54 protein-coding genes (1 of these 54 only partly in view) are annotated in these 56928 nt (G+C 60.5%); 41 read left to right on the top strand and 13 right to left on the bottom strand.

Translation table 11 applies throughout. The annotated features are described in order from the left end of the window. On the bottom strand, positions 1–1003 hold the beginning of the coding sequence (locus C9411_RS16200) for a zinc/cadmium/mercury/lead-transporting ATPase (protein ID WP_107227492.1). It extends 1316 nt beyond the left edge of the window; 1003 of the gene's 2319 nt are visible here — the first part of the coding sequence; it begins with the start codon at positions 1001–1003; its stop codon lies off the left edge, out of view. A 681-nt stretch (positions 1004–1684) separates the two neighbouring features. Here C9411_RS16200 and C9411_RS16195 point away from each other — a divergent pair. Together C9411_RS16195 and C9411_RS16190 are read left to right on the top strand one after the other, a co-directional pair. Beyond that, positions 1685–3148, top strand: coding sequence for a serralysin family metalloprotease (locus C9411_RS16195; RefSeq protein WP_063989064.1), 1464 nt, complete (start codon positions 1685–1687; stop codon positions 3146–3148). A 55-nt stretch (positions 3149–3203) separates the two neighbouring features. Further along, positions 3204–3581, top strand: coding sequence for an AprI/Inh family metalloprotease inhibitor (locus C9411_RS16190; RefSeq protein WP_063989063.1), 378 nt, complete (start codon positions 3204–3206; stop codon positions 3579–3581). 40 nt (positions 3582–3621) lie between these two features. Here the strand turns inward: C9411_RS16190 and C9411_RS16185 are convergent, their stop codons facing one another. Continuing rightward, the gene (locus tag C9411_RS16185; protein WP_063989062.1) at positions 3622–4248 is read right to left on the bottom strand and encodes a lysoplasmalogenase; all 627 of its coding nucleotides are present in this window, start codon (positions 4246–4248) and stop codon (positions 3622–3624) included. A 160-nt stretch (positions 4249–4408) separates the two neighbouring features. Here C9411_RS16185 and C9411_RS16180 point away from each other — a divergent pair, with 160 nt between their 5' ends. Further along, complete coding sequence (locus C9411_RS16180; protein ID WP_107227491.1) at positions 4409–4765, top strand: DUF2500 domain-containing protein; 357 nt, start codon at positions 4409–4411, stop codon at positions 4763–4765. Between the two features lie 3 nt (positions 4766–4768). On the opposite strand, the gene C9411_RS16175 is transcribed toward C9411_RS16180, so the two are convergent. Together C9411_RS16175 and rsmD are read right to left on the bottom strand one after the other, a co-directional pair. Continuing rightward, positions 4769–5041, bottom strand: coding sequence for a DUF1145 family protein (locus C9411_RS16175; RefSeq protein ID WP_004934327.1), 273 nt, complete (start codon positions 5039–5041; stop codon positions 4769–4771). Next, entirely contained in the window at positions 5031–5651 is a 621-nt protein-coding gene (gene rsmD, locus C9411_RS16170) for a 16S rRNA (guanine(966)-N(2))-methyltransferase (RefSeq protein WP_107227490.1), read from the bottom strand. The genes C9411_RS16175 and rsmD overlap by 11 nt, the downstream gene beginning before the upstream one ends. Before the next feature lie 242 nt (positions 5652–5893). On the opposite strand from rsmD, the gene ftsY reads away from it, so the two are divergent. From ftsY to rpoH, 4 genes are all read left to right on the top strand, one after another. Continuing rightward, a complete protein-coding gene (gene ftsY / locus C9411_RS16165; RefSeq protein WP_107227489.1) occupies positions 5894–7549 on the top strand; it encodes a signal recognition particle-docking protein FtsY in 1656 nt (551 codons plus the stop codon). Between the two features lie 5 nt (positions 7550–7554). Further along, positions 7555–8226 (top strand): cell division ATP-binding protein FtsE, encoded by a 672-nt coding sequence (gene ftsE, locus C9411_RS16160; protein ID WP_004934337.1) that lies wholly within the window; start codon positions 7555–7557, stop codon positions 8224–8226. Next, a complete protein-coding gene (ftsX, locus tag C9411_RS16155) occupies positions 8216–9169 on the top strand; it encodes a permease-like cell division protein FtsX (RefSeq protein WP_033636680.1) in 954 nt (317 codons plus the stop codon). Before ftsE ends, ftsX begins: the two co-directional genes overlap by 11 nt. Positions 9170–9486: 317 nt before the next feature. Beyond that, positions 9487–10344, top strand: coding sequence for an RNA polymerase sigma factor RpoH (gene rpoH, locus C9411_RS16150; protein WP_004934345.1), 858 nt, complete (start codon positions 9487–9489; stop codon positions 10342–10344). Positions 10345–10406: 62 nt separating this feature from the next. Here the strand turns inward: rpoH and C9411_RS16145 are convergent, their stop codons facing one another. The 3 genes from C9411_RS16145 to panM are packed head-to-tail and all read right to left on the bottom strand — an operon-like array spanning position 10407 to position 14078. After that, positions 10407–12428, bottom strand: a complete 2022-nt coding sequence (locus tag C9411_RS16145; protein ID WP_369919476.1) for a hypothetical protein — start codon at positions 12426–12428, stop codon at positions 10407–10409. A gap of 43 nt (positions 12429–12471) precedes the next feature. Continuing rightward, positions 12472–13689 (bottom strand): DUF3142 domain-containing protein, encoded by a 1218-nt coding sequence (locus C9411_RS16140; protein ID WP_107227487.1) that lies wholly within the window; start codon positions 13687–13689, stop codon positions 12472–12474. Further along, on the bottom strand, positions 13686–14078 hold the full coding sequence (gene panM, locus C9411_RS16135; protein WP_107227486.1) for an aspartate 1-decarboxylase autocleavage activator PanM: 393 nt from the start codon (positions 14076–14078) through the stop codon (positions 13686–13688). Before panM ends, C9411_RS16140 begins: the two co-directional genes overlap by 4 nt. 405 nt (positions 14079–14483) lie before the next feature. On the opposite strand from panM, the gene C9411_RS16130 reads away from it, so the two are divergent. The 12 genes from C9411_RS16130 to C9411_RS16075 all read left to right on the top strand — a co-directional run bounded on the left by C9411_RS16130 (position 14484) and on the right by C9411_RS16075 (position 26894). Further along, positions 14484–15599 (top strand): branched-chain amino acid ABC transporter substrate-binding protein, encoded by a 1116-nt coding sequence (locus tag C9411_RS16130; RefSeq protein WP_063989055.1) that lies wholly within the window; start codon positions 14484–14486, stop codon positions 15597–15599. A gap of 117 nt (positions 15600–15716) precedes the next feature. Next, positions 15717–16643, top strand: coding sequence for a high-affinity branched-chain amino acid ABC transporter permease LivH (gene livH / locus C9411_RS16125; RefSeq protein WP_015376290.1), 927 nt, complete (start codon positions 15717–15719; stop codon positions 16641–16643). Then, positions 16640–17923, top strand: coding sequence for a high-affinity branched-chain amino acid ABC transporter permease LivM (locus C9411_RS16120; RefSeq protein WP_025304903.1), 1284 nt, complete (start codon positions 16640–16642; stop codon positions 17921–17923). The genes livH and C9411_RS16120 overlap by 4 nt, the downstream gene beginning before the upstream one ends. Beyond that, positions 17920–18690 (top strand): high-affinity branched-chain amino acid ABC transporter ATP-binding protein LivG, encoded by a 771-nt coding sequence (gene livG, locus C9411_RS16115; protein WP_063989054.1) that lies wholly within the window; start codon positions 17920–17922, stop codon positions 18688–18690. The genes C9411_RS16120 and livG overlap by 4 nt, the downstream gene beginning before the upstream one ends. 1 nt (position 18691) lies before the next feature. Continuing rightward, a complete protein-coding gene (livF, locus tag C9411_RS16110; RefSeq protein ID WP_107227485.1) occupies positions 18692–19393 on the top strand; it encodes a high-affinity branched-chain amino acid ABC transporter ATP-binding protein LivF in 702 nt (233 codons plus the stop codon). A 44-nt stretch (positions 19394–19437) separates the two neighbouring features. Next, a complete protein-coding gene (locus C9411_RS16105) occupies positions 19438–20625 on the top strand; it encodes a PLP-dependent aminotransferase family protein (RefSeq protein WP_063989052.1) in 1188 nt (395 codons plus the stop codon). Positions 20626–20936: 311 nt separating this feature from the next. Next, positions 20937–22256, top strand: coding sequence for a sn-glycerol-3-phosphate ABC transporter substrate-binding protein UgpB (gene ugpB, locus C9411_RS16100; protein WP_107227484.1), 1320 nt, complete (start codon positions 20937–20939; stop codon positions 22254–22256). Between the two features lie 78 nt (positions 22257–22334). Then, positions 22335–23222 (top strand): sn-glycerol-3-phosphate ABC transporter permease UgpA, encoded by an 888-nt coding sequence (ugpA, locus tag C9411_RS16095; RefSeq protein ID WP_015376293.1) that lies wholly within the window; start codon positions 22335–22337, stop codon positions 23220–23222. Continuing rightward, positions 23219–24064: a sn-glycerol-3-phosphate ABC transporter permease UgpE gene (ugpE, locus tag C9411_RS16090; protein WP_019455301.1), complete on the top strand. Its 846-nt coding sequence runs from the start codon at positions 23219–23221 to the stop codon at positions 24062–24064. Before ugpA ends, ugpE begins: the two co-directional genes overlap by 4 nt. Before the next feature lie 5 nt (positions 24065–24069). Continuing rightward, a complete protein-coding gene (locus C9411_RS16085; RefSeq protein ID WP_107227483.1) occupies positions 24070–25140 on the top strand; it encodes a sn-glycerol-3-phosphate import ATP-binding protein UgpC in 1071 nt (356 codons plus the stop codon). Continuing rightward, entirely contained in the window at positions 25140–25877 is a 738-nt protein-coding gene (ugpQ, locus tag C9411_RS16080) for a glycerophosphodiester phosphodiesterase (protein ID WP_063989049.1), read from the top strand. The genes C9411_RS16085 and ugpQ overlap by 1 nt, the downstream gene beginning before the upstream one ends. Positions 25878–25937: 60 nt before the next feature. Beyond that, positions 25938–26894 (top strand): AEC family transporter, encoded by a 957-nt coding sequence (locus C9411_RS16075; protein ID WP_063989048.1) that lies wholly within the window; start codon positions 25938–25940, stop codon positions 26892–26894. Here the strand turns inward: C9411_RS16075 and C9411_RS16070 are convergent. Beyond that, the gene (locus tag C9411_RS16070) at positions 26869–27204 is read right to left on the bottom strand and encodes a hypothetical protein (RefSeq protein WP_063989047.1); all 336 of its coding nucleotides are present in this window, start codon (positions 27202–27204) and stop codon (positions 26869–26871) included. The two genes, C9411_RS16075 and C9411_RS16070, sit on opposite strands and share 26 nt — an antisense overlap. A gap of 151 nt (positions 27205–27355) precedes the next feature. Between C9411_RS16070 and C9411_RS16065 the strand changes: the two genes are divergently transcribed. After that, positions 27356–28216: a carboxylate/amino acid/amine transporter gene (locus tag C9411_RS16065; RefSeq protein WP_025304913.1), complete on the top strand. Its 861-nt coding sequence runs from the start codon at positions 27356–27358 to the stop codon at positions 28214–28216. A 36-nt stretch (positions 28217–28252) separates the two neighbouring features. Here the strand turns inward: C9411_RS16065 and metR are convergent, their stop codons facing one another. Beyond that, positions 28253–29197, bottom strand: a complete 945-nt coding sequence (gene metR / locus C9411_RS16060; RefSeq protein ID WP_063989046.1) for an HTH-type transcriptional regulator MetR — start codon at positions 29195–29197, stop codon at positions 28253–28255. Positions 29198–29287: 90 nt separating this feature from the next. Between metR and metE the strand changes: the two genes are divergently transcribed. Next, positions 29288–31576 (top strand): 5-methyltetrahydropteroyltriglutamate--homocysteine S-methyltransferase, encoded by a 2289-nt coding sequence (gene metE / locus C9411_RS16055; RefSeq protein WP_199200135.1) that lies wholly within the window; start codon positions 29288–29290, stop codon positions 31574–31576. 84 nt (positions 31577–31660) lie between these two features. Here the strand turns inward: metE and C9411_RS16050 are convergent, their stop codons facing one another. Next, positions 31661–32488, bottom strand: a complete 828-nt coding sequence (locus tag C9411_RS16050) for a dienelactone hydrolase family protein (protein WP_038874174.1) — start codon at positions 32486–32488, stop codon at positions 31661–31663. Positions 32489–32977: 489 nt separating this feature from the next. On the opposite strand from C9411_RS16050, the gene udp reads away from it, so the two are divergent. The 12 genes from udp (at position 32978) to hemB (ending at position 43598) form a co-directional block, all read left to right on the top strand. Continuing rightward, on the top strand, positions 32978–33739 hold the full coding sequence (udp, locus tag C9411_RS16045) for a uridine phosphorylase (RefSeq protein ID WP_004934432.1): 762 nt from the start codon (positions 32978–32980) through the stop codon (positions 33737–33739). 130 nt (positions 33740–33869) lie between these two features. After that, the gene (locus C9411_RS16040; protein WP_049209368.1) at positions 33870–34652 is read left to right on the top strand and encodes a tyrosine-protein phosphatase; all 783 of its coding nucleotides are present in this window, start codon (positions 33870–33872) and stop codon (positions 34650–34652) included. Between the two features lie 79 nt (positions 34653–34731). Beyond that, positions 34732–35262: a DedA family protein gene (locus tag C9411_RS16035; protein WP_019455291.1), complete on the top strand. Its 531-nt coding sequence runs from the start codon at positions 34732–34734 to the stop codon at positions 35260–35262. A gap of 140 nt (positions 35263–35402) precedes the next feature. Next, the gene (gene rmuC, locus C9411_RS16030) at positions 35403–36950 is read left to right on the top strand and encodes a DNA recombination protein RmuC (RefSeq protein ID WP_107227482.1); all 1548 of its coding nucleotides are present in this window, start codon (positions 35403–35405) and stop codon (positions 36948–36950) included. A gap of 78 nt (positions 36951–37028) precedes the next feature. After that, positions 37029–37784: a bifunctional demethylmenaquinone methyltransferase/2-methoxy-6-polyprenyl-1,4-benzoquinol methylase UbiE gene (gene ubiE, locus C9411_RS16025; protein WP_025304918.1), complete on the top strand. Its 756-nt coding sequence runs from the start codon at positions 37029–37031 to the stop codon at positions 37782–37784. 13 nt (positions 37785–37797) lie between these two features. Further along, a complete protein-coding gene (locus C9411_RS16020; protein WP_063989043.1) occupies positions 37798–38406 on the top strand; it encodes an SCP2 domain-containing protein in 609 nt (202 codons plus the stop codon). Beyond that, the gene (gene ubiB / locus C9411_RS16015; RefSeq protein ID WP_063989042.1) at positions 38403–40034 is read left to right on the top strand and encodes a ubiquinone biosynthesis regulatory protein kinase UbiB; all 1632 of its coding nucleotides are present in this window, start codon (positions 38403–38405) and stop codon (positions 40032–40034) included. The genes C9411_RS16020 and ubiB overlap by 4 nt, the downstream gene beginning before the upstream one ends. Before the next feature lie 80 nt (positions 40035–40114). After that, positions 40115–40378, top strand: a complete 264-nt coding sequence (gene tatA / locus C9411_RS16010) for a Sec-independent protein translocase subunit TatA (protein ID WP_004934452.1) — start codon at positions 40115–40117, stop codon at positions 40376–40378. 3 nt (positions 40379–40381) lie between these two features. Beyond that, positions 40382–40951 carry a Sec-independent protein translocase protein TatB gene (tatB, locus tag C9411_RS16005; RefSeq protein WP_063989041.1) on the top strand — a complete coding sequence of 190 codons (570 nt, stop codon included), beginning with the start codon at positions 40382–40384 and terminating at the stop codon, positions 40949–40951. Positions 40952–40954: 3 nt separating this feature from the next. Continuing rightward, positions 40955–41725, top strand: a complete 771-nt coding sequence (tatC, locus tag C9411_RS16000) for a Sec-independent protein translocase subunit TatC (RefSeq protein WP_047729370.1) — start codon at positions 40955–40957, stop codon at positions 41723–41725. A 53-nt stretch (positions 41726–41778) separates the two neighbouring features. Continuing rightward, the gene (gene tatD / locus C9411_RS15995) at positions 41779–42561 is read left to right on the top strand and encodes a 3'-5' ssDNA/RNA exonuclease TatD (RefSeq protein ID WP_107227547.1); all 783 of its coding nucleotides are present in this window, start codon (positions 41779–41781) and stop codon (positions 42559–42561) included. 14 nt (positions 42562–42575) lie between these two features. Then, positions 42576–43598, top strand: coding sequence for a porphobilinogen synthase (gene hemB, locus C9411_RS15990; RefSeq protein WP_033636707.1), 1023 nt, complete (start codon positions 42576–42578; stop codon positions 43596–43598). Positions 43599–43643: 45 nt separating this feature from the next. Here hemB and rfaH read toward each other — a convergent pair whose 3' ends face one another. Next, positions 43644–44132 carry a transcription/translation regulatory transformer protein RfaH gene (gene rfaH / locus C9411_RS15985; protein WP_004934466.1) on the bottom strand — a complete coding sequence of 163 codons (489 nt, stop codon included), beginning with the start codon at positions 44130–44132 and terminating at the stop codon, positions 43644–43646. 247 nt (positions 44133–44379) lie between these two features. Between rfaH and pepE the strand changes: the two genes are divergently transcribed. The 3 genes from pepE to fre all read left to right on the top strand — a co-directional run bounded on the left by pepE (position 44380) and on the right by fre (position 47440). Beyond that, complete coding sequence (gene pepE, locus C9411_RS15980; RefSeq protein WP_107227481.1) at positions 44380–45105, top strand: dipeptidase PepE; 726 nt, start codon at positions 44380–44382, stop codon at positions 45103–45105. A 62-nt stretch (positions 45106–45167) separates the two neighbouring features. Next, positions 45168–46688 (top strand): 4-hydroxy-3-polyprenylbenzoate decarboxylase, encoded by a 1521-nt coding sequence (gene ubiD, locus C9411_RS15975; RefSeq protein ID WP_048326642.1) that lies wholly within the window; start codon positions 45168–45170, stop codon positions 46686–46688. Positions 46689–46738: 50 nt separating this feature from the next. Further along, positions 46739–47440, top strand: a complete 702-nt coding sequence (fre, locus tag C9411_RS15970; RefSeq protein WP_107227480.1) for an NAD(P)H-flavin reductase — start codon at positions 46739–46741, stop codon at positions 47438–47440. 172 nt (positions 47441–47612) lie between these two features. On the opposite strand, the gene fadA is transcribed toward fre, so the two are convergent. Together fadA and fadB are read right to left on the bottom strand one after the other, a co-directional pair. Continuing rightward, positions 47613–48776, bottom strand: coding sequence for an acetyl-CoA C-acyltransferase FadA (gene fadA, locus C9411_RS15965; RefSeq protein ID WP_025304928.1), 1164 nt, complete (start codon positions 48774–48776; stop codon positions 47613–47615). Positions 48777–48786: 10 nt separating this feature from the next. After that, positions 48787–50976 (bottom strand): fatty acid oxidation complex subunit alpha FadB, encoded by a 2190-nt coding sequence (fadB, locus tag C9411_RS15960; RefSeq protein ID WP_107227479.1) that lies wholly within the window; start codon positions 50974–50976, stop codon positions 48787–48789. A gap of 233 nt (positions 50977–51209) precedes the next feature. Here fadB and C9411_RS15955 point away from each other — a divergent pair, with 233 nt between their 5' ends. The 5 genes from C9411_RS15955 to hemG all read left to right on the top strand — a co-directional run bounded on the left by C9411_RS15955 (position 51210) and on the right by hemG (position 56506). After that, complete coding sequence (locus C9411_RS15955; protein ID WP_165384365.1) at positions 51210–52406, top strand: MFS transporter; 1197 nt, start codon at positions 51210–51212, stop codon at positions 52404–52406. A 112-nt stretch (positions 52407–52518) separates the two neighbouring features. Then, complete coding sequence (pepQ, locus tag C9411_RS15950) at positions 52519–53850, top strand: Xaa-Pro dipeptidase (RefSeq protein WP_107227478.1); 1332 nt, start codon at positions 52519–52521, stop codon at positions 53848–53850. Further along, positions 53850–54464, top strand: a complete 615-nt coding sequence (locus C9411_RS15945; protein WP_063989035.1) for an IMPACT family protein — start codon at positions 53850–53852, stop codon at positions 54462–54464. The genes pepQ and C9411_RS15945 overlap by 1 nt, the downstream gene beginning before the upstream one ends. A gap of 35 nt (positions 54465–54499) precedes the next feature. After that, on the top strand, positions 54500–55951 hold the full coding sequence (gene trkH, locus C9411_RS15940) for a Trk system potassium transporter TrkH (protein WP_063989034.1): 1452 nt from the start codon (positions 54500–54502) through the stop codon (positions 55949–55951). A gap of 21 nt (positions 55952–55972) precedes the next feature. Continuing rightward, positions 55973–56506 carry a menaquinone-dependent protoporphyrinogen IX dehydrogenase gene (gene hemG / locus C9411_RS15935; RefSeq protein ID WP_025304933.1) on the top strand — a complete coding sequence of 178 codons (534 nt, stop codon included), beginning with the start codon at positions 55973–55975 and terminating at the stop codon, positions 56504–56506. Positions 56507–56928: the final 422 nt, after the last annotated feature.

Below are 56928 nucleotides of genomic sequence, written 5' to 3'. Positions count from 1 at the left end.
CACCCTGTTGGCGCTCGACCGGCACCGACTCGCCGGTCAGGGCGCTTTCGTCGAAGCTGGCGAACGGATTGAGCAGCTCGGCGTCGGCCGGCAGGCGCCCGCCGGGCGCGATTTCAATCACATCGCCCGGACGCAGGCTGGCGACCGGCACGCGTTTGCGCTCCGCACCTTGCAGCAGCAGCGCATCTTCCGGCACCAGCTCCATCAGCGCCGTCACCCCGCGCCGTGCGCGGTTGGCGGCGTAGGATTCCAGCAGCTCACCGACCATAAACAGCAGCAGCACCATCGCCGCCTCGGCGGTGGCGCCGATGAACAGCGCGCCGATGGCCGCCACGCTCATCAGCGTTTCGATGGCGAACGGCGTGCCGGAACGAATCAGACGCAGCGCCTTGGTGGCTACCGGCGCCAATCCGACCAGCGTGGTGGCGATAAAGGCGATGCGGCCCAGCTCCGGGTTAACCCGATCCAGCACCCAGCTGACGATCATCAGGGTGGTTAACAGCAGCAGCGGTGCGAATTCGCCGAAGCGTGAGGTTTTCGGCGCGGGGGCTTTGGCGGTCTGGGTGCCGAGCAGGGTAAAGCCGGCTTGGGCGACCGCGTCCTGGATCCGCAGGCTGATGTCGGACTGTGCGTCGACCACCAGTTTTTCGGTGGCGAACAGCACGCGCACGCTGTCGACGCCGGGGAGTGAAATGACGGCATTTTCGATTTTCTTGGCGCAGCTGGGGCAGTCCATGCCGGTGACTTTCCAGCTGAAACGTTGGCTACCGGAAGGGGGAGCGGCGGCCAGCCTGTCGCTTTCCTCGTCCGGATCGTCGGGTGCGGCGGTGCAGCTGCCGCTATCGCCATGATCGTGATGGTGGTGGGCGTGTTCGGCCTGTGCGGCGGCGTTTTTCGGCTCGCTGCTGCAGCCATGTTGAGTTTTGCTGTGGCTGTGGTTGCAGCCGCATCCGCCTTCGGCGTGGTGATGTTCCTGATGATTATGGTTTTGCTGATTGTGCATAACGTCCCCCTTCGGGCTGTTAAACGGGTTTGCTCAGCTGACTCTACACCCTGGAGTCAACTCCAGAGTCAAGCGCCGGATGAGAATTATTGCTAACGGCGTTCGGGCCTATAAAGGGGTATTCATTCAATAATGAATAATGCGAATTTTAATCTATCGGCTTTTCTTATCCTCTATTGGGATGAAAAGGCTCGCCGCCGTTAGTTTAAATAAGAAAATAATATTCCTATAGAAACTAAAAAATCGCGCGACCTAATAATAAAGAGTTATTAATCTATAACGCTTTAGCAAAATTTACCCTTTTCCCTGTGCGAAGCCAGCATGATTCGCTTGAGTCTGCAGGCCGCATTACTATTGAAGTTTGGTGCCAACTTATCCTCATCAAGTTTCATTTGTTTTGTAAATAATCCTAAAAAGCAGCATAACAAACTTTCGTTGCGATAATAAATGGTTGATTATTTTATGTGCAGTTTTGCGGCCCTGCCTATAATTGGAATCGATTACCATTTTTAATGGCGATCTTATTTGCTGATATATATGCATTAATTCTACCTAACACACTGCCGGTAACGGCGCATAAGCCCCTTCCAGCAAGCTTAAGGTTCATTAACCGTGGCTTACGGGGAGGTTATGTCTATCTGTCTGATTGATATCAATCAGGTAATGAGTGGAATCGAACCAATGCAATCTACTAAAAAGGCAATTGAAATTACTGAATCCAGCCTTGCAGCCGCAACAACCGGCTACGATGCTGTAGACGACCTGCTGCATTATCATGAGCGGGGTAACGGGATTCAGATTAATGGCAAGGATTCATTTTCTAACGAGCAAGCTGGGCTGTTTATTACCCGCGAGAATCAAACCTGGAACGGTTACAAGGTATTTGGCCAGCCGGTTAAATTAACCTTCTCCTTCCCGGACTATAAGTTCTCTTCCACCAACGTCGCCGGCGACACCGGGCTGAGCAAGTTCAGCGCGGAACAGCAACAGCAGGCTAAGCTGTCGCTGCAGTCCTGGGCCGACGTCGCCAATATCACTTTCACTGAAGTGGCGGCCGGTCAAAAGGCCAACATCACCTTCGGCAACTACAGCCAGGATCGCCCAGGCCACTATGATTACGGCACCCAGGCCTACGCCTTCCTGCCGAACACCATTTGGCAGGGCCAGGATCTGGGCGGCCAGACCTGGTACAACGTCAACCAATCCAACGTGAAGCATCCGGCGACCGAAGACTACGGTCGTCAGACGTTCACCCATGAGATTGGCCATGCGTTGGGCCTGAGCCACCCGGGCGACTACAACGCCGGTGAGGGTAACCCGACCTATCGCGACGTCACCTATGCGGAGGATACCCGCCAGTTCAGCCTGATGAGCTACTGGAGTGAAACCAACACCGGTGGCGACAACGGCGGCCACTATGCCGCGGCTCCGCTGCTGGATGACATTGCCGCCATTCAGCATCTCTATGGCGCCAATCTGTCGACCCGCACCGGCGACACCGTGTACGGTTTTAACTCCAACACCGGTCGCGATTTCCTCAGCACGACCAGCAACTCGCAGAAAGTGATCTTTGCAGCCTGGGATGCGGGCGGTAACGATACCTTCGATTTCTCCGGTTACACCGCGAACCAGCGCATCAACCTGAACGAGAAATCGTTCTCCGACGTGGGTGGCCTGAAGGGCAACGTCTCGATCGCCGCCGGGGTGACCATCGAGAACGCTATCGGCGGTTCCGGCAACGACGTGATCGTCGGTAACGCGGCCAACAACGTGCTGAAAGGCGGCGCAGGTAACGACGTGCTGTTCGGCGGCGGCGGGGCGGATGAGCTGTGGGGCGGTGCCGGCAAAGACATCTTCGTGTTCTCTGCCGCCAGCGATTCCGCACCGGGCGCTTCAGACTGGATCCGCGACTTCCAGAAGGGGATCGACAAAATTGACCTGTCGTTCTTCAATAAAGAAGCGCAGAGCAGCGATTTCATTCACTTCGTCGATCACTTCAGCGGCGCGGCCGGCGAAGCGCTGCTCAGCTACAACGCTTCCAACAACGTGACCGATTTGTCGGTGAACATTGGTGGCCATCAGGCGCCGGACTTCCTGGTGAAAATCGTCGGCCAGGTAGACGTCGCCACTGACTTTATCGTGTAACGCAGCAACGGAACGCCCGGCGCAGTCTCGGCCGGGCGTAATGCGGGAGCCCGGTATGAAAGGTACTTTAACGCGCACCGCTTTGGCGGCGGGCGGCATGATGATGACAAGTGCGGTCATGGCCGGCAGCCTGGCGTTGCCGACCGCGCAGTCGCTGGCGGGGCAATGGCAGGTGGCCGATAGCGAACGCCAATGCCAAATCGAGTTTCTGGCGAATGAGCAAAGCGAGACCAACGGCTATCAGCTGGTGGATCGGCAACGGTGTCTGCAAAGCGTGTTTGCGGCGGAAGTCGTGGGCTGGCGCCCGGCGCCGGACGGCATCGCGCTGCTGCGGGCGGATGGCAGCACCCTGGCCTTCTTCTCGCGCGACGGCGATCTGTATCGCAATCAGCTGGGCGCCGACGATGCCCTGACGTTGAAAGCGCTGGCTTAATGAAGAAACGGGTTCGGCGCACCGAACCCGTGGCAGAGAGTTACAGGTAGAGCGAACGCACGATCAGGAAGTGGCCGGAGAAGTAACAGAAGGCCACGATGGCGTCCGCCGCGCGGAAGGTGAAACGGTAGCGGTTGAGCAGCCAAACCACGTTGGCCAGCAGCAGCAGCGAGGTGCCGGTCAGCAACGAGAAGCCGAAATCGGTACTGCGCAGGAAATATTGCTCGCCCGCCAGCCAGACCATTAGCAGCGTCATCGCCACGTAGGTGGCGATCGGCCAACGCATCTCTTCCAGCCGGGTCCAAAGGGTGGCCAGCAGCAACGCGCCGATCGCCAGCAGCGCCAGCGGCAGCGGCCAGAACAGACTGAACGTCATCTGGCTGGCGAAGCTCAGGGTATACAGCAGGTGGGACAGGAAAAAGGCGCCGATGGCGTACAGCACCCGCTCGCGCGGCAGCAGGAGCAGCGCGTCACCGATCAGCGTCGCCAGCAGGCCGAGCACGATCAGATAACCTGCTGCGCCGAGCACCGGCGCCTGCCAGGCCAACAGCAACAGCAGCAGCAGCGTGACGGGTTTGAACACCCAGCGCTGCCAGCGCGGGCCACGGTAAGAGGCGTCGACGAACAGCCAACCGGAAAAGAATACGGCAAGGAACGGCCAACTCATTTATGTCTTCCTTATGCATGAGGGAGCCGCAATAACCGGCTCCAAACTGTCACCAATGTCACTTCTTCATTTCAGTGTAGGTAGCCTGCCGACGATCGACAATGCTTTCTTGAGAATGCTATGTTTACGCCGATTTGGCCGTGAAGGAAATGGGAAACCGATGAGCAAGCCACCGTTGTTTTTTGTCGCCGTGATTGCGTTGATTGCCGTGCTGGCCACGCAACGCTATTTCAAACAGCGCCAGCAGGAGGCGGAAAACGATCGTGCGCCGATGCGCAGTCTGCAGGTGACGGTGAGCGACAAGCGCAGCTTCCCGGTCGCCAAGACCCGTGCGCCGCAGCGCGAACCGCTGGTCAATGAGCCGATGTATTACGAGGTGGTGTTCAGCCCGAAACAGGGCGGTGAAGACATCCAGCTGCGGCTGAAACAGTGGCAATACAACCCGATAGAAAAAGGCGCGCAGGGCACGTTGAACATGCAGGGCACGCGCTTCGTTTCTTTCACCGTTCAGCCGTAGCGGTCACTTTTTCTTGATGGGTGGCTGTTTCTTCTGCCAGGCCAACAGCTCGAACACGCCAAAGATAAAGATCTTGGCTTCTTGCCAGTAGCTGATTGGCTGATCCTTCGGCTGGGTGGATTTCAACAGCACCAGCTGCAGGCCGTGCATCACCACCATAAAGAACAGCGCCACGTCGATGAAATACTTCAGCGGCTTGGGAAACGGGTGGAACAGGTTAGAGAGCAGGAAGCCCCATACGCACAGCATCAGCAGGCGGCCCAGATTAATCAGCATGGTCGGTTTTCTCTTGCGAACGAATATAAAGGCGATAAGCCACCTGGCCGGCGACCTTCTCCCGGTGCAGCTGCCAACTGGCAGGCACGTCCGCCGCGGTGTTTTCCACCTCGGCTTCTACATAGATCCAGGCCTCGTCGGCCAGCCAGCCTCGCTGCTCCAGCAGCAAGGCGGTCTCCGACAGCAGGCCTTTGCGAAACGGCGGATCGAGGAACACCACGTCGAACGGTTGGCCCTCGCCCGCCAGCCAGCTCAGCGCGTTGGTGTTGATAACCACCCCCTTGCCCTGCAGCAGCGCCAGATTTTTTTCCAGCTGCTGCGCCACCGGCCGTTCGAATTCCAGCAGCGTGGCGCTGCCGGCGTAGCGCGACAGCGCTTCCAGCCCTAATGCGCCGCTGCCGGCGAAACAGTCCAGACAGCGCGCGCCCTGAATCACCGGCGCCAGCCAGTTGAACAGGGTTTCACGCACCCGATCGGTGGTGGGGCGCAGCCCCGGGCTGTTCGGCACCGGAAGCTTGCGACCGCGCCATTGGCCGCCGATGATGCGGATCTGTCCGGCTGCGGCCTGGGGCGGTTTTTTGGCCGCCGCCCGTGGCGAGAGTCTTGTCATAAGCGTTGTTTGATTTCTTTTACGGCGCGGGGCCGCAGAGGTTAACGAAAAGTTGTCCCTATTCTACCGGTGACGGGCGTCGGGGGGAACGGTAAAACTTTGTTGTCTGATTTCACACCGGAAAGCATGCCGGATGCGTGTTGCTGCGCGAGGGAAAGTGATAGACTCGGCGGATTATTGTCAGCATATATCCTTCAGGTATGTAGGGTAAGCGAGCCTTCGGTACGGAGTAGAGTCATAACATGGCAAAAGATAAGAAACGTGGGTTTTTCTCCTGGCTGGGCTTTGGCCAGAAGGAAAAGGAAGAAGAGCAACAGCAACCTGAGCAGCCGTTAGAGCAGGCGGAGCCTCAGGCTGCGGAGACGCCGGCTGAACCGGCCGCCGCCAAGCTGGATGACAAGCTCCCCGCCCAGGAATCTGAACCTGCCGCCTCCGTCGACACCCCGGGAGAGTGGGATAACGGTCAGGCCGGCGAACCCATCGCGGAAAACCTGCCGGCGGCGGCTGAACATCCGGCGGCGCCGCACGCGTTGGCCGAAGAGATCGTCAGCGTCACCGAGCAGGTGGTGGCGCAACAGCAGCCGGTCGTCGAACCCGAGCCGGTCGTTGAGCCTGAGCCGGTCGTCGAACCCGAGCCGGTTGTCGAACCCGAGCCGGTCGTTGAGCCTGAGCCGGTCGTCGAACCCGAGCCGGTCGTTGAGCCCGAGCCGGTTGTCGAACCCGAGTCGGTTGTCGAATCTGAGCCGGTCGTTGAGCCAGAGCCAGTTGTTGAGGCAGAGCCGGCTGTTGAGCCAGAGCCGGTCGTTGAACCTGAGCCGGTTGTCGAATCTGAGCCAGTCGTTGAGCCAGAGCCAGTTGTTGAGCCAGAGCCGGTCGTTGAACCTGAGCCGGTTGTCGAACCGGAACCGGAGCCGGAAGAAGAAAAGCCGCTTGAACCTGTAGCGCCGGCCGCTGCGCAAGAGCAGGAGCGCCCGACCAAAGAGGGCTTCTTCGCTCGCCTGAAACGCAGCCTGCTGAAGACCAAGCAAAACCTTGGCTCCGGCTTTATGGGACTGTTCCGCGGTAAAAAGATCGACGACGACCTGTTCGACGAGTTGGAAGAACAGCTGCTGATCGCCGATGTCGGCGTGGATACCACGCGCAAGATCATCACCTCCCTGACCCAGCACGCCAGCCGCAAGCAGCTGAAAGACGCCGAAGCGCTGTACGGCAAGCTGAAGGAGGAAATGTCCGAAATTCTGGCCAAGGTCGATCAGCCGCTGGATGTCAGCGGGAAAACCCCGTATGTCATCCTGATGGTCGGCGTGAACGGCGTGGGTAAAACCACCACCATCGGTAAGCTGGCGCGTCAGTTCCAGGCGGAAGGCAAGTCGGTGATGCTGGCGGCGGGGGATACTTTCCGCGCCGCGGCGGTGGAGCAGCTGCAGGTGTGGGGCGAACGTAACCGCATCCCGGTGGTGGCGCAGCATACCGGCGCGGATTCCGCATCGGTGATCTTCGATGCGGTGCAGGCCGCCAAGGCGCGCGGCGTCGACGTGTTGATCGCCGATACCGCCGGACGTCTGCAGAACAAATCGCACCTGATGGAAGAGCTGAAGAAGATCGTCCGCGTCATGAAAAAACTGGACGACCAGGCCCCCCATGAGGTTATGCTGACGCTCGATGCCAGCACCGGCCAGAATGCGGTCAGTCAGGCGAAATTATTTAATGAGGCCGTGGGCTTAACCGGCATCACGCTGACTAAACTGGACGGTACCGCCAAGGGCGGGGTGATCTTCGCCATCGCCGATCAGTTCGGTATCCCGATTCGCTATATCGGCGTCGGGGAAGGCATCGAAGATTTGCGGCCGTTTAAGGCTGACGATTTTATTGAGGCACTTTTTGCCCGAGAGGATTAATACGGATGATTCGCTTTGAACAGGTCAGTAAAGCTTATCTGGGCGGACGGCAAGCGCTGCAGGGGGTCGATTTCCATCTGCGCCCGGCGGAGATGGCGTTTCTGACCGGCCATTCCGGCGCGGGGAAAAGTACCCTGCTGAAACTGATTTGCGGTATCGAACGGCCCAGTGCCGGCCACATCTGGTTTGGCGGCCACGACATCAGTCGTTTGAAAAACCGCGAGGTGCCGTTCCTGCGTCGGCAGATCGGCATGATCTTCCAGGATCACCACCTGCTGCTGGATCGCACGGTGTATGACAACGTGGCGATGCCGCTGATCATCGCCGGTGCCAGTACCGAAGACATCCGCCGCCGCGTTTCCGCCGCGCTGGACAAGGTCGGTTTGCTGGATAAAGCGAAGAACTTCCCGATTCAGCTGTCCGGCGGCGAGCAGCAGCGCGTGGGCATTGCCCGTGCGGTGGTGAACAAGCCGGCGGTGCTGCTGGCGGATGAACCGACCGGTAACCTGGACGACGCGCTGTCGGAAGGCATTTTGCGCCTGTTTGAAGAATTCAACCGCGTCGGCGTCACTGTATTAATGGCGACGCACGACACCGGGCTTATCGCCCGTCGCAATTACCGCATCCTGACGCTGAGCCAGGGCCGCATGCAAGGGGGCGCTCACCATGGCCAATAACGCAAAAACCGCCAAGAGCAAGGCGCTGCGCGGCGGCTGGCGCGAACAGTGGCGTTACGCCTGGATGAACGCCATCAAAGACATGCTGCGCCAGCCGTTGGCGACGCTGTTGACGGTGATGGTGATCGCCATCTCCCTGACGCTGCCGAGCGTGTGCTACATCGTGTGGAAAAACGTCAGCACCGCGGCCAGCCAGTGGTATCCGACGCCGCAGCTGACGGTCTACCTGGATAAATCGCTCGATGACGACGCGGCGCTGAAAGTGCTCGACGCCATCAAGGCGGAAGCCGGCGTGGAGAAGGTGAATTACCTGTCGCGTGAAGAAGCGCGCGGGGAGTTCCGCAACTGGTCGGGCTTTGGTGGCGCGTTAGACATGCTGGAAGAGAACCCGCTGCCGGCGGTGGCCATCGTCACGCCGAAGATGAGCTTCCAGAGTTCGGATACCCTCAACACCCTGCGCGATCGCGTGGCGGCGGTGCAGGGCGTGGAAGAAGTGCGTATGGATGACAGCTGGTTTGCCCGCCTGGCGGCACTGACCGGGCTGGCGGGCCAGATCGCGGCGATCATCGGCGTGCTGATGATCGTGGCGGTGTTCCTGGTGATCGGCAACAGCGTGCGTCTGAGCATCTTCAGCCGTCGCGACACCATTAACGTGATGAAGCTGATCGGTGCCACCGACGGCTTTATTCTGCGGCCGTTCCTCAACGGCGGGGCGATGCTGGGCTTTGCCGGCGCGCTGCTGTCGCTGGTGCTGTCCGGTGCGCTGGTGTGGCAGCTGGAGTCGGTAGTCGCCGGGGTAGCCAAGGTATTCGGCACCACCTTCACCCTGCACGGGCTGGGCTGGGATGAGGCGCTGCTGCTGCTGATCATCTCCGCGATGATCGGCTGGATCGCCGCCTGGCTGGCGACGGTGCAACATTTACGCCGATTTACACCACAGTAAGATTTTTTTGGTATACTCTTCTCCTGCTGCTTTTGATCGCGTTGCGGGAGAAGAGTGACCTCAAGCGAAGTCAGCACCATCCCTCTCTTCTTAGCGCACAAATTCCCTATCGGCCTGCACCCTCGTCACGTATTGTCAGCAACAATGCTTGCGAAAAAGGGTGAACTTTTAGGGCGGAGTACGGTCAAAAATTGCAGCAAATGTTAAGGTGCCCGGCGTGTGGAACCGCTTTTGCTTCAGCAACTGCCGTAGAATCAATCATTTCCCCGCTGTAATAATCACCTGCATGATTTTGTATTCTCATAGAGAGGGTTTGAATGACCAAAGAAATGCAAACTTTAGCCTTAGTACCCCAAGGTAGCTTGGAAGCCTATATCCGGGCAGCCAACGCCTATCCGATGCTGACGGCAGAGGAAGAGCGGGAGCTGGCTGAACGGCTGCATTATCAGGGCGATCTGGATGCCGCTAAGCAGCTCATCCTGTCTCACCTGCGCTTTGTCGCTCATATTGCCCGCAACTATTCAGGCTATGGTCTGCCACAGGCGGACCTGATTCAGGAAGGCAATATCGGCCTGATGAAAGCCGTTCGCCGCTTCAACCCTGAAGTCGGCGTGCGTCTGGTTTCCTTTGCGGTGCATTGGATTAAGGCGGAAATCCACGAGTACGTATTGCGCAACTGGCGCATCGTGAAAGTGGCGACCACCAAAGCGCAGCGCAAGCTGTTCTTTAACCTGCGCAAAACCAAACAGCGTTTGGGCTGGTTCAACCAGGACGAAGTGGAGCTGGTGGCCCGCGAGCTGGGCGTAACCAGCAAAGACGTGCGCGAGATGGAATCTCGCATGGCGGCGCAGGACATGACGTTCGATCCGACTCCGGACGACGAGGCTCGCGATGGCCAGTCGATGGCGCCGGTGCTGTACCTGCAGGACAAGAGCTCAGACTTCGCCGAAGGCATCGAGGAAGATAACTGGGAAAGCAACGCCGCAGACAAACTGGCCTATGCGCTGGAAGGTCTGGACGAGCGCAGCCAGCATATCATCCGCGCCCGTTGGCTGGACGACGACAACAAGTCGACGCTGCAGGAGTTGGCCGATCAGTACGGCGTTTCCGCCGAGCGCGTGCGCCAGCTGGAAAAGAATGCCATGAAGAAATTGAAAATGGCGATCGAAGCCTGAGTCGATGCGATATTCGAAAAAAAGCCCGGCAAGCCGGGCTTTTTCATGCCTGAAATTCGGCGTTATGGCACCACGACGGCGAAGTCCGGCGCCGGGCAGTCGTAGCCGAATTTCGCCGCCCACGGGTAGCGGGTGCCGGTGTTGATGTAGCGCTGATAAAGCGCCCGGCCGGTCTTGGCGTCGCGCTTGATAACCCAACTGGCGGCGTTACACAGCACGGCGGCGTAGGCCTGGCTTTTCGGCGGCAGCAGATCGGCCGCCTGTTGCGCCAACCCCACCGCCTGCCAACGATAGTGCAGGAAACGGTTGTCCTGCGCCGGCAGCGCCGCCTTGGCGCGCGCCGCTTCTGCGCTGTCGATCCAGCTTTTATGCTTCAACTCGCGAGTATCGAACGCATCCCCCAGATAGGAATAGCCGGCGCCATAGATGGCGTAGTCCGGTGTCATCTCATAGCCGGTAAACTCCAGCCCCTGGGCACGTAGCAGGTTGGCGGCGCGATAGTAAGCCTGCGCGCGCGTCAGCGGCACGGCGGATTTATCCTGGGCGGCCTTCAACTCATCGGCGTACTGCTGCGCCGCTTGCCGGTAGTTGGGGATATCGAAATAGGCCTGCGCTTCCACGGCCCGCCCAGCGCGCATCAGCCGCCGCGCCAGCAGTTCGCGCAGCTGCACTTCCGGCGTGATTTGCTGGCCGTCACCGTAGTCGTCCGGGTTAACCGGTTTGAGCGGCGTCGTCGGCGCCGGGGCGTGCTTATCGACAAAGCCTTTCAACTCATCGACGGTCAGCACCCGCTCCGCCACATCGGCCACGTCGGCCCAGTAGATCGCCTTGCCGCGATACAGCAGGTCCATCGCCTGCAGATAATCGCCGCGGTTCAGCGCCAGGATGGCCTGTTCACCGGCCACCCGGCACTCGGGGACGATGGTTTCCGCGACAAAGTCGGCGTTGCGCTGTTCGCCCCAGCTTTCGTCGGCGGGGAACGCGCTTGCCGCCTTGGCGTAGGCGGCGGTGGCGGCTTTCACGTCACCGTCGCGCAGCGCCATTTTGGCGCGCAGCCACCACGCCAGGCCGCTATCGCCGGCGTTTTTCAGCAGGCTTGCCGCCATCGGGTACTGCCCGGAACGGTAGGCCAATGCCGCCAGCCGATCGCTGCCGGCGAAGCCGCTTTTCACCGTGCCGTCCAGCAGCGTCAGGATCTGGCTGATGATCTGTGCGGAGCGGCCGTTGCCGTCGGTATCCGCCATTTGCAGGTTGCCGCTGCGGGCGAACAGTTCAATGGTCACCAGCTGTTGGATTAAGGGATCGCCGATAACCTGCTTCAGCGTTTCAAGATGGTCGGGATTGACCAGGAAGCTGGAGACGTACTGCAGCGACTGCCCGCCGCTCGGATCGCCCTGCGCCGCCTGTTGCGCGTACAGGTGGGCGGCGGGGGCGACGTCACCCAGCCACAGATGGATGCGCGCCTGTTGCCCGAGGCTGCTCAGCGCCAGCTGATCGGGATCGGCGGCGCCGCTTTTCACCCGATCGATCACCTGCTGGAACGCCGCCAGCGCCTGTTCAAGTTCGGCTTTAGGCGGATGCTCGGCGGCGGGAGCCGCTTCACCCGATTCATTCACCGGCGTACCGTGGTCAGCCATCAATACCCGTCCAAGCGAATACTGCGCCCGCAGCCCCCAGTCACCCTGCTCGGCGGCCGGGAGCTTCAGCACCTGCTGGAAATAGTCTGTGGCGCGCGGATCGTGGCTGGCGAAAGCGACGGCGCCCAGTTGATAGAGACGCGCGGCGTTGGACAATCCCTGCGTATTGACGGCGTCAGCTTCTTCCACCGTTTTGGCGGCGCGCATTTTACCGATCGCCACCGTTTCCGGCGATTGCGGCATCGGTTTCGGCGGCATCGGCGGCGGCGGGGCTTGCCAGTGCGGCAACTGTTTATCCGTCGGCACCAGCCGGCCGGCTTCGAAGGCGAAATTGCCCTCCGGCATATACAGCAGAGTACCGTTGCGGTCGATCAGCAGCCGGTTAGGGAAATCCGGGCCGCAGGCATAGCCGTTCAGCGGCAGCGCCAGCGCGGCGCCGATCAGCATGGCCAGCGGAAGAAGGCGGCGGGTGTTCCGTGCCGCGCGCGAATCAAGGTGTGACAAGGGTGCCTCCTGGCGTCAGTTGTTGGCAGCGCAGCCAGCCCAGCGGCCGGGATTGCCCGGCGCGCAGTTGGTCGCCGCTGATGCGGATAAAGCGTTGCCGTTGCGGTGCGGATTCCAGCCGGTAGTTGCCGACCGCGTCCGCGGCCAGGCAATCGTCGGCGCGGATGACCACCTCTTGCGGCAGCGGGGCGTCCACCGGCCCGTTGTTATGAATTATCAGATCATACAGCCCGTTTTGCTGTGGCTGAGGCCTAAATTTTACCTGCCAGTCGACGTTCAGCGGCTGCCGTTCGATCACCGCTCGCAGCGTGGCGAGCGACCAGGCGCGTCGATCGTCCGTCAGCGGCAAGCGGAACCAGATAATGCCGCGCAGTCGGGGCGGCGTTTGCTGCGCCAGCGTCTGCAGAAAATCGGCGATCTGCTGCGGTGCGACCGCCAGCTCGCGGCCGTTGCCCGCCACGCGCAGCGAGGATTCGCTCTCCACCTGCGCACCCTGCGCATCAAACCCCAGCAGCGCCATGCCATAGGCCGGCAGCGCGATGCGAAACGGCTTCGGTGTGACGGCGGCGTACTGCCGCACCCAGCGCAGCGCCAAGGGGCCGTCAAACAGCCCCTGCTGCGGCGAGAGCACGGCATGCACCTGCAGGACGGAGCTGTCGGCCTGTTGCAGTACGCCGGGCAGGTCGGGTGAGCCGATCCAGGCCGGCAGGGCGGTGATGCCGAGTTGCAAAGTGGCGGGCAGCCGTTGGCGTAGCTGCTGCAGAAAGCGTTGGTAGCTCGGCAGGCGGGCGGTGGCGGCGTCATGATCGATCTCGACGCCGGTGACGGGCAGCCCGGCCGCCTGCCAGCGCTGGGTGAGCGCCAGCAGCCGCTGGATAATGGCCTCTTGGTCCAGCTGCGGCAGTTGGCCGTCGAGGCGGGCCACCAGCCAGAGCGGGCGGCCGTCCTGCCTCAGCAAGCTGAGATCGGCCGGGATCTCCCGCCAGCCCTCGCGCGGATGCACCTGCAGCGCCAGCACGCGTAGCCCACCGAACAGATCGCGGCTGTGCGCCAGCGCATCGGCGTGCTGCGGCGTCCAGACCCGCTGCCAGACATAAACTTGCTGATCCCAGCCTGCGGCCAGGCGCAGCGCCTGCTGGCGCCCGAGGAGCGCGGCCGCCAGCCCCAGCGCAATCAAGATCAGCGCCGCCAGCCGGCATTTCATTTTTGCCAGAGATCGCCCTGCGGTGCGAAGCCGCAGGCGCGCATGAAGTTATCGACTTCCCCACGTTCGCGCGGTGCCAGGCCTGCGGTCGACAGCTGCCAGTGGGCGACCTGCGGCAGCTGGCGCTGCGCATCCTGCACCAGATAAAGACCGACGCCGCGGCGGCGCGTCACTTCGCGTACCAGCAGGTCCTGCAGCTCGGCGCGGTCGTCCTGCAGCGCGATTTTCACCGCCCCCAGCAGCCGCTCGTTGAAGCGGGCGGCGAACAGCGCCTTGCCGTCGCTCAGCCAGCGCTGCCACTGTTCCGGCTGCTGGTGCGGCCAAATTTTACCGAGGTCGATAAGGTCTTGCGGGGACAGCGCGGTCAGGCGCTCGATGGTCAGTTTCATGCAGAATTTCCGCGCAGCTAAATGATGCCGACAGTGTAATAGATCTTGTGCAGAGCGTTGTGTAAGTTTTTCTGTACGATTACTGTGCAATATGTTTTTTGCACGGGGCATTTTCCGAGTAAATAGTTAGTAAACGGATTGTTAACCAGCACAACGCACTACGCCTCAAGGTAAAGAGCGCAGATTTAATTCGAATTTTATCCTGTTTACACCGCTTGTTTCTGCCGGATGAAGTTGATTTGCAGAAGAAAATTCCTGTTTAATGGCATGAAAAATAAAGTCTTATTAGAAAATAATGCCGACAAAAAGCCTAAATCATTATTACTTATAACAAAAGCGGTCAATAACGATCGGGCGCAGGCAAACACAACAGGTACGTTCACAACGACAGATGGGGATTTGCGGATGAAATTAACAACAGGTAAGGCACTGCTGGCGGGTTGTATTGCGATGGCCATGAGCCAGACGGCCATGGCGAAAGACATCAAAGTGGCGATCGTCGGGGCGATGTCCGGCCCGGTCGCGCAGTATGGCGACATGGAGTTTACCGGCGCGCGCCAGGCGATTGCCGACATCAACGCCAAGGGCGGCATCAAGGGCGACAAGCTGGTCGGCGTGGAATACGACGACGCCTGCGACCCGAAACAGGCGGTTGCGGTCGCCAACAAGGTGATCAACGACGGCATTCGCTACGTGATCGGCCACCTGTGCTCCTCGTCCACCCAGCCGGCGTCCGATATCTATGAAGACGAAGGCGTGATCATGATTACCCCGGCGGCCACCAACGCCGATCTGACCACCCGCGGCTACAAGATGATCATGCGCACCACCGGCCTGGACTCGGATCAGGGCCCGACCGCCGCCAAATATATCCTCAGCGACATCAAGCCGAAGCGCATCGCCGTGGTGCACGACAAGCAGCAATACGGCGAAGGCCTGGCGCGCTCGGTGCGCGACAGCCTGAAAAAACAGGGCACCGAAGTGGCGATGTTCGAAGGCATCACCGCCGGCGACAAAGACTTCTCCACCCTGGTGGCGCGCCTGAAGAAAGAAAATATCGACTTCGTGTACTTCGGCGGTTACTACCCGGAAATGGGCCAGATCCTGCGTCAGGCCAAGCAGGCCGGGTTGACCACCCGCTTCATGGGGCCGGAAGGCGTGGGCAACTCCTCGCTGTCCAACATCGCCGGAGCCGCTTCGGAAGGCATGCTGGTGACGTTGCCGAAACGCTACGATCAGGTGCCTGCCAACCAGCCGATCGTCGATGCGTTGAAAGCCAAGAAGCTGGATCCGACCGGCCCGTTCGTCTGGACTACCTATGCCGCGCTGCAGTCGCTGACCACCGGCATGGCGCGCAGCGGCAGCCAGGAACCGGCGGACATCGTCAAGGATCTGAAAACCGGCAAGCCGGTGGAGACCGTGATGGGGCCGCTGAGCTGGGATGACAAGGGCGATCTGAAAGGCTTCGAGTTCGGCGTGTTCGAGTGGCATGCCAACGGCACGTCCACACCGATCAAATAAGCCATAATGATTAGGGTGGGGCGCGGCTCGCTGCGCCCGGCGGGTCGGCTTGCCGGCCCCGTCTCCCTTTACCCGTCGGTTCTCCGCCGGCGGGTTTCGCAGCCAAGGGTTCAGAGTATGTCAGAGCAACTCCTCTATTTTCTGCAGCAGATGTTCAACGGCTTAACGTTGGGCAGTACCTATGCATTGATCGCCATCGGTTACACCATGGTTTACGGCATCATCGGCATGATCAACTTCGCCCATGGCGAGGTGTATATGATCGGCAGCTATGTCTCCTTTATCGTGATCGCCGCCCTGATGATGCTCGGCATCGACGTCGGCTGGTTGCTGATCGGCGCCGCGTTCCTGGTCTCGATCGTCATCGCCAGCGCCTACGGCTGGAGCATCGAGCGGGTGGCCTACAAGCCGGTGCGCAACTCCAAGCGCCTGATTGCGCTGATCTCGGCCATCGGCATGTCGATATTCCTGCAAAACTACGTCAGCCTGACGCAGGGCTCACGCGATCTGGCGCTGCCCAGCCTGGTGACCGGCCAGTGGGTGCTGGGGGAAAGCAACGGCTTCGCCGCCACCATCAGCACCATGCAGCTGACCATCTGGCTTGTAACCTTCCTGGCGATGCTGGCGCTGACGCTGTTTATCCGCTATTCGCGCATGGGGCGCGCCTGCCGCGCCTGTGCTGAAGACCTGAAGATGGCCAGCCTGCTGGGCATCAACACTGACCGGGTGATCTCGCTGACCTTCGTCATCGGGGCAGTGATGGCGGCGGTGGCCGGAGTGTTGCTCGGCCAGTTCTACGGCGTCATCAACCCTTACATCGGGTTTATGGCCGGCATGAAAGCCTTCACCGCGGCGGTTCTGGGCGGCATCGGCAGCATTCCCGGCGCGATGATCGGTGGCCTGGTGCTGGGCGTGGCGGAAGCGCTGACCTCCGCCTACCTGAGCACCGAATACAAAGACGTGGTGTCGTTCGCGTTGCTGATCGTGGTGCTGCTGATCATGCCGACCGGCATCCTCGGGCGTCCGGAGGTTGAGAAAGTATGAAACTCAATCTGCTCAATGCGCTGATCGCCACGGCGGTGCTGTTCGTGATGGCGTCGTTCCTGATGGGCATGCAGCTCAGCCTGGATGGCACCAAGCTGGTGGTGCACGGCGCGGCGGAAGTGCGCTGGATGTGGATCGGCATCGGCTGCGTCATCGTCTTTTTCTTCCAGCTGTTGCGCCCACTGCTGCAGCAGGGATTGAAAAAAGTCTCCGGCCCGGCGTTCGTGTTGCCGAGCTTCGATGGCACTACGCCGCGGCAAAAGCTGCTGGCGGCTCTGCTCATCGTCGCGGCGGTCGCCTGGCCGTTCCTGGTGTCGCGCGGCACGGTGGATATCGCCACTCTGACGCTGATCTACGTGATGCTGGGCCTCGGCCTCAACGTGGTGGTGGGTTTGTCCGGTCTGCTGGTGCTCGGCTACGGCGGTTTCTACGCCATCGGCGCCTACACCTACGCGCTACTGAATCACTACTACGGCCTCGGCTTCTGGGAGAGCCTGCCGCTGGCGGGCATCGTCACCGCCGCCTTCGGCTTCCTGCTTGGTTTCCCGGTGCTGCGGCTGCGCGGCGATTATCTGGCGATCGTGACGCTCGGCTTCGGTGAGATCGTGCGTATCCTGCTGCTGAACAATACCGAGATCACCGGCGGGCCGAACGGCATCAGCCAGATCCCGAAACCGACCTTCTTCGGCCTGGAGTTTAACCGCAGCTTGCGCGACGGCGGCTGGGATACCTTCCATAACTTCTTCGGCCTGAAATACGATCCGAGCGATCGCATCGTGTTCCTGTACCTGGTGGCGCTGCTGTTGGTGGTGCTGACGTTGTTCGTCATCAACCGCCTGCTGCGCATGCCGCTGGGGCGCGCGTGGGAAGCGCTGCGCGAAGACGAGATCGCCTGTCGCTCGCTGGGCCTCAGCCCGACGCGCATCAAGCTGACCGCCTTTACCATCAGCGCCGCTTTCGCCGGGTTTGCCGGTACGCTGTTCGCTGCGCGCCAGGGGTTCGTCAGCCCGGAATCCTTCACCTTCGTCGAGTCGGCCTTCGTGTTGGCGATCGTCGTACTGGGGGGCATGGGCTCGCAGTTCGCGGTCATTCTGGCGGCGATCCTGCTGGTGGTGTCGCGCGAGCTGATGCGCGACCTGAATGAATACAGCATGTTGCTGCTGGGTGCGCTGATGGTGTTGATGATGATTTGGCGGCCGCAGGGACTGTTGCCGATGAAACGGCCGCAGCTGAAGCTGCAGGCGGCGGACATTCACGCGGGCAAGGGGGAGCAGGCATGAGCGTTCAACCTTTACTGCAGGTGGAAGGCCTGTCGATGCGCTTTGGCGGGCTGCTGGCGGTCAACAACGTGGCGTTGACGCTGAACGAGGGCGAAATCGTGTCGCTGATCGGCCCCAACGGCGCCGGTAAGACCACGGTGTTCAACTGCCTGACCGGTTTTTACCGCCCGACCGGCGGCACCATCAAATTGCGCGATCGCCACCTGGAAGGGTTGGCGGGGCAGGCCATCGCCCGCATGGGCGTGGTGCGCACCTTCCAGCACGTGCGGCTGTTCCGTGAAATGACGGTGATTGAGAACCTGCTGGTGGCGCAGCATCAGCACCTGAAAAGCGGCGTGTTCGCCGGGCTGTTGAAAACCCCGGCTTTCCGCCGCGCCGAAGCCGAGGCGCTGGCGCGAGCAGCGGAGTGGCTGGAGCGCGTCGGCCTGCTGGAGATGGCCAACCGTTCGGCGGGCAACCTGGCCTATGGGCAGCAGCGGCGGCTGGAGATCGCCCGCTGCATGGTGACCCGGCCGGAGCTGCTGATGCTGGATGAACCGGCTGCCGGCCTCAACCCGAAAGAGACCGACGAGCTGGACCACCTGATCGCCGAGCTGCGCGATCGGCATAAGGTATCGGTGCTGCTGATCGAGCACGACATGAAGCTGGTGATGGGCATCTCCGACCGCATTTACGTGGTGAATCAGGGCACGCCGCTGGCGCAGGGCACACCGGCGGAGATCCGCAACAACCCGGACGTGATCCGGGCTTATTTGGGCGAAGAATAATATGTTGTCATTCAATCAGGTATCCGCCCATTACGGCAAAATTCAGGCGCTGCATCAGGTCAGTTTAACGATCAAGCAGGGTGAAATCGTGACGTTAATCGGCGCCAACGGCGCCGGTAAAACCACGCTGCTCGGCACCCTGTGCGGCGAGCCCCGCGCCAGCGAAGGCAGCATCGTCTTTCAGGACCAGGACATCACCCAGTGGCAAACCTCGCGCATCATGCGCGAAGCGGTGGCGATCGTGCCGGAAGGGCGGCGCGTCTTCTCGCGCATGACGGTAGAAGAAAACCTGGCGATGGGCGGCTTCTTTGCCGATCGCCCGCAGTATCAACAGCGTATCGAACGGGTGTTCACTCTGTTCCCGCGCCTGCTGGAGCGCCGAAGCCAGCGCGCCGGCACCATGTCCGGCGGCGAACAGCAGATGTTGGCCATCGGCCGCGCGCTGATGAGCCAGCCGAAGCTGCTGCTGCTCGACGAGCCCTCGCTCGGGCTGGCGCCCATCATCATCCAGCAGATCTTCGACATCATTCAGCAGCTGCGGGAAGAGGGCATGACCATCTTCCTGGTGGAGCAAAACGCCAATCAGGCGCTGAAATTGGCGGACCGCGGTTATGTGCTGGAAAACGGCCGCGTGGTGTTGGAAGATACGGGGGCTGCATTGTTAGCCAACGAAGCAGTGAGGTCGGCGTATCTGGGCGGTTAATCTGCCCCCCTACGAATTAAAATAATCAGGTACGAGAAGAAGAAATGAAGACAGAAGGGTTACTCGCGCAGCGCATCGTTAACGTAAAAAGTTCGGCCATCCGTGAATTGCTTAAGCACAGCAAGATGGAACACGTCATTTCGCTGGCGGGCGGCATCCCCTCTGATGCGCTGTTCGATTTCGAAGGATTGAGCATTGCCACTCAGCAGGCGATCACCGAACAGCCGAAAAGCGCGTTCCAGTATGGCCTGACCGAAGGCAGCCCGCTGCTGCGTGAGCGTATTTGCGCGCTGTGCGCCGAGCGCGGCGTCACCGCTGGCGCGGACGAGGTGATGGTCACCGCCGGCTCTCAGCAGGCCCTGGATTTGGTGATGCGCGCCATCGTCAATCCCGGCGACGTGTTCGTGGTGGAGCGCCCGACCTACCTGGCGGCGCTGCAAACGCTGGAACTGGCGGAGGCCCACATCATGTCGGTCTCGTCCGACAGCGACGGCATGGTGGTGGAAGAGCTGGCCGAGCTGCTGAAAACCCAACGCATCAAGGGCGTGTACGTGGTGCCGAACTTCGGCAACCCCAGCGGCATCACCCTGAGCGCCGCGCGCCGCGAACTGCTGGTGAAGCTGGCCGCCGAACATAACTTCCTGATCATCGAAGACGATCCGTACGGCGAGCTGCGTTTCACCGAAGAGCGCCACCCGACGCTGCATCAGGTGTCGCAGCGGGTGCTGGGCAACACCGACCACATCATCTATACCTCGACCTTCTCCAAGATCCTGGCGCCGGGCCTGCGGTTGGGCTGGGCGATCCTGCCGCCGTTCCTGCTGCATAAAGTGGCGATCATCAAGCAGGCGGCGGATCTGCACGCCAGCGCGCTGTCGCAGAGCATCGTCGAATGCTACCTTGGCCTGGATCGCCTGCCGGCGCAGATCGACAAGATCCGCGCCGCCTACAAGCAAAAGGGCGAGATCCTGGCCGGTTTGGTGGAGCAGGAGTTGGGCGACTACATCACCTTCGATAAGCCGAAGGGCGGCATGTTCCTGTGGGCGCGTTTCCGCCAGCCGTTCAACGCCACCGAATGGCTGAACACGACCTTGCAGCAGGGCGTGGTGTTCGTGCCTGGGGAATACTTCTTCTCCGACAACCCGGATCGTTCGACCTTCCGCCTGTCGTTCGCCACCGCCACCGAACAGCAGATGCAGGAAGCGGTGGCGCGCCTGCGCCGTTCGCTGTAATCCTCGCGGCGGCGGAGCCCATGCCCGCCGCCGACATCAAACCGCCATCTTCACTTCACCTTGCTGTCATGTGGCTGTCATATAACGGTTATTTTTCTGTCATCCGCGCATGGCATGTTATCCCCCGTCATCTTTCGAGCCGCAGCGTTGTTGGCTGCCCGGCTGCCCCCCTGTCACTTAGTTAGCTAAGCTCCAGGGTGCCAGCAGGTTGCCGCCTGGCTGCAACTCGAAAGCTATAGGGGGCACTCCCTCATCAAGAATTGATTCTTTTCGCTCACGCGCTTTTACACCAGCTTTTTCAGGAGTTAGGCATGCTCACCTACGCTATTCGCAAAACCACGCTGTGCGTCGCGTTGACCCTGGCGGTCAGCACTCAGGCGCTGGCGGCGACCGAGATCCCGTTCTGGCATTCGATGGAAGGCGAACTGGGTAAGGAAGTGGATTCCCTGGCAGATCGCTTCAACCAGTCGCACAGCGACGTCAAGATTGTGCCGGTTTATAAAGGCAACTACGAACAGAGCCTGGCGGCGGGCATCGCCGCTTACCGCTCCGGCAAGGCGCCGGCGATCCTGCAGGTGTACGAGGTGGGCACCGCCACCATGATGGCCAGCAAGGCCATCAAACCGGTCTACGAAGTGTTTAAAGAGGCCGGCATCAACTTCGACGAGTCGGTGTTCGTGCCGACGGTAGCCGGCTATTACACCGACAACAAGAGCGGCCATCTGCTGTCGCAGCCGTTCAACAGCTCCACGCCGGTGCTGTACTACAACAAAGATGCCTTCAAGAAGGCCGGCCTGAACCCGGACCAGCCGCCGAAAACCTGGCAGGAGCTGGCGGCGGATACCGCCAAGCTGCGTGAGGCCGGCATGAAGTGCGGCTACGCCAGCGGCTGGCAGGGCTGGATCCAACTGGAGAACTTCAGCGCCTGGCACGGCGTGCCGTTCGCCAGCGAAAACAACGGTTTCGGCGGCACCAACGCCAAGCTGGAGTTCAACCAGCCGCTGCAGGTCAAGCACATCGAACTGCTGGAGGCGATGAACAAGAAGGGCGATTTCACCTACTTCGGCCGCAAAGACGAATCCACCGAGAAGTTTTATAACGGCGACTGCGCCATCACCACCGCGTCATCCGGTTCGCTGGCGGACATCAAGCATTACGCCAAATTTAACTACGGCGTCGGCATGATGCCGTACGACGCCGATGCGAAAAACGCGCCGCAGAACGCCATCATCGGCGGGGCCAGCCTGTGGGTGATGAACGGCAAAGATGCCGCCACCTACAAGGGCGTGGCCGAGTTCCTGCAGTACCTGGCGCAGCCGGAAATCGCCGCCGAATGGCACCAGAAGACCGGCTATCTGCCGATCACCACCGCGGCTTACGATCTGACCAAGCAGCAGGGCTTCTACGACAAGAACCCGGGGGCCGACGTCGCCACTCGCCAGATGCTGAACAAGCCGCCGTTGCCGTTCACCAAGGGCCTGCGCCTGGGCAACATGCCGCAGATCCGCAGCGTGGTGGATGAAGAGCTGGAAGGCGTGTGGACCGGCAAGAAAACGCCTCAGCAGGCGTTGGACGCCGCCGTGCAGCGCGGTGACGTGCTGCTGCGCCGCTTCGAAGCATCGACCAAGTAACCCTGCGTCGCGGGCCCGGCAGACCGGGCTCGTGTCTTCACGCCGATCCTTCCTTACCCGATCAATGGTTTAACTGCTATGTCATCTTCCCGTCCCGGTTTCGGCTGCAGCTGGTTGCCCTATGCGTTGGTGCTGCCACAGCTGCTGATTACCGCCGTCTTCTTTTTATGGCCCGCCGGCGAGGCGCTGTGGTATTCGGTGCAGAGCCTCGATCCGTTCGGCCTGTCCAGCCAGTTTGTCGGGCTGGATAATTTTAAACAGCTGTTCCAGGATCCTTACTACCTCGACTCGTTCTACACCACGCTGATCTTCAGCTTCCTGGTGGCGGGCATCGGGCTGGCGGTGTCGCTGTTCTTCGCCGCGCTGGTGGACTACGTACTGCGCGGCAGTCGCCTCTATCGCACGCTGATGATCCTGCCCTATGCGGTGGCGCCGGCGGTGGCGGCGGTGCTGTGGATCTTTCTGTTCAACCCCGGCCTGGGGTTGATCACCCATTTCCTCAACGGGCTGGGCTATAACTGGAACCATGCGCAAAACAGCGGCCAGGCGATGTTCCTGGTGGTGCTGGCCTCGGTATGGCAGCAGATAAGCTATAACTTCCTGTTTTTCCTCGCGGCGCTGCAGTCGATCCCGCGCTCGCTGGTGGAGGCGGCGGCCATCGACGGCGCCGGCCCGGTGCGGCGTTTCTTCCATCTGGTGCTGCCGCTGATCGCGCCGGTGAGCTTCTTCCTGCTGGTGGTCAATCTGGTGTACGCCTTCTTCGATACCTTCCCGGTGATCGACGCCGCCACCGGCGGCGGGCCGGTGCAGTCCACCACCACGTTGATCTACAAGATCTACCGCGAAGGCTTCGCCGGATTGGATCTCTCCAGCTCTGCCGCGCAGTCGGTGATCCTGATGCTGCTGGTGATCGGCCTGACGGTGATCCAGTTCCGCTTTGTTGAACGTAAGGTGCGCTATCAATGATTGAGAATCGACGCGGGCTGGATATCTTCAGCCATGTGATGCTGATTATCGGCGTGCTGGTGGTGCTGTTCCCGCTGTACGTGGCCTTTGTCGCCGCCACGCTGGACGACAAGCAGGTGTTCCAGGTGCCGATGACGCTGGTGCCCGGCGGCCACCTGTGGGAGAACATCCGCAATATCTGGCAGGGCGGCGTGGGCAACCTCAAGGTGCCGTTCTCGCTGCTGCTGCTGAACAGCGTGATCATGGCGCTGGCGATCACCTTCGGCAAAATCGCGGTGTCGGTCCTGTCGGCTTACGCCATCGTGTACTTCCGCTTTCCGCTGCGCAGCCTGTTCTTCTGGCTGATTTTCCTCACCCTGATGCTGCCGGTGGAGGTGCGTATTTTCCCGACGGTGGAGGTGATCTCCAACCTCAACCTGCTGGACAGCTACACCGGCCTGACGCTGCCGCTGATGGCCTCGGCCACCGCGACCTTCCTGCTGCGCCAGTTCTTCATGACGCTGCCGGATGAGCTGCTGGAGGCGGCGCGCATCGACGGCGCCGGGCCGATGCGTTTCTTCTGGGACATCGTGCTGCCGCTGTCGAAAACCAATCTGGCGGCGCTGTTCGTCATCACCTTTATCTACGGCTGGAACCAATACCTGTGGCCGATCCTGATCACCAGCGACGCCTCGATGGGCACCGCGGTGGCGGGCATCAAGAGCATGATCTCCACCTCCGGCGCGCCGACCCAGTGGAACCAGGTGATGGCGGCGATGATTCTGACTTTATTGCCACCGCTGGCGGTGGTGCTTCTGATGCAGCGCTGGTTTGTGCGCGGTCTGGTTGATAGCGAGAAATAACGACGATGGCAGGATTAAAACTACAGGCGGTCACCAAGTCTTACGACGGTAAAACGCCGGTGATCAAACAGATCGACCTCGATGTGGCGGACGGCGAATTCATCGTGATGGTCGGCCCGTCCGGCTGCGGCAAATCCACGCTGCTGCGGATGGTGGCCGGGCTGGAACGCACCACCAGCGGCGATATCTATATCGATACCCGGCGCGTGACCGATCTGGAGCCCAAGGATCGCGGCATCGCGATGGTGTTCCAGAACTACGCGCTCTATCCGCACATGAGCGTGTACGACAACATGGCCTATGGCCTCAAGATCCGCGGTTTCGGCAAGGATCATATCCGCCAGCGGGTGGAAGAAGCGGCGCGCATCCTGGAGCTGGAGCCGCTGCTCAAACGCAAACCGCGCGAGCTTTCCGGCGGCCAGCGCCAGCGCGTGGCGATGGGGCGCGCCATCGTGCGCGAACCGGCGGTATTCCTGTTCGATGAGCCGCTGTCCAACCTGGACGCCAAGCTGCGGGTGCAGATGCGCCTGGAGCTGCAACAGCTGCACCGCCGTCTGAAAACCACCAGCCTGTACGTGACCCACGATCAGGTGGAGGCGATGACGCTGGCGCAGCGGGTGATCGTAATGAACAAGGGCGTGGCGGAGCAGATCGGCACCCCGAGCGAAGTGTACCAACGGCCGGCTTCGCTGTTTGTCGCCGGCTTTATCGGATCGCCGGCGATGAACCTGCTGCCCGGCACCCTCAGCGCCGACGGCGGCCAGCTGCTGCTGGCGGACGGCATGGCGCTGCCGTTGCCGGCGGCCAAACCGCAGTGGGCGGGGCGGCCGTTGACGTTGGGCATTCGGCCGGAGCATGTTCAACTGGTGGCGCAAGGCCAGGGCGTGCCGCTGCAGCTGCAGACGCTGGAGCTGCTGGGGGCCGACAATCTGGCGCACGGCCAGTGGGGCGGCCACGGGGTGATCGCGCGGCTATCGCATGAAACCTTGCCGACGGCGGGCAGTACGCTATATTTGCAGCTGCCTGCTCAGGCGCTGCACTTCTTTGACTCCGACAGCGGATTACGGATGGATTGATGACTAGACCCTGGCCTTACCCTCATATCGTTGCCCACCGCGGCGGCGGTTCTCTGGCGCCGGAAAACACCCTGGCGGCGATCGACGTCGGCGCGCGCCACGGCCACAAGATGATCGAGTTCGATGCCAAGCTGGCGCAGGACGGGCAAATTTTCCTGCTGCACGACGACACCCTGGATCGCACCAGTAACGGTTGGGGCGTGGCGGGCGAGCTGCCGTGGGACAAACTGGTGCAGCTGGACGCCGGCAACTGGTACAGCTCGGCCTTCAAGGGCGAGCGGTTGCCGCTGCTGTCGGAAGTGGCGGAACGCTGCCAGGAACGCGGCCTGATGGCCAATATCGAGATCAAGCCGACCACCGGCAGCGACGATGAAACCGGCCGGGTGGTGGCGCTGGCGGCGCGGTTGCTGTGGCAAGGGCAGACCGATCCGCTGCTTTCCTCCTTCTCGGTAGAAGCGCTGGCGGCGGCGCAACGCACCGTGCCGGACTTGCCGCGCGGCCTGCTGCTGGAGGCTTGGGACGACAACTGGCGCGAGCTGACCGAACGCCTGGACTGCGTCTCGCTGCATATTGACCACAAAGCGCTGACTGCCGAGCGGGTGAAAGCGTTGAAAGACGCCGGGCTGCGCATTCTGGTGTATACCGTCAACCAACCGGATCGCGCGCGCCTGCTGCTCGACTGGGGCGTTGACTGCATTTGCACCGACCGGATAGATTTGATCGGCCCGGATTTTTAATCCGGCGCCGATGAACCCCGCGACGACAAGCCTTGCCGCCGCACCACCGGAAGGAATGCGATGCCTGGCTTTATCCTGTCACTGTGGCACCAGATCGTGCTGTCTTTACCGCTGTTTGTTCTGATTGCATTGGGTTATGGGCTGATTCGCTGGGGGAAATGGCCTGCCGGCATCACCGATGGCCTGACGCGCTTCGTGTTTTCTCTCGCCTTGCCCGCCATGCTGTTTCGCATGATGTGCGACTTCTCGCAGCGCCCGGCGGTCGATGCCCGGCTGCTGATCGCGTTCTTCGGCAGTTGCCTGATCGTGTTTGTGCTTGGCCGTCTCGTCGCCCGGCATCTCTTCCGGCTGGATGGCGTCGCCGGATCGGTGTTTGCGCTGGGCGGTATTTTCTCCAATAACGTGATGCTCGGCTTGCCTATCGCCAGCGTGATGCTGGGGGAGGCGGCGATCCCGTCGGTGGCGCTGGTGCTGGTGTTCAACGGCCTGATCCTGTGGACGCTGGTGACGGTGTCGATCGAATGGGCGCGCAACGGTTCGCCGACGCTGAGCGGTTTCGCTAAAACCGCGCGTAGCGTGCTGACCAATCCGCTGATCGTCGGTATCCTGTCCGGCACCTTGTTCAGCCTGACCGGCCTGCCGCTGCCGGCCTTCGTCGATCGGCCGGTCAGCATGCTCGGCCAGGTGGCGGCGCCGCTGTCGCTGGTGGTGCTGGGCATGGGGCTTGCCGAGTACCGCATCAGCGAAGGCTGGCAGCTGAGCAGCGTCATCTGCGTGCTGAAACTGCTGGTGCAACCGCTAGTGATTTGGCTGCTGGCCTGGATGATGGATTTGCCACCGATGGAAACCCGGGTTGTGGTGCTGCTGGGGTCGATGGCGGTGGGGGTGAACGTCTACCTGATGTCGCGCCAGTTCAATACGCTCACCGGCCCGGCCGCCACCAGCCTGGTGATGTCCACCGTGCTGGCGGCGATCACCACGCCGCTGATCCTCACCGTGATGGGCGTGCGGGCGTAGCCGGCATCGGCGCCTGCGGCACCGCCGGCGCGGTGCGATTGAACGGATCGCGCGGCTGATTGCCGTTAGGCAGCAGTTGTCCGCCGTTCGGCGTGGTTTGCATCAGCTGTTGCCGCTGATTGTCGAGCTGCCGCTGTTGCTGCAGGCGGCGTTGGTCCATTTGCCGATTGTTCAACAGGCGCTGTTGCTGGGCCTGCTGGCTGTTTTGGTTGAGTAACTGCTGCTGTGAACGCAGATCGGTCACGCCGTTGGCCGCCGCAGCCAGGCCGGGCAGCCACAGCAGGACGAACAGGATATGAGAAGTTTTCATGATGGTTACCTCGCCTTTTTATTAAGCCTAACCCAGCGGTGAAATTTTGCCGGTAGTTTATCTTTTGTTCGGATGTAAACCGCCTTTCATCCCCTTATGCGCCCATCTTCCGTTACAATCGCCCTTTCGGTCTTTTTAGGGTGAACCCATCGTGCTGCTTTTGGTTATAACCACCATCCTGTGGGCATTTTCTTTCAGCCTGATTGGCGAGTACCTGGCGGGCCATGTCGACAGCGGGTTCTCGGCGCTGGTGCGCATCGGGCTGGCGGCGCTGGTGTTTCTGCCGTTTCTGCGTTGGCGCAACATCAAACTCAAGGTGATCCTGCTGTATATGCTGGTGGGCGCCTTCCAGCTGGGCATCATGTACCTGTTCAGCTTCCGCGCCTATCTGTACCTGACAGTGCCGGAATTCCTGCTGTTCACCGTGCTGACGCCGCTGTATATCACGCTGATCTACGACTTGCTGAGCGGCCGGCGCCTGCGTTGGGGCTACGTCTTCAGCGCGTTGCTGGCGGTGCTGGGCGCGGCGATTATCCGCTATCACCAGTTGAGCGAACACTTCTGGTGGGGGCTGCTGTTGGTGCAGGCGGCGAACATCAGCTTCGCCATCGGCATGGTCGGCTATAAGCGCCTGATGGAAGTGCACCCCTTGCCGCAGCACACCGCCTTTTCCTGGTTCTACCTGGGGGCGGCGGTGGTGGCAGTGGTGGCCTGGTTCCTGTGGGGCAATCCGCAGCAGCTGCCGACCACCAATCTGCAGTGGGGCGTGTTGATCTGGCTGGGCGTGGTGGCGTCGGGGCTGGGCTACTTCATGTGGAACTATGGCGCGACGCAGGTCGATGCCGGCACGCTCGGCATCATGAACAATATGCATGTGCCGGCCGGTTTGTTGGTCAACCTGGCCATCTGGCAGCAGCAGCCGCATTGGCCGAGCTTTATCATCGGGGGGGCGGTGATAGTCGCTTCGCTGTGGGTGCACCGCCGCTGGGTGGCGCCGAAACAGCTCGGCTAAGCGGGCGGGGCACCCCGGCCTGGGGCGCCCGAACGTTTATACGCCGGCCGCCAACGCTTTGGCGCCGGTCGTGCCGGGGCGTGCCGCGTCGCGCACAAACGGCAGATGATCGCAGGCGTGCTGGCGGGCCGAGCGGATAAAGGCTTCGGTCACCGCCTGGCGCTGTTCGCCATCGCGCACGGCGGCGTACAGGCGGCTCCACAGGCCGTCACCCAGAGTTTTGGTCACCACCAGCCCCTGCCGTTCGAAACTCTCCACCACCCAGTGCGGTAGCGCCGCAATCCCCATCCGCGCCGATACCATCTGGATCAGCAGCAGCGTGTTATCGACGTTCTTCAACGCTGGGCTGACGCCCGCCGGCTGCAGAAAATGCCGCCAGATATCCAGCCGTTGGCGCTGCACCGGGTAAATCAACAGCGTTTCGTCACTCAAGTCTTCCGGCTCGATGTGCGGCTTACCGGCCAGCGGATGATCCGGCGCCAGCACCAGGCGCACTTCGAAATCGAACATCGGCGAGTAGTGTAGGCCGCTGCGCGGCAGAATATCCGACGTCATCACCAGATCCAGTTCGCCCTGTTGCAAGGCCGGCTGCGGATCGAAAGTGACGCCGGAAGTGAAATCCATCACCACCTGCGGGAAACGCTGACGGAAGTTGTCCAGCGCCGGCGTCAGCCACTGAATGCAGCTGTGGCATTCGATGGCGATGCGCAGCGTGGTCTGGTGCGGCTCGTGGCAGGCCTGCAGCGCCTGTTGGATCTGCGGCAGTACCTGCTCCGCCAACTGCAGCAGGATCTCGCCCTGGGCGGTGAAGCGCAGGGGCTGGCTCTTGCGTACGAACAGCTTGAAGCCCAGACGTTGCTCAAGATCGCTGAACTGGTGCGACAGGGCAGACTGCGTCTGATGAAGTTGGGCCGCCGCCCCCGCCAGCGAACCGCTGTTGCGCAGTGCCTGCAGCGTCCGTAAATGTTTCAGTTCGATCATGAGAGTCCTTCACATTGACAGTGAATAAATTGCGCTTGTGGTTAATACAGTACCTGCTGATTATGGATGTGTAAACATCTGGACGGCTAAATGGGGAATATGACGATGGCAATTTTGAATCACACACTGGGTTTTCCTCGCGTTGGGCTACGACGTGAGTTGAAAAAAGCTCAGGAAAGCTACTGGGCCGGCAACTCAACGCAGGAAGAGCTGTTGGCGGTTGGCCGCGAGCTGCGCGCTCGTCATTGGCAACAGCAACAGCAGGCCGGAGTGGATTTGGTGCCGGTCGGCGATTTCGCCTGGTACGATCATGTGTTGACCACCAGCCTGCTGCTGGGCAACGTGCCGGCGCGCCATCAGAATGCGGATGGCTCGATCGATCTGGACACGCTGTTTCGCATCGGCCGTGGCCGAGCACCGACCGGCGAGCCGGCGGCCGCGGCGGAAATGACCAAATGGTTTAACACCAACTACCACTACATGGTGCCCGAATTCCAGCAAGGCCAGCAGTTCAAGCTGGGCTGGACTCAGCTGCTGGACGAAGTGGATGAAGCGCTGGCGCTCGGCCATCGCATCAAGCCGGTGCTGCTGGGCCCGCTGACCTATCTGTGGCTGGGTAAGGTGAAGGGCGAGCCGTTCGACCGCCTGTCGCTGCTGAAAGATATCCTGCCGGTTTACCAACAGGTGCTGGCCGAGCTGGCGAAACGCGGCGTCGAGTGGGTGCAAATTGATGAACCTGCGCTGGTGCTGGAGCTGCCGCAAGCCTGGCTGGATGCGTTCAAACCGGCTTACGACGCGCTGCAGGGGCAGGTGAAGCTGCTGCTGACCACATATTTCGACAGCGTCGGCCACAACCTCGACACCATTCGCACGCTGCCGGTGCAGGGGCTGCACGTCGATCTGGTCGCCGGCCATGACGATATTGCCGCGCTGAGTGCCGCATTGCCGAACGACTGGCTGCTGTCGCTGGGGGTGATCAACGGCCGCAACGTCTGGCGCGCCGATCTGAGCCGCTGGTTCGAACGTCTGCAGCCGCTGGTGGGCACCCGCCCGCTGTGGATCGGCACCTCCTGTTCACTGCTGCACAGCCCGATCGACCTGAGCGTGGAAAGCCGTCTGGACGAAGAAGTGAAAAGCTGGTTCGCCTTCGCGCTGCAAAAATGCGCCGAGCTGGCACTGCTGACTGCGGCGCTGAACGCGCCTGACGGGGCCAAGCAGGCCGAACTGGACGCCTACAGTGCGCCGATTCGCGCCCGCCGTCAGTCGAGCCGCGTGCATAACCCACAGGTTGAGCGCCGCCTGGCCGCGATCACCGCGCAGGACAGCGAACGCCACAGCGCTTACGCCGAACGCGCCAGGGCGCAGCGCGAGCGTTTCAACCTGCCGGCCTGGCCGACCACCACCATCGGTTCGTTCCCGCAGACCACCGAGATCCGCGGCCTGCGTCTGGACTTCAAACAGGGCCGTTTGGACGGCAACAACTACCGCACCAGCATCGGTGAGCACATCAAACAGGCGATCGTCGAGCAGGAGCGCCTCGGGCTGGACGTGCTGGTGCACGGTGAAGCCGAGCGCAACGACATGGTGGAGTATTTCGGCGAGAACCTCGACGGCTTCGTGTTTACCCAAAACGGCTGGGTGCAGAGCTACGGCTCCCGCTGCGTGAAGCCGCCGGTCATCATCGGTGACGTCAGCCGCCCGGAAGCCATCACCGTCGAATGGGCCAAATTCGCCCAGTCGCTGACCGACAAGCCGGTGAAAGGCATGTTGACCGGGCCGGTGACCATCCTGTGCTGGTCGTTCCCGCGTGAAGACGTGACCCGCGAAGTGGTTGCCAAGCAGATTGCGCTGGCGCTGCGCGACGAAGTGGAGGATTTGGAAAAAGCCGGCATCGGCATCATCCAGATCGACGAACCCGCCCTGCGCGAAGGGCTGCCGCTGCGTCAATCCGACTGGGCCGCTTACCTGAAGTGGGCGGTGGACGCCTTCAAACTGAACGCCGCCGTGGCGCGGGACGACACCCAGATCCACACCCACATGTGTTACTGCGAGTTCAACGACATCATGGACTCCATCGCCGCGCTGGACGCCGACGTGATCACCATCGAGACCTCGCGTTCCGATATGGATCTGCTGGAAGCCTTCAAGGAGTTCGAATACCCGAACGAAATCGGGCCGGGCGTCTACGATATCCACTCGCCGAACGTGCCGAGCGTGGAATGGATTGAAGCGCTGCTGCGTAAAGCGGCGCAGAACATCCCGGCGGAACGCCTGTGGGTTAACCCGGATTGCGGCCTGAAAACCCGCGGCTGGCCAGAAACCCGGCAGTCGCTGGCCAACATGGTATTGGCGGCACAGCGCCTGCGCGAGCACGCGTGATGCCGTGCGGCGGATGAACCGCCGCTTATAGATTTACTGGTGTGATGATTGGGCGCTTCGGCGCCCTTTTTTATGTGAAGGAAATTATTTGACGCCGTGCTGGGCGAACCACGCCAGCATGCGCTGCCAGCCGTCTTGCGCCGCTTCGGCGTTGTAGCTGGGGCGATAGTCGGCGTTGAACGCATGCCCGACCTCGGGGTACACCACGATTTCGGCCTCGGCGTTGGCGGCGCGGATCGCCTGACGCATGGTTTCCACCGTCTCCAGCGGGATGCCGCTATCCTGCCCGCCATACAGCCCCAGCACCGGCGCCGACAGGTGGGTGGCGACGTCGACCGGCTGCTTCGGTGAATTCAGCGTTTTCTCGCCAACCAGTTTGCCGTACCAGGCGACCGCCGCCTTCAACTGCGGGTTGTGCGCCGCGTACAGCCAGGTGATGCGGCCACCCCAGCAGAAACCGGTGATCGCCAGCTTGCCGGCGTCGCCGCCGTGGCGGATAGCCCAGTGCGCGGCGTGATCCAGATCCGACAGCACCTGACGATCCGGCACCTTGGTGACCAGCTGCTGGAACAGCTCGCCGATATCGGTGTAGTCGTTGGCGTCGCCCTGGCGGAAATAGAGCTCGGGCGCGATCGCCAGATAGCCCTGCTTGGCCAGGCGGCGGCACAGATCCTGAATATGTTCATGGACGCCGAAGATTTCCTGCACCACGAGGACGATGGGGAAGGGGCCGCTCTGGTCGGCGGGTTTGGCGACGTAGGCCGGCAGGGCGTCGCCCTGAGAAGGGATGGTCGTTTGCCCGGCGTGAATGCCCTGTTCGTCGGTGATAATCGCGGAGGCGGCCAACGGCGCGGCGGCCGGGGCGAATCCCCCCTGAGCCTGTTCTAATGTCATCACATGTTCGGTTTTCATTGCGGTCTCCGTGCAATAGAAAAAAGCGCTGAGATTAACTATAGGAAAGATTACCCATTATTGGCGCTGCGTGGCGCACTTTCGGACAAGTCGATAAAAAACGGCTAATTATCTGGCTTTGCGGCATTTTTAAACGCTTTTTATCATGTTATTACGCGTTTTGGCCTGCGTAAGTGCCATAAGGTGCGTTAAAGGGCTTTTTTGTCCCTAAGCAACCGATAAGATGAGGGTATTTTGAATTGATCAGCTAAATAGTTTCAGCCGGCAATCAACGGGCAGAGGGCGGCAAGATTTGTCGGCTAGACTGAGGTAGAGCGGTGCCTTCATGGAGCGTCACAGTGCTTTTTTTTGTGATAAAAATCACAAAAAATATGTAGCATGTAATTTGTTTCTCTTTTCATAGTGACTGTCGTCACGAAATTAAGCGGCGATTTTCAGTAGAGTGCTTTTTTGTTCCTCCCAATAAACATGATCCATGAGGAGTCTCGTATGTCTCAGTCTGACGTTTTTCATCTCGGCCTCACCAAGAACGATTTACAAGGGGCCCAGCTTGCCATCGTGCCGGGCGATCCGCAGCGCGTAGAGAAGATTGCCAAGCTGATGGAAAATCCGGTGCATCTGGCCTCCCATCGTGAATTCACTACCTGGCGCGCGGAGCTGGACGGCAAGGCGGTGATCGTCTGCTCTACCGGTATCGGCGGCCCCTCTACTTCTATCGCGGTGGAAGAGTTGGCGCAGCTGGGCATTCGCACCTTCCTGCGCATCGGCACCACCGGCGCCATTCAGGCGAACATCAACGTCGGCGACGTGCTGGTCACCACGGCGGCGGTACGCCTCGACGGCGCCAGCCTGCACTTTGCGCCGATGGAGTTCCCGGCGGTCGCGGACTTCGCCTGCACCACCGCGCTGGTGGAAGCGGCCAAGGCCAGCGGCGCCACCACGCACATTGGCGTGACCGCCTCTTCCGATACCTTCTATCCGGGCCAGGAACGTTACGATACCTACTCCGGCCGCGTAGTCAGCCGTTTCAAAGGCTCGATGGAAGAATGGCAAGCGATGGGCGTGATGAACTATGAAATGGAATCCGCCACGCTGCTGACCATGTGCGCCAGCCAGGGCCTGCGTGCTGGCATGGTGGCCGGGGTGATCGTCAACCGCACCCAGCAAGAGATCCCGAACGCCGAGACCATGAAAAACACCGAAAGCAAAGCGGTGCAGATCGTGGTGGACGCTGCCCGCCGTCTGCTGTAATCGCCATTCCCTCAATGGGCCGCCGACGCGGCCCGTTTTTCCATTCGCGGCGAATCTGTTACGGTGATACTCCTCAGCGCTGCGCCGATGGCTGCCGCGCGTTGTCATAACAAAAACAACGAGGACGTTTATGACCGCCCAGATCCTGCTTCATCCTTCGCTCGCGCCGCTCGACGGCGGCATCAATTTCCGCGACTTCGGCGGCAACGGCGTGGCCGACGGGCGCCGCATCAAGCGCGGCCTGCTGTTCCGCTCCGGTTCCCTCGAGCGGCTGACGGAAAACGACTGCACCTTTCTCGCCGGCGTGCCGGTGCGCTCGGTGCTGGACTACCGCGATGCCGACGAGGTGCAGGCCAAGCCGGATATTCTGTGGAATGGCGCCGACTATCACCACGTGCCGGCCAACCCGCTGAGCAGCGAAGTCAACGCCAACCTGGAGAAGCTCACCAACGAAACGTTGGCCGCTTTCGACGCCCGCGCGTTCATGCTGGAGCTGTATCGCCGCCTGCCGTTCGGCAATGCGGCCTATCAGCGGTTGGCACAGCTGTTGAGCAACCCTGGCGGCGGCGCGATCGTGCAACACTGCGCGGTCGGCAAGGATCGCACCGGGGTCGGTTCGGCGCTGGTGCTGTTCGCGCTGGGCGCCGACGAAGCGACGGTGCTGGAAGACTATCTGCTGACCGAAACCACGCTGGCCACTTTCCGCGAGCAGATGCTGGATCAGCTGTCTATCAAGCTGAATGCGGCGGCGCTGGAGCAATTCGCCTACGTGCTCAGCGCGCGCGAGGAGTTCCTGATGACGGCGTTGGGCTGCATCCGTCAGCAATACGGTTCCACCGACCGTTGGCTGGAAGCGGAATACGGCCTGGGCGCGGCCCAGCGCGAAGCGCTGCAGGCGTTCTACCTCGAGTAAATCGCCGCGCGTTTAGCCGGGGTTTAACTCGCCCCGGCCTATCCTAGGCGGCGAATTATCGCGTATCAGGAGCCCCGCATTGAGCCTCAATGACGTTATCAACTGGGTCAGCGACGTCGTGCGTCAGCACGAAGGCTGGGCCATTCCCATCATCTTCTTCCTGGCGTTCGGCGAGTCGCTGGCGTTTTTGTCTCTGCTGCTGCCGGCCACGGTGATCCTGCTGGCGCTGGGCGCGCTGATCGGCGAAAGCGGCATCGCCTTTTGGCCGATTTGGGCCGCTGCCGCCGTCGGGGCGTTTTTCGGCGACTGGCTCTCTTACTGGATCGGCTATCACTATCAGGACCGCGTGGCGCATATGTGGCCGCTGTCGCGCAATCCACAACTGCTGGCGCGCGGCCACGCGTTCTTTGAACGCTGGGGCGTGCTAGGCATCTTCATCGGCCGCTTCTTCGGCCCGCTGCGCGCCGTGGTGCCGCTGGTGGGCGGCATTTGCGGGATGCCGCAGCGTTATTTCCAGTTGGCCAACGTCACGTCGGCGATGATCTGGGCGTTCGGCATTCTGGCGCCGGGGGCATTCGGCATCAAGTGGCTCAGCCAGTGGCTGGGCTGATTTCTCGCTAAATTGCGCAGTGCCGCGCAATATTGTGCGCGGCGGGCAAAATCAGGCTGGACATCCATACAGCCTCCCCTTAACGTGACGGGCAATGGGCGTGCGAAACGCCGGAACGGCAAGGTGCAACAGGAGGCAGGGTGGATACCAGTCTGATTTATGGGATTGGCGGCGTAACGATCGGCATGCTGTTGGGGTGGCTGATCGCCAGTCTGCGGGTGCAGCAGACGAATGCGCAACATGAAACCGAGCTGCGGTTGCTGGAGCAAGCGTTGCAGCAGGCGCAGCAGGAAACGGCGGCGCGGCAGGAGGCTCTGCAGCGCCACGAGCAGCAGCTGCGGCAGAGTGAGCTGGAGCTGCGTAACCTACACAGCCAGCTGGCGGCCGGACATGAGAAGTTGCAACAGCTCAACCATTGGCGCAACGAATGCGAACTGCTCAATCAGGAACTGCGTGCCCAGCGCGAGGTTAACAGCGCGCAAGAGGCCGAGCTGCGCGAAGTCACCATCCGTCTGGAAGAGACGCGCATGGCGGCGGAGGAGAAGCAGCGCCTGCTGATCAACAGCGAACAACGCCTCACCACCCAGTTTGAAAACCTCGCCAACCGCATTTTTGAACACAGCGGCCGCAAGGTGGACGAGCAAAATAAGCAAAGCTTGGATCGGTTGCTGCTGCCGCTGCGTGAACAGCTGGACGGGTTCCGCCGTCAGGTGCAGGACAGCTTTGGCCAGGAAGCGCGGGAACGCCACACGCTGACGCACGAGATACGTAATCTGCAGCAGTTGAACGCGCAGATGGCGCGCGAGGCCATCAACCTCACCAAGGCGCTGAAAGGCGACAACAAAACGCAGGGCAATTGGGGTGAAGTGGTGCTGAGCCGGGTGCTGGAGGCTTCCGGTCTGCGCGAAGGGCACGAGTATGAAACGCAGGTCAACGTGCGGGTGGATCACCAGAGCCGCATGCAGCCCGATGTGATCGTGCGTCTGCCGCAGGGCAAGGACGTGGTGATCGACGCCAAGATGTCGCTGATCGCCTACGAGCGCTATTTCAACGGCGAAGACGAGGTGGAGCGCGAAGCGGCGCTGAGCGAACATATCGCCTCGCTGCGCGGCCACATTCGCATGCTGGGCCGCAAGGACTATCAGCAGCTGCCGGGGCTGCGTTCGCTGGACTATGTGCTGATGTTCATTCCGGTCGAGCCCGCCTTCCTGCTGGCTATCGATCGCGAGCCGGAGCTGATCAGCGAAGCGCTCAAGCACAACATCATGCTGGTTAGCCCGACTACGTTGCTGGTGGCGCTGCGCACCATCACCAACCTGTGGCGCTATGAACATCAAAGCCAGAACGCCCAGCGCATAGCCGATCGCGCGGCGAAACTGTATGACAAGATGCGGCTGTTCGTGGACGATATGTCCGCACTGGGGCAGAGCCTGGACAAGGCGCAGGGCAGTTATCGTCAGGCGATGAACAAACTGAGCGAAGGCCGTGGTAATCTTATCGGCCAAATTGAAGGTTTCCGTGCGTTGGGGGTTGAGGTCAAACGGCCGATCAACCCGCTGCTGGCGCAGCAAGCCGGCGCGCAACACGATGAAGCGGAAGAGGCGAACGACGATGATGTCGCCGCGCTGCCGCAGACGAAAAACGATGACGATACCGCCGGGGAACCGGGCTTCGTTTCGCACGGCTGAGGCCGTGGCGAGGTGGGGTATTCTCCAGGCTTCTGGTACACTCATCCACACAAAATTGACTGAATAGCAGGCAGGACAATGGCAGATCAACCGCAGGAAACCACCGATTTCGGTTTTCGCACCGTCGCTCGAGACGAAAAACAGGCCATGGTGGCGGACGTTTTTCATTCGGTAGCGGCAAAGTATGACGTGATGAACGACCTGATGTCGTTCGGCATCCACCGTATCTGGAAGCGTTTCACCATTGACTGCAGCGGTGTGCGCCGTGGGCAGCGCGTGCTGGATCTGGCCGGCGGTACCGGCGACCTGGCGGCCAAGTTCTCCCGTATGGTTGGCGAGCAGGGGCAGGTGGTGCTGGCGGACATTAACGATTCGATGCTGAAGATGGGGCGCGAGAAGCTGCGCGATCGCGGCATCGTCGGCAACATCAATTACGTGCAGGCCAACGCCGAAGCGCTGCCGTTCCCGGATAATTACTTCGATTGCATCACCATCTCCTTTGGCCTGCGCAACGTCACCGACAAAGACAAAGCGCTGCGCTCGATGTTCCGCGTGCTGAAGCCGGGCGGCCGCCTGCTGGTGCTGGAGTTTTCCAAGCCGCTGCTGGCGCCGCTGAGCAAAGCTTACGACGCTTATTCCTTCCACGTGCTGCCGAAGATCGGCGAGCTGGTAGTGAAAGATCCGGACAGCTACCGCTACCTGGCGGAATCGATCCGCATGCACCCCGATCAGGAAACCCTGAAAGGCATGATGGGCAACGCCGGTTTTGAAAACGTCACCTATTTCAACCTGACCGGTGGGATTGTCGCCCTGCATCGCGGCTTCAAGTTCTGAGAGGGAGATGCCGATGCTGTTTACCCCTCTGCTGACCGGTGCGCTGGAAACCTCGCTGAATAACCTGCTGTTTCGCGATCGCAGCATGAAAGCCGCTCGCCAACGCCTGGCGGGCAAGGTGCTGCGCATCGAACTGGAAGAGCTGGCTTCACCACTGGTGCTGGTGTTCAGCGAACTGCGCGTGGACGTGCTGGGGCAGTCTGAAGACAGTGCCGATTGCACCGTGCGCAGCCGCATTCCCGCCTTACTGAAACTGCGCGACCGCCAGCAGTTACCGGTGCTGATGCGCAGCGGCGAATTGGCGGTGGAAGGTGATATTCAGGTGGTGCAACAGCTGGTTGGCCTGCTTGATCTGGCGGAGTGGGATCCGGCGGAGTGGCTGGCACCCTATATCGGCGATATCGCCGCCCAGGGCATTACACAGGCGCTGGGAAAAGGCGCCTCGCTGCTGAAAGACGGCTTTATGCGCCGGCAGCAGGACATGGCGGAGACGTTGACGGAAGAGTGGCGCCTGGCGCCGGGGCCGTTGGAAGTGGTGTGGTTCAACGAGGAAGTTGATGCACTCGCCCGCAGCGCGGAAGCGCTGTCTGCCCGCATGGACACGTTGGAGGGCAAGCGATGACCCCAGGCGAACTGCGACGTTTGTATTTTATCGTCCGCGTTTTTCTCAGCTATGGATTGGACGAGCTGATCCCGACAATGCGTTTGACGCTGCCGCTACGCTTCGGCCGCCGGCTGTTGTTCTGGATGCCGAATCGGCACAAGGACAAGCCGCTGGGTGAACGCCTGCGGTTGGCGCTGCAGGAGCTGGGACCGGTATGGATCAAGTTCGGCCAGATGATGTCGACCCGCCGCGATCTGTTTCCGCCGCAGATTGCCGATCAGCTGACGCTGTTGCAGGACCGGGTCGCGCCTTTCGACGGCGCGCTGGCGCGTAAACATATCGAACTGGCGATGGGCGGCCCGCTGGAAACCTGGTTCGACGATTTCGATCAGCAGCCGCTGGCCTCTGCCTCGATCGCGCAGGTGCATACCGCGCGGCTGAAAACCACCGGCCAAGAAGTGGTGCTGAAGGTGATCCGGCCGGATATCGGGCCGATTATCAAGGCCGACGTGCGCCTGATGTACCGATTGGCAGGTTGGGTGCCGAAGCTGTTGCCGGACGGCCGCCGTCTGCGCCCGCGCGAAGTGGTGCGCGAGTACGAGAAAACCCTGCTGGACGAATTGAACCTGTTGCGCGAAGCGGCCAACGCCATTCAGCTGCGTCGTAATTTCGACGGCAGCCCGATGCTGTACGTACCGGAAGTTTATTCCGACTACTGCCGTGAAAGCGTATTGGTGATGGAGCGCATCTACGGCATTCCTGTCTCGGATATCGCCACGCTGGAGCAGCAGGGCACCAACATGAAACTGTTGGCGGAACGTGGCGTCCAGGTGTTCTTTACCCAGGTATTCCGCGACAGCTTCTTCCATGCGGACATGCATCCCGGTAATATTTTCGTCAGCTACGAACATCCGGAAGATCCTTGCTATATCGGCATCGACTGCGGCATCGTCGGCTCGCTGAACAAGGATGATAAACGCTACTTGGCGGAAAACTTCATCGCCTTCTTCAACCGCGATTACCGCAAGGTGGCGGAACTGCACGTCGACTCCGGTTGGGTGCCGCGCGACACCAACGTGGAAGACTTCGAATTCGCCATCCGCACCGTGTGCGAGCCGATTTTCGAGAAACCGCTGGCGGAGATTTCCTTTGGCAACGTGCTGCTGAACCTGTTCAACACTGCGCGCCGCTTCAATATGGAAGTGCAGCCGCAGCTGGTGTTATTGCAGAAGACCTTGCTGTATGTTGAAGGGCTGGGGCGTCAGCTCTACCCGCAGCTGGATCTGTGGACCACCGCCAAGCCGTTCCTCGAGAGCTGGCTGCGCGATCAGGTCGGCATTCCTGCCGTGGTGCGCGCGCTGAAAGAGAAAGCGCCGTTCTGGGCGGAGAAGCTGCCCGAACTGCCCGAGCTGTTTTACGACAGCCTGCAGCAGCATAAACTGTTGCAACAAAGCGTTGATAAGCTGACCAACCAAATGCAGGCTCAGCGGGTTCGTCAGGGGCAGTCACGTTATTTGTTCGGCGTTGGCGCTACACTCTTGGTAAGCGGCACGCTGTTGCTGCTGGGGCAAATCGAGGTGTTTCCCGCCTGGATGATGGCCGCCGGCATCGTATGCTGGGTGATTGGCTGGAAGCGAACCACCTGATTTAATTCGTTACTCTGGTAAAGTCGGCCCTATAATGCGGACTGGCTTTAAAAGACCCTTTGAAATTAGAGGTAATTAAAATGGGCGGTATTAGTATTACGCAATTGTTGATCATCGCAGTGATCGTGGTGCTGCTGTTCGGTACCAAAAAACTGCGCACGCTGGGCTCCGATCTCGGCGCCTCGATCAAGGGCTTCAAGAAGGCGATCGGCGACGATACGCCGTCGACCCCTAACACGGCTGAGAAAAGCAGCCTGGATGACGCTGATTTCTCGGCCAAGCCTATTACCGATAAGCAGCCGGAAGTGAAACCGGAAGAGTCGAAGAACAAAGAGCAGGTATAAACCGTGTTTGACATTGGGTTTAGTGAGCTGCTGCTGGTGCTGGTGATCGGCCTGGTTGTTCTGGGGCCGGAACGGTTGCCGGTCGCGGTCAGAACGGTGTCGGGCTGGATCCGTGCGCTGCGCTCGCTGGCGGCCTCGGTGCAGCACGAACTGTCTCAGGAACTGAAGCTGCAGGAGCTGCAGGACAGCCTGAAAAAAGCCGAACAGGCCGGCCTGCAGAACCTGACGCCGGAGTTGAAGGCGTCGATGGATGAGCTGAAAGACGCGGCGGACTCATTGAAACGCACCTATCGGGGCGAGAAAGAAGAGCTGGCGAACACCATTCATAACCCGCAGATCACCGATCCGGAAGCCTTGCACGACGGCGTGACGCCGGCGGAAGCGGCAACCAGCGCCAGCGCGCCCGCCGCCGTGCCAAAACCGGCAGCGGAGCCTGAGGCCGTTGCGGCTGCGTCCCCGACTGCGCCTGTGGCGGCGCAACCGGCTAAAGCACCGGTGGAAACCGCGTCGGCACCTGTCGAACCTGTTGCGGATAAAACCCCTGCGTCTCACCAATCTAGTGGCGATCGTTAATACATGGCTGTTGAAGATACCCAACCCCTTATCAGTCATCTGATAGAGCTGCGCAAGCGGCTGTTGAACTCGATTATTTGCGTGCTGGCGGTGTTCGTGGTGCTGGTGTTTTTCGCCAACGACATCTACCAGCTGGTCTCTGCGCCGCTGCTCAAGCAGCTGCCGGCAGGGGCGAGCATGATCGCCACCGACGTGGCGTCACCGTTCTTTACGCCGATCAAGTTGACCATGATCGTCTCGGTGTTTGTCTCCGCGCCGATGATTCTGTATCAGGTGTGGGCATTCATCGCACCGGCGCTGTACAAGCATGAACGCCGCCTGATGATGCCGCTGCTGGTGTCCAGCAGCCTGCTGTTCTACCTCGGCATGGCTTTCGCCTACTTCATCGTGTTCCCGCTGGCCTTCGGCTTCTTTGCCAAGACCGCGCCGATGGGGGTGACCATTGCGACCGACATTAAAAACTACCTCGATTTCGTCATGGCGCTGTTTATGGCGTTCGGCGTCGCCTTCGAAGTACCGGTCGCCATCATTCTGCTGTGCTGGAGTGGCGTCACCTCGCCGGAAGATCTGAAGAAGAAACGGCCGTATGTGTTGGTCGGCGCGTTTGTGGTCGGCATGCTGTTGACGCCGCCGGACGTGTTCTCGCAAACCCTGTTGGCAATACCGATGTATCTGCTGTTTGAAGTGGGGGTGTTCTTCGCTCGCTTCTATACCGGAAAACGTCGTCCACAAGCGGAAGAAGAAGACGAGGGTGACGAACCTCCAACACCTTGATCCACATTGATTGCGAAGCCGCCCATTGGGCGGCTTTTGCTTTGGAAAAAACCATGTTTGATATCGGCGTTAATCTCACCAGCAGCCAATTCGCCAAAGACCGCCAGGCGGTGGTGGAACGCGCCCGCGCCGCGGGCGTGACAGGGATGTTGATTACCGGCACCGATCTGGCGGAGAGCCGCGAGGCCGCCGAACTGGCGCAGCAACATGCGGGCTACTGTTGGTCAACCGCCGGCGTGCATCCGCACTACGCCAGCGGTTGGGATGAACACACCGCCGAGCTGATTTATGCGTTGGCCGCGCGCCCTGAAGTGGCGGCGATCGGCGAATGCGGCCTGGATTTCAACCGCAATTTCTCGACACCCGCGCAGCAGGAAGCTGCGTTCACCGCGCAGCTGGCGCTGGCGGCGGAATTGGCGCTGCCGGTATTTCTTCATTGCCGCGACGCACACGCACGTTTTGCCGAGCTACTGACGCCGTGGTTGGATAAACTGCCCGCGGCCGTGGTGCACTGTCTCACCGGCACCGCCGAAGAATTAACAAGCTGCCTGGCGCTGGGCCTATCGATCGGGATTACCGGTTGGGTCTGCGACGAGCGGCGCGGCCTGGAATTGCGCGCCCTGTTGCCGCAGATCCCGGCCGAGCGTCTGCTGCTGGAAACGGACGCCCCTTATCTGTTGCCCCGGGATTTACAACCTAAACCCGCATCTCGCCGCAACGAACCCTGTTTCCTGCCCCATATCGTGCATCAGGTCGCCGTCTGGCGACAGGAAGAGCCGCAATGGCTGGGGCAAAAAACCGATGAGAACGCCCGCCGGCTATTCCGGCTGGTTTGAGCTAGGAGAAAACTATGAGCTATGCATTTCCGGGCACCTTCCCAGGTCGCCGTATGCGCCGCGTGCGCCGTCATGACTTCAGCCGCCGCCTGGTGGCCGAGAACCAACTGACGGTCAACGACCTGATTTATCCGGTGTTTGTCATGGAAGGTAGCAACCGCCAGGAAGAAGTGGCCTCGATGCCGGGCGTATCGCGCATGACGATCGATCTGCTGGTCAAGGAAGCGGAAACCATCGCCAAACTCGGCGTGCCGGTGATCTCCCTGTTCCCGGTGATCGAACCGGGTCTGAAATCGCTGCATGCGGAAGAAGCCTATAACCCGGAAGGGCTGGTGCAGCGCACGGTGCGTGCGCTGAAAGACGCGGTGCCTGAGCTGGGCATTCTGACCGACGTTGCGCTCGATCCTTACACCACCCACGGGCAGGACGGGGTCATCGATGAGCAGGGTTACGTGATTAACGACGTGACCAAAGACATTCTGGTGCGTCAGGCGCTGTCCCATGCCGAAGCGGGCGCGGAAATCGTGGCACCGAGCGACATGATGGACGGCCGCATCGGGGCGATCCGCGATCGTCTGGAATTGCAGGGCCTGGTGAATACCCAGATTATGGCCTACTCCGCCAAGTATGCTTCCTGCTACTACGGCCCGTTCCGCGATGCGCTGGGCTCCAGCGGCAACCTGAAGGGCGGCAACAAGAAGACTTATCAGATGGATCCGGCCAACAGCGACGAAGCGCTGCAGGAGATTGCACAGGATCTGCAGGAAGGTGCGGACATGGTGATGGTGAAACCGGGCATGCCGTACCTCGACGTTGTGCGCCGCGTGAAGGATACCTTCGGCGTGCCAACCTTCGCTTATCAGGTGTCCGGCGAGTACGCCATGCATATGGCGGCGATTCAGAACGGCTGGCTGCAGGAGCAACCTGCGGTGATGGAGTCGTTGATGTGCTTCAAACGCGCCGGTGCCGACGGTGTGCTGACCTACTTCGCCAAGCGTGTTGCCCAGTGGTTGCACGACGACGCGATGCGTCGTTAAGCGCAAAATGAGCCAACAAAAAGGCGCCTGAGGGCGCCTTTTGCATTACATCTTCTGGAACTGTCGGTTGTCGATGCTTTGACTGACCTGTTTGTTGATCAGGTTGAGCAACAGCATCGAGCGGGCCTCGCCGTCCGGCTCGGTGTAGATCGCCTGCAGCCCTTCGAACACGCCGTCGACGATCAGGACGGTATCCCCCGGCTGCGGGGTTTCCGGATCGACGTAGGTTTCGCTGGCGTGCGTGCGCAGCTCATCGATCACCTTGCTCGGGATGACGCTCGGCAGCGCGCCGAAACGCACGAAGTGGCTGACGCCGCGGGTGGCGCTGATGGTGGTGGTGTGAATGCGCTCCGGGTCGAACTCCACAAACAGATAGTTGGGAAACAGGGGTTCGCTGACCGCGATGCGCTTGCCACGCACGATCTTTTCCAGCGTGATGATCGGGCTGAGGCAGTTTACCTGCTGCCGTTCCAGATGTTCCTGCGCTCGCAACAGCTGACCGCGTTTGCAATAAAGTAGATACCAGGATTCCATAATTTCACATGCCTTTCTGCCAGCCGGTAAGCATATCAAAAGCTATTCCGGATACATAGTGATGCAAGTTTCAGCGTGTAACATCACCTATCTCTATGAATATGAGGCTATTAGCGAGGTGTCACACACTTATCGATGCGGCGCTGGTATAACAGAGGGCTAAAAATTTGTTACCGTCACAGTATGACAAGGCGTTATGCCACCGGCTGTGACGCTATTCATCGTTTTTGACCGAGGGGGAAAAGAAATGGAGCTGTTTCTGTTGAGCAACGGCAAGCTGTCTGGCGAAGCCGAGCTGCTGGGGTACGCCAAAAGCCAACTGCTGGCGATGATTGCGCGTCGCGGCATCAAATCCGCCGTATTTATCCCTTATGCGCTGATCCGTTACGACTACGACCAGCGTGCGCAGGAGCTGGCGCAAACGCTCGGCATCGAAGTCACCAGCATCCACCACGCCGCTTCGCCGGCAGCGGCGATCGCGCAGGCGGAATGCATTTTGGTCAGCGGCGGCAATACCTGGTTGCTGAACCAAATGCTGCACGAGCAAGGCCTGATTGTGCCCATCCAGCGCGCGGTGCGCGAGCGTGAGGTGCCTTACGTCGGCTGGAGCGCCGGTTGCAACGTGGCCACGCCGAGCATTCGCACCACCAATGATATGCCGGTGCGCTGCAGCGTGGTGCTGCCGGCGCTGGGGCTGTTCCCGGTGCAGATCAACCCGCATTATATCGACGCGCATATCAGCGGCCACATGGGCGAAACCCGTGACGAGCGCCTGGCGGAGTTTTGCGCGATCAACCCGAGCGAATCGGTGGTGGCGCTGCGTGAAGGCAGCCTGCTGCACGTTGAAGGCAATGCGCTGCGTTACTTCAGTGCTAACGGGCAAGGCTTCAAGGTGTTCCGCCACGGCGAGGAGACGCGCGAATATCAGGATGCGCGTGCGCTGGCCACGCTGGTGCCGTTCAACTGTGGCTGAGGGCCACCCGGCAGCGGGCGGCGTTAACAAAATTGCAGCAACAACCGTGAAGAGGGCTTATAATGCCCTCCCCACTGGCCGTTATAATGATCAGCATGAAATACCGTGACTTACGCGATTTCCTCTCGTTGCTGGAGAAGAGAGGGGAACTAAAACGCATCAGCCAGCCGATCGATCCTTACCTGGAAATGACGGAGATTGCCGATCGCACCCTGCGGGCAGGCGGCCCGGCATTGCTGTTTGAAAACCCGAAAGGGTACGACATGCCGGTGCTGTGCAACCTGTTCGGCACCGCCAATCGCGTGGCGATGGGCATGGGGCAGGAAGACATCAGCGCGCTGCGCGAAGTCGGCAAACTGCTGGCGTTCCTCAAAGAACCGGAGCCGCCGAAAGGTTTCCGCGATCTGTTCGACAAAATGCCGAAGTTCAAGCAGGTGCTGAACATGCCGACCAAGGTGCTGGGTTCCGCGCCTTGTCAGGAGCAGGTATGGCAGGGTGATGATGTCGATCTAGGCCGTATTCCGGTGATGCACTGCTGGCCGGAAGACGCCGCGCCGCTGATCACCTGGGGGCTGACGGTGACTCGCGGCCCGCATAAGGAGCGGCAAAATCTCGGTATCTATCGCCAGCAGGTGCTGGGCAAGAATAAAGTGATCATGCGCTGGCTGTCGCATCGCGGCGGCGCGCTGGATTATCAGGAATGGTGCCAGGCACACCCCGGCGAGCGTTTCCCGGTCGCGGTTGCACTGGGCGCCGATCCCGCCACCATCCTCGGTGCGGTCACGCCGGTGCCGGATACCCTGTCTGAATACGCTTTTGCCGGGCTGTTACGCGGCAATAAAACCGAAGTGGTCAAGTGCCTTTCCAACGATCTGGAAGTGCCCGCCAGCGCCGAAATCGTGCTGGAAGGCTATATCGAGCCGGGTGAAATGGCGCCGGAAGGCCCCTACGGCGACCACACCGGTTACTACAATGAAATCGACCAGTTCCCGGTGTTCACCGTCACCCACATCACCCAGCGCCGCAACGCGATCTACCACTCGACCTACACCGGCCGCCCGCCGGATGAGCCGGCGATCCTGGGCGTGGCGCTGAATGAAGTGTTCGTGCCGATCCTGCAAAAACAGTTCCCGGAAATCGTCGATTTCTATCTGCCGCCGGAAGGGTGCTCGTACCGCCTGGCGGTAGTGACCATGAAGAAACAGTACGCTGGCCACGCTAAACGCGTGATGATGGGCGTCTGGTCGTTCCTGCGGCAGTTTATGTACACCAAATTTGTTATCGTCTGCGATGACGACGTCAATGCGCGCGACTGGAACGACGTGATTTGGGCGATCACCACACGAATGGATCCGGCAAGGGATACCGTTCTGGTGGAGAATACGCCGATCGACTATCTGGACTTCGCCTCGCCGGTTTCCGGCCTGGGTTCGAAGATGGGGCTGGACGCCACCAATAAATGGCCGGGTGAAACCGATCGCGAATGGGGCCGTCCGATTCAGATGGATGAAAAGGTACGTGCGCGCGTCGACGAAATCTGGGATGAGCTCGCAATCTTCAGTGACAGGGAACCGACGCTGTAGCGTCAGGCCCTGTTCTCAGCTTTGCATTGATGACCCGACAGAGGGAACGCATGACAATATTGAGCTGTAAAGTGACCTCGGTAGAGGCCATTACCGATACGGTTTATCGGGTACGTCTGGTGCCTGAGCAGCCGTTTTCTTTCAAGGCAGGGCAATATCTGATGGTGGTGATGGACGAGCGCGACAAGCGCCCGTTCTCGCTGGCATCTACCCCGACGCAGCAAGATTACATCGAGCTGCACATCGGCGCTTCGGAGCTGAATCTGTACGCCATGGCGGTGATGGATCGCATCCTGAAAGAGCAGGCGATCACCGTCGATATGCCGCACGGCGACGCCTGGCTGCGGGAAGAGGGCAGCCGTCCGCTGGTGCTGATAGCCGGCGGCACCGGTTTCTCCTACGCGCGTTCAATCTTGTTGACCGCGTTGGAGCAGCAGCCCGATCGCGACATTTCTATCTACTGGGGCGGGCGCGAGCTGAAGCACCTGTACGATCTGAGCGAGCTGGAAGCGCTGTCGTTGCAGCACCCGAATCTGAAGGTGATCCCGGTGGTCGAGCAGCCGGAAGCCGAATGGCGCGGCCGCAGCGGCACCGTGCTCAGCGCGGTGCTGCAGGATTTCGGCACGCTGGCGGAGCACGACATCTATATCGCCGGGCGTTTCGAGATGGCGAAAATCGCCCGTGAGCGTTTCTGCGCCGAGCGCGGCGCGCTGGAAGCGCATATGTTCGGCGACGCGTTTTCGTTTATCTGACCGATGCGATGCGCAGTGAACGGGGTGGCCGAGTGTCGCCCCGTTTTTATTTGGGCGCCGGCAAACTTCAGGCATAAAAAACCCGCCCCTGACAGGCGGGAAGAACGGCAACTAAACTTGGCGGGATGCCGCGATTTGAAGTGGTGACGCGGTCATCCCAAGATAGACACAGCTAAACGCGTTCAAAGACGGTGGCGATACCCTGGCCTAGGCCGATGCACATGGTCGCCAGGCCGAACTGTGCGTCGCGACGTTCCATGTTGTTCAACAGGGTGGTCGAGATGCGGGAGCCTGAACACCCCAGCGGGTGGCCGAGCGCGATGGCACCGCCGTTCAGGTTGATCTTGTCGTCGATGCTGTCCATCAGCCCCAAATCCTTGATGCACGGCAGCGACTGGGCGGCGAACGCTTCGTTCAGCTCGAACAGATCGATGTCCTGCACGCTCAGACCGGCGCGTTTCAGCGCCAGCTTGCTGGCCGGCACCGGGCCGTAACCCATGATGGAAGGATCGCAGCCGACGACCGCCATCGAGCGGATGCGGGCGCGCGCCTTCAAACCGAGCGCTTTGGCGCGCGATTCGCTCATCAGCAGCATGGCGGAAGCGCCGTCCGATAGGGCGGAAGAACTGCCTGCGGTGACGGTGCCGTTGACCGGATCGAACGCCGGACGCAGGGCCGACAGGCTTTCGACGGTGGTTTCCGGGCGAATGACTTCATCGAAATCATAACGGGTCAGCACGCCATCGGCGTCGTGGCCGTTGGTCGGAATGATCTCGTTTTTGAAGTAACCGGCCAGCGTCGCCGCATGCGCGCGCTGGTGGGAGCGGGCGGCAAACTCATCCTGCATCTGGCGGCTGATGTTGTGCATCTTGGCCAGCATTTCGGCGGTCAGCCCCATCATCCCGGCGGCTTTGGCCACGCTGCGGCTCAGCCCCGGATGGAAATCCACGCCGTGGTTCATCGGCACATGGCCCATGTGTTCCACGCCGCCGATCAGGCTGACGTGCGCGTCGCCAACCATGATGGCGCGCGCTGCGTCATGCAGCGCCTGCATCGACGACCCGCACAGGCGGTTGACGGTTACCGCCGGCACGCGGTGCGGGATCTCGGCCAGCAGCGCGGCGTTGCGGGCGATGTTGAAGCCTTGTTCCAGCGTCTGCTGCACGCAGCCCCAGTAAATGTCATCGATCTCGGCGGCGTCCAGCGCCGGGTTGCGGCTCAGCACTTCACGCATAAGGTGAGCGGAGAGATCTTCGGCGCGTACCTGACGGAAGGCGCCGCCCTTGGAGCGGCCCATCGGCGTGCGTACGGCATCAACAATAACTACGTTTTCCATCTTTATGACCTCATGCCGGTTGGCGGGTAGCGACGTCGGACAGCGGTGTCGCCACCGGGTAGTAGCTTTCATTGCGTTCGGCCTTGGCGCGCAGACCGGCCGGCACCTGGTACAGGGCGCCGAGGTGTGCGTAACGCTGGGCCAGCTCAACGTAGTTGGCGGTGCCGAGCGTATCCAGGTAGCGGAACGCGCCACCGTGGAACGGAGGGAAGCCGATGCCGTAGACCAACGCCATATCGGCTTCCGCCGGGCTGGCGACGATCTTCTCTTCCAGGCAGCGAACCACTTCGTTGATCATCGGGATCATCATGCGCGCGATGATCTCTTCGTCGCTGATGGTCTGGCGCGGTTGGCTCACTTCGGCCAGCAGCGCATCGGTCTGCTCGTCGTTGTCCTTGCGCGGTTTGCCTTTGCTGTCTTGGCTGTAGCGGTAAAAGCCCAATTGATTTTTTTGACCGAAGCGCTGGTTGTCGAACATCACGTCAATGGCGTCGCGATAGTCTTTGCTCATGCGATCCGGGAAGCCGGCGGCCATTACCGCCTGCGCGTGGTGCGCGGTGTCGATGCCCACGACGTCGAGCAGGTAGGCCGGGCCCATCGGCCAGCCGAACTGTTTTTCCATCACTTTATCGATCTGACGGAAGTCGGCGCCGTCGCGCAGCAGCAGGCTGAAACCGGCGAAATACGGGAACAGCACGCGGTTGACGAAGAAGCCCGGGCAGTCGTTCACCACGATCGGCGTTTTGCCCATGCGGCTGGCGTAGGCCACCACTTTGGCGATAGTGTCGTCACTGGTCAGCTCGCCGCGGATGATTTCAACCAGCGGCATGCGGTGTACCGGGTTAAAGAAGTGCATGCCGCAGAAGTTTTGCGGGCGCTTCAGCGATTTTGCCAGGTGATTAATCGGAATGGTCGAGGTGTTCGACGCCAGCACGGTGTCCTCACCGATCAGGTTTTCCACTTCCGACAGCACGGCGGCTTTGACCTTCGGATTCTCGACGACCGCTTCAACGATCACCTGCGCGCGCTCGATGCCGGCGTAGTCCAGCGTCGGCTGAATGGTCGAGAGCACCTGCGCCATTTTCAGGCCATCCAGCTTGCCGCGCTCCAGTTGCTTATTGAGCAGCTTGGCCGCTTCGTTCATGCCCAGCGTCAGCGACTTGTCGCTGATGTCTTTCATGATCACCGGCACACCTTTCAGCGCCGATTGGTAAGCGATGCCGCCGCCCATGATGCCGGCGCCCAGCACCGCCGCCTGTTTCGGCGCATCCACATTCTTGGCCAGCTTTTTCGCCTGACCCTTCACGAACTGATCGTTAAGGAAGATACCGACCAGCGCGCGCGCTTCGTTGGAACGCGCCAACGGCACGAAGCTGGCGGTTTCCAGTTTCAGCGCTTCATCGCGGCCCAGTTTGGCGGCGGCTTCAATGGTCTTCACTGCGGTCATCGGCGCCGGGTAATGTTTACCGGCGGTCTGCAGCACCATGCCTTTGGCGGTGGTGAAGCTCATCGCTGCTTCAATCGGGCTGAGTTTCAGCGGCTCCAGCTTAGGTTGACGCGCGGCGCGCCAGTCCAGCTTGCCGTCGATCGCCTGTTGCAGCATTTTCAGCGCTGCTTCGGCCAGTTTTTCTGGTGCCACCACCGCATCCACCAGGCCGACTTTCAACGCGTCTTTGGCGCTGACGTCTTTGCCGGCGGCGATGATTTCCAGCGCGCTGTCGTTACCCAGCAGGCGCGGCAGGCGGACGGAACCGCCGAAGCCCGGCATGATGCCCAATTTGGTTTCCGGCAGGCCGATGCGCGCGTCCGGTGAGGCGACGCGGAAATCGGTCGCCAGAATGCATTCGCAACCGCCGCCGAGCGCATAGCCGTTAATGGCCGAAATGGTCGGCACCGGCAAATCTTCCAGTCGGTTAAAGACGTTGTTGGCGAACACCAGCCACTCGTGCAGCTTTTCAGCCGGTGCGGCGAACAGAGAAAGGAATTCGGTGATATCGGCGCCGACGATAAACGCGGCTTTGGAGGAGCGCAGCAACAGCCCCTTCAGCTCAGGCTGGTTTTCCAGCACGGTGAGCGCTTCGCCCAGGCTGGCGACGGTGCGGGTGTCCAGCTTGTTGACCGAGCCCGGTGAGTTAAACACCAGCTCGGCGATGCCGTTATCGAGCCAGTGCAGTTGTAATGTTTCGCCTTGGTAGAGCATGTCTATCTCCTGAATCAGCGTATGATCTGGTATGACCAGATGATGAGGAGTGTGGTTTTTATGTTAAAAATATGCAAATGAGAGATTGCATATTTGCAGGTCTGATCACATCTCACCAAGTTAGTGTTTTGATTTAAAAAGAAGTTATATTTTATGTGCTATCGGCATTTGCTGGAGTTTGTCAGCCCTCATACACTTGCCTGCAGCGATTTATCATTCAGACGAGGTGAGGCATGAATAAAGCGGCTTGTGTTAAACGCAGCGGCTTATGGAGCATTCCCGCCAGAACCATGACGCTGGCGTGTCTGTTGGTGTTTATGGCGCAAATGGCGACGACCGTGTATCTGCCTTCTCTGCCGACGGTGATGCACGAGCTGGCAATGAGCCGGCGCGCCACCGAGCTGTCCATTTCGATCTTCGTCATCGGCGCTGCCTTGCCGGTGCTGTTCTGGGGCGCGGCCGCCGATCGCTTTGGCCGCCGAGCGCCGCTGATGCTTTCCCTGCTTCTTTTTATTGGCTGCAGCGGGCTGTTGGCGCTGTGCAGCAACGGCACTCAGCTGTTGACGCTGCGTGCGCTGCAGGGCGTGGGCGCCGGTGGTGCGGCGATCATTGCGCGTATCATCGTGCGGGATAACTGGAGCGGCGACGAGCTGGCGCGGCGTTTGTCGGTGCTCTCCATCGCTTTTATCACCGCGCTGGGCGGCGGTCAGTTTGTCGGCGGCCTGCTCAGCCAATATTCGCACTGGCAGATGGGCTTCGTCTTGATGGGCGTCACCGGTTTGGCCATTCTGGCGCTGATGGCGACGCTGCCACTGGAGGCGGGGCGCGCATGCGGGCCACGCCCGGCGATGGCGGCCACCTACTTCGCCATCCTGCGGCGGCCGGGATTTTTTTGGCCGACCTGCGCCGGTGGGCTGGGCTTCGCCACCACGGTGATGCTGCAGGAGGTGAGCCCGTTCGTCATGCAGCAGGGTTTTGGCCTCAACGTCACGGCGTTTGGCGCGCTGGGATTGGTGCTCGGCATTGCCTACTTTAGCGGCGCGTTGACGGTGAACCGCACGGTGGCGCGTGTCGGCGGGAAAAAACTGATGCAAACCGGCAGCGGTATCGTCGCTCTGGCGACGGCGGCGATCCTGCTGTTGTGGTGGAGCGATATCCTGGCTGGCCTTTCCGGTATGGCATTATTCATCGCGTTGTATTGTCTGACTATTTTTGGCCAGGCAGTGTTATTTCCCAACAGCATGGCGATGGCGGTCAGCGACGCTAAAGAGTACGGCGCCTATGCGATGGCGCTGTGCGGCTTTCTGCAGCAGAGTCTGGCGGGCGTCGCCGCGGCCGGCGCGGTATTGTTGGAGCATCATGGCCTATGGGCGCTGGCGATAGCGTTGCTCGGCCTGGCCGGCTGGCTAATGGTTAAACTGCGGATGTAACGGCATTTGCAGGGAATTGCGAGCTGCTCCGCATGCCCAACGCGATGAGGTTGGTGCGTCGGAGCGCTGTGTTAAGATGACTTCTTTCGTGCTAAGGCATAAGGGTACTGTGATGGAAACGCTGGCTTCTTTGTATAACGACCACCTGGCAGAGCTGCAAAAACGCGCGCGCGAAGTGCTGGAGCGCAACAAATTGGATGCGCTGCTGATTCACTCCGGGGAACTGCAAAAGGTATTTTTGGACGACCATAGCTATCCGTTCAAAGTGAACGCGCATTTCAAAGCCTGGGTGCCGGTGACGTCGGTGCCGAACTGCTGGTTGTGGATCGACGGTGTCAACAAGCCGAAGCTGTGGTTCTACTCCCCGGTCGACTACTGGCACAGCGTAGAGCCGCTGCCGGACAGTTTCTGGACCAAATCCCTTGAATTGATGCCGCTGGCCAACGCTGACGCCATCGCCCAGCAGCTTCCGCCGCAGCGCGAACGCGTGGGCTATATCGGTTATGCGCAACAGCGCGCCCGCGATCTCGGCATCCCTTCTGAGAACATCAACCCGAAAGCGGTGCTGAACTACCTGGATTTCCACCGTTCGATCAAAACCGGCTATGAGCTGGCCTGCATGCGCGAAGCGCAGAAGACGGCGGTAACCGGCCATCGTGCGGCGCATGAGGCCTTCCTCTCCGGCATGAGCGAGTTCGACATCAACCTGGCCTACCTGACGGCGACCGGCCACCGCGATACCGACGTGCCTTACGACAACATCGTGGCGCTGAACGAACATGCTTCGGTATTGCACTACACCAAGCTGGATCATCAGCCGCCGGCCGAATCCCTGAGTTTCCTGATCGACGCCGGCGCGGAATATAACGGCTACGCCGCCGATCTGACCCGCACCTACGCGGCGCAAAGCGGCAGCGAGTTCGCCCACCTGGTGAAAGATCTCAACGGTGAACAGCTGGCGCTGATCGACACCATCAAGACCGGCGTGCGCTATACCGACTACCATGTGCAAATGCATCAGCGCATCGCCAAGCTGCTCAAGAGTCACAAGTTGGTGAACGGCCTCAGCGAAGAGGCGATGGTTGAAACGGGTATTACCACGCCGTTCCTGCCGCACGGGCTGGGCCATCCGCTGGGCCTGCAGGTGCACGACGCCGCCGGCTTTATGCAGGACGAGCAAGGCACCCATCTGGCGGCGCCGTCCAGGTATCCGTTCCTGCGTTGCACCCGCGTGTTGCAGCCGGGCATGGTGTTGACCATCGAGCCGGGTCTGTACTTCATCGAATCTCTGTTGGCGCCGTGGCGCAGCGGTGAGTTCAAGCAGCACTTCGCCTGGGATCGCATCGATGCGCTGAAGCCGTATGGTGGCATCCGTATTGAAGACAACATTGTGATCCACGAAAAGCGTATCGAGAACATGACGCGCGATCTGAACCTGGCCTGATGCGGCCGTACCCGATACCGGCGGAAGCAACCCGCTTTACCGAAGAAATAAAGAAGAGCCGTTTTATCACCCTGCTGGCGCCGACCAGCGGGGTGGAGGCGGCAAAGGCGTTTATTCAGCAGGTGCGGGATGAGCACCCGGCGGCGAGGCACCATTGTTGGGCTTTCGTCGCCGGCAGCCCTGATGACTCGCAGCTGCTGGGGTTCTCCGACGATGGAGAACCGTCGGGCACCGCCGGCAAACCGATCCTCGCGCAGCTGATGGGCAGCGGTATCGGCGAATTGACCGCCGTGGTCGTCCGGTACTATGGCGGCGTCAAGCTGGGTACCGGCGGGCTGGTGAAAGCCTATGGTAACGGTGTTCAACAGGCGTTGAAGCAGTTGGCGTTGGTACAAAAGGTGCCGGAAGCCGAATATATCTTGCAGTGCGACTATGCTCAATTGGCGCTGGTGGAGAACTTGCTGCAGCAAACCGCAGGTCGGATCCTGCAGGGCGAATACGGTGCCGCCGTCGTGCTGCATCTGGCGTTGCCGGCCACCGAGGTCGAGTTGTTTGGAAATAAATTGCGTGATCTCAGTCGCGGTAATTTGCAATTAACCCCCATTTCGCAATAATTCCTCCCAATTGAATTGCTAAGGATCGTGCTGAAATGCATTTTCGCGCCATAACCCGTATCGTTGGTCTGCTGGTCATCCTGTTCTCCGGGACGATGTTTATTCCCGGCCTGGTGGCATTGATTTACCGCGATGGGGCGGGGCGCGCGTTCAGCCAAACCTTCTTCGTGGCGCTGATCATCGGTCTGATGCTGTGGTGGCCGAACCGCAAACAAAAACACGAACTGAAGCCCCGTGAAGGCTTCCTGATCGTCGTGTTGTTCTGGACCGTGCTGGGCAGCGTAGGGGCATTGCCGTTCCTGTTTTCGGAGCGGCCCAACTTGTCGCTGACCGACGCCTTCTTTGAATCCTTCTCGGGATTGACGACCACTGGTGCGACGACGTTGGTGGGGTTGGACTCGTTGCCGAAGGCCATTCTGTTCTATCGCCAAATGCTGCAATGGATGGGGGGCATGGGGATCATCGTATTGGCGGTGGCGATACTGCCGATACTCGGCGTCGGCGGCATGCAGCTGTATCGGGCAGAAATGCCCGGGCCGCTGAAAGATAACAAGATGCGTCCACGCATCGCCGAAACCGCCAAGACCCTGTGGTTAATCTATGTGTTGCTGACCGTCGCCTGTGCGCTGGCGCTCTGGGGGGCTGGGATGTCGGTGTTCGACGCCATCGGCCACAGTTTCTCGACCATCGCCATCGGCGGGTTTTCTACCCACGACGCCAGTATCGGTTATTACGCCAGTCCGACCATTAATACCATCATCGCCGTGTTCCTGCTGATTTCCGGCTGTAACTACGGCCTGCACTTCGCTTTGCTAAGCGGCCGCAGTCTGAAGGTGTACGGGCGCGATCCTGAATTCCGCATGTTCATCTTCGTTCAACTAACGCTGGTGGTGGTGTGCACGCTGGTGCTCTGGGGACATGGCGTCTATAAGAGCGGTATGGAAACGCTCAATCAGGCATTTTTCCAGGTGGTATCGATGGCGACCACGGCCGGTTTTACGACCGACAGTATCGCCAAGTGGCCGCTGTTCTTACCGATGTTGCTGTTGTGTTCGGCGTTCATCGGCGGTTGCGCCGGCTCGACCGGCGGCGGCCTGAAAGTGATCCGTATCCTGCTGCTGTACCTGCAGGGCTCGCGCGAGTTGAAAAGGCTGGTGCACCCCAACGCGGTCTATACCATCAAATTGGGCAATCGTGCGCTGCCGGAACGTATTCTGGAGGCGGTGTGGGGATTCTTCTCCGCCTATGCGTTGGTGTTTATTGTCAGCATGCTGGCGATCATTGCCACTGGCGTCGACGACTTTTCCGCGTTCGCCGCAGTGACGGCAACGCTCAATAACCTCGGCCCCGGCCTGGGCGTAGTGGCGGATAACTTCACCACGATGCCGGCGGCGGCCAAGTGGATCCTGGTGGTGACGATGCTGTTCGGGCGCCTGGAAGTGTTTACATTGCTGGTGCTGTTCACGCCAACCTTCTGGCGTGAGTGAGCCTGATATAAGGAGTACGCCATGAAGGCATTGATACTTTATTCGAGCCGTGACGGGCAAACACGCGCTATCGCTTCTTATATAGCAAGCAAGCTGCAGGACACGCTGCGTTGTGAGGTGATCGATCTGCTGCAGGCGGAACAGGTCGATCTTAGCCAGTATCAGCAGGTGATGATCGGCGCTTCTATCCGTTACGGGCACTTTAACCCGGCGCTGGATAAATTCGTCAAACGGCATGCCGAGCAACTGAATCGAATGCCGAGCGCGTTCTTTGCCGTGAACCTGACCGCGCGTAAACCGGAAAAGCGCTCGCCGCAAACCAACGCTTATACCCGCAAGTTCCTGCTGGCCTCGCCGTGGCAGCCAAAACAGTGCGCGGTGTTTGCCGGCGCATTGCGTTATCCGCGTTATCGCTGGTTCGACCGCATCATGATTCAATTTATTATGCGTATGACGGGCGGTGAAACGGATACCAGTAAGGAAGTAGAGTACACCGATTGGCAGCAGGTCGACCGTTTCGCCCAGGAATTTAGCCAGATCCAGTACGAAAAGTGACAAAAACGCGGGTTTGGCCAGCGTTTTGCCGAAAAAAACCGCGCTTGAAAAGTTTTTTGCATTTAGGGGTTGCGGCCCGCCGAGAACTCCCTATAATGCGCCTCCACTGACCGGGAACAACGACTGACAAGCCGCCGGGTCAGCGAGAAGAAAGCGAAATAAACGCTTGACTCTCCGGGTGAAAAGCGTAATATACGCAGCCCGCGCCGATGAGTTTCTCGGCACTGCTCTTTAACAATTTATCAGACAATCTGTGTGGGCACTCCACAAGACGATATCCAGCATCTTCGGATGCAAAAAAATATCAAGTCTTGAAGAGTGACTAACTGAAGTAAAATTCATGCAGTAAATCTTTGAGCATCGCTTCTCGAGTGGAAGCAAATCAAGCTTTTAATTGAAGAGTTTGATCATGGCTCAGATTG

The organism is Serratia sp. Nf2 (genome assembly GCF_003028435.1).
GTDB classification, from domain to species: Bacteria; Pseudomonadota; Gammaproteobacteria; order Enterobacterales; family Enterobacteriaceae; genus Serratia; species Serratia marcescens_L.
The sequence above is the reverse complement of the archived record's forward strand: the minus strand, read 5'-3'. Positions and strand labels throughout refer to the sequence as shown.

Coding starts and splice junctions, on each gene's coding strand:
- udp (WP_004934432.1), top strand. CDS start 32,978: ATGTCTCAGTCTGACGTTTTTCATCTCGGCCTCACCAAGAACGATTTA.
- ubiE (WP_025304918.1), top strand. CDS start 37,029: ATGGCAGATCAACCGCAGGAAACCACCGATTTCGGTTTTCGCACCGTC.
- pepE (WP_107227481.1), top strand. CDS start 44,380: ATGGAGCTGTTTCTGTTGAGCAACGGCAAGCTGTCTGGCGAAGCCGAG.
- C9411_RS16070 (WP_063989047.1), bottom strand. CDS start 27,204: ATGAAAACTTCTCATATCCTGTTCGTCCTGCTGTGGCTGCCCGGCCTG.
- C9411_RS16040 (WP_049209368.1), top strand. CDS start 33,870: ATGACCGCCCAGATCCTGCTTCATCCTTCGCTCGCGCCGCTCGACGGC.
- fadB (WP_107227479.1), bottom strand. CDS start 50,976: ATGCTCTACCAAGGCGAAACATTACAACTGCACTGGCTCGATAACGGC.
- ftsE (WP_004934337.1), top strand. CDS start 7,555: ATGATTCGCTTTGAACAGGTCAGTAAAGCTTATCTGGGCGGACGGCAA.
- livG (WP_063989054.1), top strand. CDS start 17,920: ATGAGCGTTCAACCTTTACTGCAGGTGGAAGGCCTGTCGATGCGCTTT.
- C9411_RS16120 (WP_025304903.1), top strand. CDS start 16,640: ATGAAACTCAATCTGCTCAATGCGCTGATCGCCACGGCGGTGCTGTTC.
- C9411_RS16105 (WP_063989052.1), top strand. CDS start 19,438: ATGAAGACAGAAGGGTTACTCGCGCAGCGCATCGTTAACGTAAAAAGT.
- ftsX (WP_033636680.1), top strand. CDS start 8,216: ATGGCCAATAACGCAAAAACCGCCAAGAGCAAGGCGCTGCGCGGCGGC.
- C9411_RS16140 (WP_107227487.1), bottom strand. CDS start 13,689: ATGAAATGCCGGCTGGCGGCGCTGATCTTGATTGCGCTGGGGCTGGCG.
- ubiD (WP_048326642.1), top strand. CDS start 45,168: ATGCCCTCCCCACTGGCCGTTATAATGATCAGCATGAAATACCGTGAC.
- panM (WP_107227486.1), bottom strand. CDS start 14,078: ATGAAACTGACCATCGAGCGCCTGACCGCGCTGTCCCCGCAAGACCTT.
- C9411_RS16145 (WP_369919476.1), bottom strand. CDS start 12,428: ATGCTGATCGGCGCCGCGCTGGCGCTGCCGCTGAACGGCTATGCCTGC.
- C9411_RS16020 (WP_063989043.1), top strand. CDS start 37,798: ATGCTGTTTACCCCTCTGCTGACCGGTGCGCTGGAAACCTCGCTGAAT.
- rpoH (WP_004934345.1), top strand. CDS start 9,487: ATGACCAAAGAAATGCAAACTTTAGCCTTAGTACCCCAAGGTAGCTTG.
- pepQ (WP_107227478.1), top strand. CDS start 52,519: ATGGAAACGCTGGCTTCTTTGTATAACGACCACCTGGCAGAGCTGCAA.
- C9411_RS15955 (WP_165384365.1), top strand. CDS start 51,210: ATGAATAAAGCGGCTTGTGTTAAACGCAGCGGCTTATGGAGCATTCCC.
- hemB (WP_033636707.1), top strand. CDS start 42,576: ATGAGCTATGCATTTCCGGGCACCTTCCCAGGTCGCCGTATGCGCCGC.
- ugpQ (WP_063989049.1), top strand. CDS start 25,140: ATGACTAGACCCTGGCCTTACCCTCATATCGTTGCCCACCGCGGCGGC.
- C9411_RS16075 (WP_063989048.1), top strand. CDS start 25,938: ATGCCTGGCTTTATCCTGTCACTGTGGCACCAGATCGTGCTGTCTTTA.
- C9411_RS16195 (WP_063989064.1), top strand. CDS start 1,685: ATGCAATCTACTAAAAAGGCAATTGAAATTACTGAATCCAGCCTTGCA.
- tatA (WP_004934452.1), top strand. CDS start 40,115: ATGGGCGGTATTAGTATTACGCAATTGTTGATCATCGCAGTGATCGTG.
- fre (WP_107227480.1), top strand. CDS start 46,739: ATGACAATATTGAGCTGTAAAGTGACCTCGGTAGAGGCCATTACCGAT.
- C9411_RS16175 (WP_004934327.1), bottom strand. CDS start 5,041: ATGCTGATTAATCTGGGCCGCCTGCTGATGCTGTGCGTATGGGGCTTC.
- C9411_RS15945 (WP_063989035.1), top strand. CDS start 53,850: ATGCGGCCGTACCCGATACCGGCGGAAGCAACCCGCTTTACCGAAGAA.
- metE (WP_199200135.1), top strand. CDS start 29,288: ATGGGGAATATGACGATGGCAATTTTGAATCACACACTGGGTTTTCCT.
- ubiB (WP_063989042.1), top strand. CDS start 38,403: ATGACCCCAGGCGAACTGCGACGTTTGTATTTTATCGTCCGCGTTTTT.
- C9411_RS16085 (WP_107227483.1), top strand. CDS start 24,070: ATGGCAGGATTAAAACTACAGGCGGTCACCAAGTCTTACGACGGTAAA.
- C9411_RS16185 (WP_063989062.1), bottom strand. CDS start 4,248: ATGAGTTGGCCGTTCCTTGCCGTATTCTTTTCCGGTTGGCTGTTCGTC.
- fadA (WP_025304928.1), bottom strand. CDS start 48,776: ATGGAAAACGTAGTTATTGTTGATGCCGTACGCACGCCGATGGGCCGC.
- trkH (WP_063989034.1), top strand. CDS start 54,500: ATGCATTTTCGCGCCATAACCCGTATCGTTGGTCTGCTGGTCATCCTG.
- C9411_RS16180 (WP_107227491.1), top strand. CDS start 4,409: ATGAGCAAGCCACCGTTGTTTTTTGTCGCCGTGATTGCGTTGATTGCC.
- ugpB (WP_107227484.1), top strand. CDS start 20,937: ATGCTCACCTACGCTATTCGCAAAACCACGCTGTGCGTCGCGTTGACC.
- C9411_RS16050 (WP_038874174.1), bottom strand. CDS start 32,488: ATGAAAACCGAACATGTGATGACATTAGAACAGGCTCAGGGGGGATTC.
- tatD (WP_107227547.1), top strand. CDS start 41,779: ATGTTTGATATCGGCGTTAATCTCACCAGCAGCCAATTCGCCAAAGAC.
- C9411_RS16130 (WP_063989055.1), top strand. CDS start 14,484: ATGAAATTAACAACAGGTAAGGCACTGCTGGCGGGTTGTATTGCGATG.
- metR (WP_063989046.1), bottom strand. CDS start 29,197: ATGATCGAACTGAAACATTTACGGACGCTGCAGGCACTGCGCAACAGC.
- tatC (WP_047729370.1), top strand. CDS start 40,955: ATGGCTGTTGAAGATACCCAACCCCTTATCAGTCATCTGATAGAGCTG.
- rfaH (WP_004934466.1), bottom strand. CDS start 44,132: ATGGAATCCTGGTATCTACTTTATTGCAAACGCGGTCAGCTGTTGCGA.
- ugpA (WP_015376293.1), top strand. CDS start 22,335: ATGTCATCTTCCCGTCCCGGTTTCGGCTGCAGCTGGTTGCCCTATGCG.
- livF (WP_107227485.1), top strand. CDS start 18,692: ATGTTGTCATTCAATCAGGTATCCGCCCATTACGGCAAAATTCAGGCG.
- livH (WP_015376290.1), top strand. CDS start 15,717: ATGTCAGAGCAACTCCTCTATTTTCTGCAGCAGATGTTCAACGGCTTA.
- hemG (WP_025304933.1), top strand. CDS start 55,973: ATGAAGGCATTGATACTTTATTCGAGCCGTGACGGGCAAACACGCGCT.
- rsmD (WP_107227490.1), bottom strand. CDS start 5,651: ATGACAAGACTCTCGCCACGGGCGGCGGCCAAAAAACCGCCCCAGGCC.
- ugpE (WP_019455301.1), top strand. CDS start 23,219: ATGATTGAGAATCGACGCGGGCTGGATATCTTCAGCCATGTGATGCTG.
- C9411_RS16190 (WP_063989063.1), top strand. CDS start 3,204: ATGAAAGGTACTTTAACGCGCACCGCTTTGGCGGCGGGCGGCATGATG.
- ftsY (WP_107227489.1), top strand. CDS start 5,894: ATGGCAAAAGATAAGAAACGTGGGTTTTTCTCCTGGCTGGGCTTTGGC.